Consider the following 57,671-nt stretch of genomic DNA (forward strand, 5'->3'; position numbering starts at 1 on the left):
TATCTCCCGTGGCTCCTGTTACTCCCGTTGGACCGGTCGCTCCGGTATCTCCTGCGGCTCCTGTTACTCCCGTTGGACCGGTTGCTCCGGTATCTCCTGCGGCACCTGTGACCCCCGTTGGACCGGTCGCTCCGGTATCTCCTGCGGCTCCTGTTACTCCCGTTGGACCGGTTGCTCCGGTATCTCCTGCGGCACCTGTGACCCCCGTTGGACCGGTCGCTCCGGTATCTCCTGCGGCACCTGTGACCCCCGTTGGACCGGTTGCTCCGGTATCTCCTGCGGCACCTGTTACTCCCGCTGGACCAGTCGCTCCGGTATCTCCCGTGGCTCCTGTTACTCCCGTTGGACCGGTCGCTCCGGTATCTCCTGCGGCTCCTGTTACTCCCGTTGGACCGGTTGCTCCGGTATCTCCTGCGGCACCTGTGACCCCCGTTGGACCGGTTGCTCCTGCGGCTCCCGCTGGACCAGTCGCTCCGATATCTCCTGCGGCACCTGTTACTCCCGTTGGACCAGTCGCTCCGGTATCTCCCGTGGCTCCTGTTACTCCCGTTGGACCAGTCGCTCCGATATCTCCTGCGGCACCTGTTACTCCCGTTGGACCGGTTGCTCCTGCGGCTCCCGCTGGACCGGTCGCTCCGGTATCTCCTGTTACTCCCGTTGGACCGATGGCTCCTGCAGCTCCTTGAACCCCTCGTAATCCCCGTGGCCCTCGTCGCCCTACAATTAATTTTGTATGACAAATGATGCAACAGTTTGATTTTGATAGTTTATGTTTACAATAAGGGCATTTTTTATACTTATCACAACCCATCAGTTGTTCATCTCCTTTATCATTATTCATATGTTACATCCGTAAATAGGTGCAGATAAGTAAAACGTACAAAGAATAAAAAGATAATCGTAGAATAAACATAATTTGCTAGAGTCTTCCAAAAGTCTTTTGGTTGTGAAAATTTGATTGTATTTTGCGCTAAATTTGTCTATGGTTTTTTCATGATGACTAGCCAGTCTCAAGAAGCTATTCAAAACCATATAATCTATCATGAAAAAAATCCCCTAGAATTCCAGAGGATTTTTTTGTTCCATGGTTCTCTCAAGTATTATTAAGCGTATAACGATATCTTTTATTTTACCATCCAATTACTAATCAATTGATCTGTTGTCATGACAGTAGCAAATTCATCATGCAGTGTTGCAAGTGATAGCCGATGAATCATTTCGGGATCATAATATGTACCGTTTTGATCTGTTAGTCCAAAGGCGGCAACTGCATCTGAGATAAGGTACGTATCAAAGCCTAGATTGCCGCTCATTCTTGTTGTCGTTGACACGCAGTGAGGGGTTGTCAATCCTGTGATCACGACCGTGTTAATATGGTTTGACCTTAACTGTTCCTCCAAGTTTGTGCCAATAAAGCTGCTGTTGACTTTCTTTCGTATCACCGTTTCTTCCTCTAGCGGTTTGGCGATATCTTTGAAGAGATGCCCTTCATTTGCCGGATGAAATAAGGAGTCCGGCTTGTCAGATGTATGCTGCATATGAATCACTGTCCAGCCTTTTTCTCTCCAAAACGTCAATAAACGACTGATATTTTTCTCTGCATCTAGATTATTTCGTTCTCCCCATTTTTCATGCTCGAACGCCTTCTGTACATCCACAATGATCAAAGCCTTTTGATTCTTTTGCACAAACGCCCACCTCCGTAGATTCTCATTTACTACATGTAGTGTAAGGAATGGTGATCCATTTGTACATGCTTTTAATGATGTTTTGCCTATTTTTGCATCAAAAAAACAAACCACACACTGGCAACGATGTAATAGATACCAATGATCGATGTACAGTTGGACATCACCTCGCCTATTTGAACTGATTTAACAAACTTCATCCAGATGAAATAGATGAGGAGAAATGAGCACGGATAATAAGGGAAATATCCTAAAAAATATTGCTTGAGTTTTTGTGTCATCATTTTACCTCCATTATAACCTTCTTTCATCATCTAGCAGCTGTCATATGTCCGATGACATCAAAAAAAGACAGCACAAGTCGCTGTCTTCTTTCATTTTTTAATTCGTATTCTGTCCCCCGCCATTCAGTCCTTCTTTGATATAGCCTTTGACTTGGCTTGAAGCTAATAGACCGATGTGACCAACCCCGTGAATGAGGACGTTTCTTGCGCCAATTAAACGCGAAAGGCTGTTGACGACGATAAGATCGGCTGAGCTATAGACAGAGGTGTAAAGGATTTTTTGATTTGGATCGGTGCCTGGTAATGCTCTGAGTGAAACGAGTCCATTCGCTCCACCAAGTGTGACGACGTTTTCTATTTTATCGCCGCCGTCTAGATTCTTAATATAGTATAACGTGTTCGCCCCGCCCATACTATGCGCCACAATATCTACTTTTTTGGCACCCGTTTTGTCTAACACATCTTTGACGAATCTGGATAAACGCGGACCATTGTTGCGATTATTACCTGTTTTGTCTATGAAATCGATAGCAAATAATTGGTTTCGATCCCATCCTTGTGATACCAAGTAACTTTTAATCGAAGCAAAGTTATAAGACGCACCGCCCATGCCATGTACCATCACAACCGGATTATGCTCAGCCGCTTTGATCTCTTTTGGCTGGATGAAGGCCATTGAACCTATCACTAATGCAAGTGCAACAAGAATTTGCAAACTCTTTTTCTTAAAACGAATCACTTTCATTCCCCCTTATTCATCTTATTCGAACTCTATTTTATATAAGAAAAATATGTCAGAAAAGTGAACAAGGCACTGTTTGTTCAATCAATTTATAGAAAATAAATAATGAAAAAGCACCTTTGACTTTCTCAACGCCAATGCCAAAAGACTAGACAAAGTCTCTTTGAACAGTCTATTAGACTCTTCAAAGAGCACTCATCTCTCATTTTGCATAAAAAAAGCAGCCGGTTATCGCGGCCGGCTGCCCATCGTTCTTATTTGTAATTCACAAGGAAGTATTTCTTTTTCCCTCTTCTTAAGACGGTAAATTGGTTTTCAATTCGGTCTTCAGCTGAAAGGACGTAGTCTTTATCGGTTTGTCTCTCTCCGTTGATGGAAACTGCACCATTTGTGATGTCTTCACGTGCTTGACGTTTTGATGGAGACAGCTTTGATTCAACAAGGACATCGACAAGTGTTAATTCTTCTGTGCTGCTTTTCTCCATTGATGGAACATCTTTAAAGCCTACTTTGACTTCTTCGGCTGAAAGAGATTTGATCTCGCCTTTGAATAGCGCATTTGAGATGTTGACAGCCTGTTCTAGTGATTCACGGCCATGTACAAGTGTCGTGACTTCCTCTGCTAGACGGCGCTGTGCTTCACGCTTTTCAGGTGCTGTTTGCACTTTTTCTTCGTACGATGCGATCTCTTCTTTCGATAAGAACGTAAAGTATTTTAAGTATTTCACGACGTCACGGTCATCTGTGTTGATCCAGAATTGGTAGAACTCATAAGGAGACGTCTTTTCTTTATCTAACCAGATGGCGCCGCCTTCTGTTTTACCAAACTTCGTGCCATCTGCTTTAGTGACAAGCGGCATCGTTAGACCGAATGCTTTTGCCCCTTCTGCTTCAGACTTACGGATCAGCTCAAGTCCAGATGTGATATTTCCCCACTGGTCGCTTCCACCGATTTGCAGCTTACAGTTTTCATTTCTGTAAAGGTTTACGAAATCTAAAGATTGCAGGATGACGTAGCTGAACTCTGTGTACGAAATCCCTGTCTCAATCCGTGAGCTGACGATATCTTTTGCCAGCATGAAGTTCACACCGAAGTTCTTTCCAATATCACGAAGGAACGTGATGACATTCATTTGGCTGATCCAGTCGTAGTTATTCACGATAACGGCTGGGTTCTCGGCTGCTTCAAAATCAAGAAATTGTGACAGCTGTCCTTTAATTTTCTCTGTCCATTGTTCTACGATTTCTGCAGGGTTTAGTGAACGCTCTGCTTTTTTGAAGCTAGGATCGCCGATTAGTCCAGTCGCGCCGCCAACAAGGGCAATCGGGTGATGGCCCGCTTCCTGGAATCTGCGTAATGTTAAAATTGGCAATAGATGACCAATGTGCAAGCTGTCAGCTGTCGGATCAAAGCCGGAGTAAAGCTTGATTTTTTCTTCTGCTAATAATTTTGTTAAACCTTCTTCATCTGTTTGCTGCTGAATTAATCCTCTGAACGATAACTCTTCCATCAATTGACTCATATCCAATTCTCCTTTTTTTACAATTCAACATAAAAAACGCCCCTTCGAATGAACGAAGGGACGATATATATCGCGGTACCACCCTGCTTAAAAGACAACAAATCACGTCTTTTCACTTACACTGATAACGGACAGATCCGTTCTTTCACTAATCAGGGCAGCATGCATGCTCCTTTTCGTAAAAGCGGTTCGTGAGGGTAATTCGAATATCTCTTTGTACTGACTCGCACCAGCCGTCAGCTCTCTTGGACAGGGAAAGATAATTCTACTGAATCTCAGTCAAAACCTTTACATATTCAACTAATGTCATTTTAAACATACTTTTGGTATCAAGTCAACTGATGAAAAAAATTAATCTTCCATTGTCGATAGGTCGCCAGCCGGTAAATTCAGTTCCCACGCCTTTAGCACACGTCTCATAATTTTTCCGCTTCGCGTTTTAGGTAGTTTGTCTTTAAACTCGATTTCTCTCGGTGCCGCATGTGCAGCGAGTCCTTTTTTCACAAACGTACGAATCTCTTCTTTCAGCTCATCTGTCGGCTCATATCCACTTCTGAGCGCAATGAATGCTTTAATAATTTCACCGCGGACTGGATCTGGTTTTCCAATGACACCAGCCTCTGCAATGGCCGGATGTTCGACCAGCTTGCTTTCCACCTCAAAAGGACCAACCCGTTCTCCTGATGTCATGATCACATCATCGACACGTCCCTGGAACCAAAAGTATCCGTCTTCGTCCATATAAGCTGAATCTCCTGAAACATACCAATCTCCCGGCATAAAGTAAGATTCATATTTTTCAGGATTGTTCCAGATCGTATGCATCATAGACGGCCAGCCTTTTTTGATGGCGAGGTTGCCCATCCGGTATGGCGGAAGTTCATTTCCGGCATTATCGACAATCGCCGCTTCTACGCCTGGAATCGGTTTCCCCATTGAACCTGGTTTGATGTCCATGCATGGATAATTACAAATCAGCTGTGCACCGGTTTCAGTCATCCACCAAGTGTCATGAATTCGTTTGCCAAATACAGCGTCTCCCCATCGGATGACTTCTGGATTTAGAGGCTCACCTACACTTAACACATGACGGAGCGAGCTGAGATCATATTTTTGAATGAGGTCATCTCCTGCTCCCATCAGCATTCTAAAGGCAGTCGGAGCACTGTACCAAACGGTCACACCTAGTGATTCAATGGTTTCATACCACGTATCAGGGTTAAACCTGCCGCCTAAAATGACATTCGTCGCCCCATTTAACCATGGTGAAAAAATGCCGTACACTGTGCCTGTTACCCAGCCTGGGTCAGCTGTACACCAGTAGACATCGTCTTCTTTCAGATCAAGCACCCACTTACCGGTCTGGTCTTGCTGCACCATTGCGCCATGGACATGCAGCACACCTTTTGGCGTACCTGTGGACCCTGACGTGTAATGAAGCAGAAAGCCGTCTTTTTCATCCATCCATTCAATCTCAAGGTTCTTTGCTGCCTGCTCAAACGCCTCTTCGTAATGGATTGTCCGAACGCCATCGACGTCTTCCTTTTCACCGCCGACAATGATGACGGATTCAAGCTTCGGAAGCTCTGCAAACGGAATTCGTTCAAGCAGATCCGGCGTTGTCACAATGACCTTCGCCTCACTATTTTCTAAACGGTCTTTGACCGCTCCTTCCATAAATGCCTCAAATAACGGACCAACGATCGCACCAATTTTGACTGCGCCAAGCAGAAGAAAATAGAGCTCAGGTGATCTTGGCATAAAAATAAATACGCGATCCCCTTTTTGCACATGCGCCTTTTCTCTGAATAGATTTCCCGCTTTATTTGTGTTGATTTTCATATCCCTGAACGTATACTTTTCATCACGCTGTGAATCTTTGTAGTGAAGCGCCACCTTGTTCTTACGAAACGAGTCCGCATGTCTGTCAATCGCTTCATAGGCTGCATTTATGTTTCCTGTTTCATACCACGAGAAGTTTTTTCTTGCTTCCTCCCATGAAAATTCTTTGTATGCCTGCTCATAATCATTTAAATGATAGTCCCCTTTTACTGATGGCAGCGTTTCCAATTTCATCAAACAGTCCCCCTTTGCATACGTTTACAATGACCATTATAGTATAGATGACTTTTTTTCTCAATTTTTAAAAAACTTATGGTGAAACCGTTTTAATTCTTGCAAGTTTTAAGATAAAATAGAGACGACTCACTAGAATTTGAGGCGGTGGATACGTGGAGCATCCTAAAACTTATTATTCAAAAACCATTGAGCAAGAAACAGGTTCCATCCTTATTGAAGGTCCGGTACCTGCACCAGAGCTTGCGAACTATACCTTTCATGAAGGACTGACGGCATTTCGCACGCCTGAGGAACAGAAACAAGCACTTGTTGAAATAGCAGACCTTCCAGAAGGACGTATTATCATTGCAAGAATGGATGAGCTTGTCGTAGGCTATGTCACGTATTTGTATCCTGATCCGCTTGAGCGCTGGTCAGAGGGTAACATGGAAAATTTAATCGAGCTTGGCGCGATTGAGGTCGCTCCTCCATTTAGAGGCTGCTCACTTGGCAAGCATTTACTTGATGTGAGCATGATGGATGAGCAAATGGAGAATTATATCATCATTACAACTGAATATTACTGGCATTGGGATTTAAAGGGGACAAAGAAAAACGTGTGGGAGTACCGCAAAATGATGGAGAAAATGATGAACGCAGGCGGTCTTGTCTGGTTTGCAACAGACGAGCCAGAGATTAGCTCACATCCAGCCAATTGTTTAATGGCCAGAATCGGGAAAAATGTGAGTCCTGATTCGATTGAGCGTTTCGATCGTCTTCGCTTCCATCAACGCTTTATGTATTAACGTTCAATTCGTTTTTTTGGCAAAGGGGATTGGTAAACAATGATGATTGAACAAATTATGGAGCGTGATGTGGTCACGCTGCGAAAAACCGATACGATTGAAGAAGCCATTCAAAAAATGAGTGCACATCACATTCGGCATATTCCGATCGTATCTGATCAAGGTTCTGTCATTGGGATGGTGACAGATCGGGATATTAAAAATGCCAGTCCAAGTATATTTGAAACAGAAAAAAGACAGCTCTTTATTCAGCGTCCTGTTGAAGAGATCATGGTATTAGAGACGATCGCTGCTCATCCGCTTGATTTCGTTGAAGAGATTTCAAGTGTCTTTTTTGAACACGGAATTGGCTGCCTTCCAGTGGTGAGACGAGGCAAGCTCGTAGGCATTATCACAAAGACTGATTTGCTTCGTACGTTTGTCAGACTGACAGGTGCAGATCAGCCTGGGTCACACTTAGAGGTTGAAGTGGACCAGATGACAGAAGGCCTCGCAGACATTACGGCCATTTTAAAGGAGCAGCATATTCAAATGCTGAGTGTGCTCGTGTATCCGCATGCAAATGAAGCTTCTAAAGTGCTCGTATTCCGCCTTCAACTCATTCATGCAGATCATGTGACGAAGCTGATTCGTGCAAAAGGCTATAAGGTGCTGTGGCCAATGGAGCAGACGATCAAATGAAGGAAGCGACCTTTGTTTTTTCACCCTCTTTTCAAACGTACCAATTTCACCAAGACCATCCCTTCAATCAGCTTCGTGTCTACTTAACATATGATCTTCTTCAAAAAATGAAGGCGTTAACAGATGATGAGATCGTCGCACCGCGTATGGCGACACTGGAGGAATTAAAGCTCGTCCATACAGCCGATTATATTCAAGCTGTGCAGCGGGCTAGTGAAGGAAAGCTCTCTACAGCAGAGGGTGAACGCTACGGCCTTGGCACGGAGGATACACCGATGTTTGCAGGTATGCATGAGGCAGCTTCTCTCCTTGTTGGCGGGACATTAACAGCCGTTGACCAAGTAATGATGGGACACTCGCAGCATGCACTCAATCTTGGCGGCGGACTTCACCACGGGTTTAAAGGACGTGCATCTGGCTTTTGTATATATAATGACAGCTCCGTGGCCATTCAATATATTCAAAAGACATATGGTGCAAGAATTTTATATATTGATACAGATGCCCATCATGGAGATGGTGTACAATTCAGCTTCTATGACGACCCAGAGGTCTGTACGGTCTCTATTCATGAAACGGGGCGCTACTTGTTCCCTGGAACTGGACAAGTACAGGAAAGAGGTCACGATAAAGGCTATGGCTACGCTTATAATATTCCGCTTGATGCATTTACAGAAGACGAATCGTTCCTCGAAGCATACCGAACAGCAGTGACTGAAATTGCTGCTTTTTTTAAACCAGATGTGATTTTGACGCAAAACGGCGCGGATGCACACTACTATGATCCGTTAACCCATTTATCTGCCACCATGAAAATATATGAGGAAATTCCTAGACTTGCCCATGAGTTAGCGCATCAATATTGTGATGGCAAATGGATTGCTGTTGGCGGAGGGGGATATGATATTTGGCGTGTCGTTCCAAGGGCATGGAGCCGGATTTGGCTTGAGATGAAAGGCATCACACCGCCGGCTGAACTGCCTCAGGACTGGGTTCAGGCTTGGCATAAACAATCGCCTGTCAGCCTGCCATCGACATGGGGAGACCCTGACGATTTATATCCACCGATCCCAAGAAAAGCAGAAATCACAGAAAAGAATGCTCAAACTGTAGAAAAAGCACTTATGCCTGTAAGAAGAGAAAAGAAAAATGCATAAGAAAAGCAGGCATTCACTAATGTGTAAGCCTGCTTTTTCGTTTTATTTTGTTGATTGTCTTTCTTCAATTCTGTGCGGAAGCTCAACAATTTGATCGTCCACTTGTTCTTTGTTCATCAGCTTTGTCAGCAGTCTCATTGCGACAGCGCCAATATCATAGGTCGGCTGAACAACTGTTGTCAGCTGAGGACGCACCATGAGAGAAAGTCTCGTGTTATCAAAGCCAATCACTTCTAAATCCTCAGGAATCGATACGCCTCTATCTTGTGCTCCGTGAATGACACCTAGCGCCATTTCATCGGTAGCCGCAATAACAGCTGTCGGCTTGTCAGACTGCTCAAGTAAATGAGCAAGTGATTCAATTCCAGAATCATAGGAGTAATCGCCTTCAGCGACGAGCGCATCGTCAAATGCGATGCCCGCTTCTTCAAGCGCACGCTTATAACCTGCAAGCTTTCTCATAGAGTTAATCGGTTCTGACATTGGGCCAGATACGAAGGCAATTCGCTTATGTCCTTTCTCAACTAAAAGCTGGACTGAATCATAAATCGCTTGCTCGTAGTTGATATTGACAGATGGTGTTTGAGCCTGCTCTTCAACAGATGCTGCAAGAACAATTGGCACAGGAGAGCGCTTAAATTCTTCAACAAGCACATCTGTGATGTTTCCGCCCATAAAGACAATCCCATCTACTTGTTTACCTAGCATTGTATTTAATAGATGAAGCTCTTTATCGGTATTTTGATCTGAGTTGCTTAAAATGATGTTGTACTTATACATCGTGGCGATATCTTCAATTCCGCGAGCAAGCTCCGAATAGAAGATACTAGAAATATCAGGGATGATCACCCCAACTGTTGTAGTTTTTTTACTTGCAAGGCCTCGTGCCACAGCATTCGGACGGTAGCCAAGACGATCAATCGCTTCAAGTACCTTTTTTCTTGTTGTTGGTTTTACATTCGGATTACCATTCACTACGCGTGATACCGTTGCCATACTTACATTTGCTTCTCTTGCTACATCATATATTGTAACATTATTCACATAAATCACTCCTTCAAATACACTTCATATCTATAGCATTCACCAATTGGATAGAGACATGTCAGATACGAGGAAAATAATATCCTATTTGTCATTAAAACGATGAAAAGAGACACATAATTTTTCAATCTACATCAAAATGACATTCTTTTATGAAATTATACACGTTTTTTCACCATATGAAAACGTTCCCTTTCTTTTTATAACTAAATTAAACAAACTTTAATGAGCTTGTTACCTGTAAATTGAATCATATTTCATGAAAAATCGCCGAGAACGTCAGCTATGACAATGATCTTAGCAGATTCTATCGAATTTTAAAAATGAAAACATTGTGAACAAGCACTTTTGAGGCTTGTAATGTGCTCTTTTCCTTTCATTCCCAATCTCATCATATTTTATCCATAGAAAAACCGCCGGGCAGTTATCCGGCGGCTTTTCTATCTATGATTACGCGTGAATGTTGACAAGTGGTCTTAACGCATCTAACCATTTTTCGAATTGAGGAATGTCCATTTGCTGCGCTGAGTCAGATAGAGCAACAGATGGATCTGGATGCACTTCTGCCATGACACCGTCTGCTCCAATAGCAAGAGCTGCTTTCGCTGTTGGAAGGAGAAGATCTCTACGTCCAGTTGAGTGCGTCACATCAACGAATACTGGTAAATGTGTCTCTTGTTTCAAGATTGGCACTGCAGAGATATCAAGTGTATTTCTTGTCGCTGTTTCGTATGTGCGGATACCGCGCTCGCAAAGGATGATTTGGTCATTTCCTTGGGCGATGATGTATTCAGCTGCATTGATGAATTCTGAAATAGTCGCTGCAAGACCACGCTTTAAAAGAACTGGTTTCTTCACAGATCCGGCTGCTTTTAATAGCTCAAAGTTTTGCATGTTCCGTGCACCAATTTGGATTACATCGATATGCTCAATCGCTTCTTCAATATGAGCAGGATTGACGATTTCACTAATGACAGCAAGACCGTATTCATCCGCTACACGCTTTAGAATTTTTAGACCGTCTACACCAAGTCCTTGGAAATCGTATGGACTTGTGCGAGGTTTAAATGCACCTCCGCGAAGTAGTTTTAGTCCTTGCTGTTTCGCTGCTGCCGCAACTTCTGCGACTTGCTCGTAGCTTTCAACAGCACATGGTCCAACGATGAAGCGCTGTTTCCCATCACCGATCGCTTCTCCATTGATGTTCACGATTGTATTTTCCGATTTTTTCTTACGAGAAACAAGAAGTGCTTTGCTGTGGTCATCTTCTTGAAGCTCTAGACCTGCTTTGAAAATCTCTTTGAAAATATGCTGAATCGTTGAGTTTTCGAATGGTCCATCATTTGCTTCAAGAATTTGGTTCAGCATTGTGCGCTCTCTGACAGGATCATAACGGTTGACACCTTGCGCTTCTTTCGCCTTTCCAATTTCTTTTACAATGCTTCCTCTTTCATTGATCAGTTTTAAGATTTGAAGATTTAGTTCATCTGCCTGCTGTCTCAATTGTTCTAGTTCATTGTTGCTCATTTTTGTCATCCTTTCCTCTGCCTGTTCTCGCTTTTTATTTTTTCATTCTCTCATGATAGGGTTTATTATAAACAAAGATTTCGGAATTGTCACGAAAATTTTCTTTATTACCCAAACGCTTTTAAGCGATAAAGTATTATGTGTAAGATTATAGCATACTTTTGGTTGAAGTAAACCTTTTTTTATAAAAAAACGTCAGCAATTGCTGACGTTTCTTCTACAGATTATGTTCAAGCGCTTCTTTTGTAATGCTTGAGTGAGATGCATGCCACTTCACTTTTCCACCGCTAAAGACGAGTGCCTGGGGACTTTCATGCTTTACCCCCGACTTTTCAGTCACATAGGATGAAAGCTCTCTTGTGTTTTGGATTTGCAAGAAATAAGTAGGCACGTCTTCATGTGCAGACGCAAATGCTTCAAACTCTTGAAAAGCCGCTTGGCTGATCGGACATGTCAAACTGTGCTTAAAAAAGACAAACGTCCCATCTTGATTCGTTAGTTGATCAAACTGTTCTTCTGTTTCAATGAGTTGTTTTGACATGATGTTCTCCTTCTTCACTCCGTGCAGTGAGAGTTAGCCTTTAGTCGATTGTTCTACTTTTTCTTTGACATCTTTGATGCCATCTTCAATTTCTGATTTCGCTTCTTGTGCTCGTACTTTTGCTTCGTCTGCTACATCTGAAGCTTCATTTGCTAGGTCAGCTGCTGCATCTTCTGCTTCACTTTTCACATGATTAGCTTTTCCAGCTGCACGCTCTTTTATGTCTTTCACTTTGTCTAAAATCTGGTTTGACTGTTCTGCTACCAGTTGGGACAATTCAGACGTTTTATCTTTCGCAATCGTCACATATTCAGTGCCTCTTTCTTTTGCATCTGTTGTGAGGCGATCTGTTTTTTCTTTTAAAACATTCGCTTGGGTGTTCAAATCATCGCGAAGCTCTTTCCCTGACTTCGGTGCTAAAAATAAGGCTGTTGTTGCACCAACAATTCCACCAATAAGTGTTCCGATCAAAAAGTCTTTGCTATTGATTCCGTCTTTGCTCATGATTATTCCTCCTATGCGAAAATGGTTTATTTTTGGTGTTTTCGTTGTTTCCATTTTTTATAAATTTCAAGTGCTGCGTTACTCCAGCTTACCACATCCGTGACTTTTTCTTGATTTCGTTCAACGGATGAAGAAACTGCACCAGCTGCCTGCTTTATGCTTGTATTAAATTGGTTGATCGAGCCGCCAATTCCCTGCACCGCATCCACAACTGTGTTGAGTTTTGCCGATTTGTCTTGAATATCTTCAGCAAGCTGATTCGTCTTATGTAGCAACTGTGTCGTCTCTGTGGTGATCCCTTGCATCTGACCTTCAAGACCTTCTAAAGTTGATGCAACATTCTTTAATGTCAGCTGTAAGGATTTTAATGTTTTGGACAAATAGATGACAAGAATGAGGAAAGCAATTGCGATCAGTGCAACGCTTAGATATAGAATAATAATCATCTGATACCTCCTTTGCTGCGGGCATATGCAATTCATTACCCTCTCGTTGTATCATTCAAACATCGCCTAGAATGACCGATTGAATAATAATTCTACACTTATTCGCTGATTCCTGTCCACAGCGAACGAAAAAAAGCGGAAGATGTTGACACATTTAGCCCCTTTGTCACATTTTATTCAAAATAAAAAAAGTGCCGATCAAAACGGCACTTTTCCTTTAAGCATTTATACAGCGACTTTCTCATAAGCACGCAGATATTTTTGAATGTCTCCTGCTCCCATAAAGATCAGAATCCCATCTTCGTGCGCTTTCAGCACAGATGTATCTTCTTCCGCAATCAATTGGGCCTGCGGGATTTTTTCTCGTAAATCTTCGATACTCAGCTTCCCAATGTTTTCACGGGCTGAACCGAAAATATCGCATAGGTATACATAGTCCGCTTTTTTCAGACTGTCAGCAAATTCACTTAAGAATTGCTGTGTACGTGTGAAGGTATGCGGCTGGAAGACAGCGACAATATCACGGTCTGGATATTTTTGACGTGCTGCTTCAATGGTGACTTCAATCTCCGTTGGGTGATGGGCATAGTCGTCAATTAAGACCTGCTCACCGACCACTTTTTCATTAAAGCGGCGTTTCACCCCGCCAAATGTCATTAGTGCCCCTTTGATGAGCTCTACATCAATGGCTTCATAGTGACATAATGCAATCACAGCTAATGAATTGAGGACATTATGATTTCCGTAGGCAGGAATGTAGAAGGTATCATAAAACGTATTGCGTACAAATACATCAAATGTAGTGCCTTCCGTGTTTTTCACAACATTGCGTGCTTGGAAATCATTTTCTTCATTGAAACCGTAGTACACAACAGGTACCTTCGCTTGAATCTTGGGCAGATGCTCATCATCACCGCAAGCGATAATGGCTTTTTTCACTTGAAGCGCCATGTTTTGAAACGCATCAAACACGTCGTCAATGTCCGAGAAATAATCAGGATGATCAAAATCAATATTGGTCATGATCGCATAGTCTGGATGATAGCTGAGGAAGTGTCTGCGGTATTCGCATGCTTCAAATACAAAATACTCGCTGTTTTCTTTCCCCATACCAGATCCATCACCGATTAAGTATGAAGTTGGTTTCGCTGATTGCATCACATGGGCAAGCAGTCCTGTTGTCGACGTTTTACCATGAGCACCAGTAATCGCAACGTTTGTGAATGAATCCATGTATTCTCCAAGGAATTTATGGTAACGAATGACAGGAATCCCTTCAGAAAGGGCACGTTCAATCTCAGGGTGTGTATCAGGAAATGCATTACCTGCAATCACGGTCATCCCTGGCTGAATATTATCTGGGTCAAATGGAAGAATTTTAATATTTCGTTCTTCTAATGCTTTTTGTGTAAAGATATGTTTTTCGATATCCGATCCTTGGACAGTATACCCAGTATCATGAAGAATTTGGGCCAGTGGACTCATACCTGTCCCTTTTATTCCAACAAAATGATAAACAGTCATAATTGTACCTCCAACAAACGTCTATCTGACTTACAGTATATGACGCTCATTTCAATTTGCAACTTGTGATTTTCGCCTCTAGCGGCTCACAGATCGCAGCTCCAAATAAAGATTTTTTTCCGATCTTCCTATTCTAATCAATATTAACTATGATTAGTATCCGACAACTTTCCTATTTCTAACACCTGCTTTCGCTCATTTTATATAAAAAAGCGTTCTGACAGGCATACGAAAAGCGTCCAATTACAAAATTGCACCTATGTGCTATCATACCATGTTTATAAAAAAAATGAAGTGGTTTGTTTAGATCAGCTGTTCTAAGTCACTCAGTGTCATAAGGACTTCCCTTGGCTTACTGCCTTTTGCACCAGAGATCATGCCCTCGCGTTCCATCATGTCGATCAATCTGGCTGCACGATTGTAGCCAATTCTAAATCTTCGCTGCAAACTCGATGTACTAGCGCTATTCTGCTCAATCGCAAAACGGCAGGCATCCATAAACAATTCGTCTTCATCTGTAATCGCAGAGCCTTGGAGCATTAATTCCTCCTGTTCGAAAAGGAACACTGGCTTACGCTGTTTTCTTACATGTGCCACTACTTGATCAATCTCACGGTCTGATACAAAGTTCCCTTGCAGCCTCGTCGGCTTGCCGGAGCCATTTTCTAAGAAAAGCATGTCTCCTTTTCCGAGAAGCTTTTCTGCACCTGCCATGTCAATGATCGTTCTAGAATCTACCTGACTTGAGACAGAGAAAGCAATTCTTGTTGGGATATTGGCTTTAATGAGACCTGTGATGACATCGACAGAAGGTCTTTGTGTCGCAATCAATAAATGAATGCCGCATGCTCTTGCTTTTTGTGCGATTCGGCAAATGCTTTCTTCGACTTCATTTGGTGCGACCATCATTAAATCAGCGAGCTCATCGATCACAACGACAAGATAAGGTAGTTTTTCACCCATTTGTTTTTCTTTGACAAGCTCATTGAATCGTTTAATTTCTCTCACACCAGAGTGTGCAAACAGTTCGTAGCGCCTTTCCATTTCATCCACTACCCATTTCAGAGCGGCTGTCGCTGTCTTGGCATCGGTGATGACAGGACTCACGAGATGCGGAATGTGATTATATGGCGCTAATTCAACCATTTTAGGGTCGATTAAGAGCATTTTTACTTCATCTGGTGACGCTTTAAACATTAAGCTCACTAAAATGGTATTGATACAGACACTTTTTCCTGACCCTGTTGCTCCAGCAATTAAGCCATGCGGCATTTTTTGCAGATCAACCACAACAGGCTGGCCGGATATATCTAATCCGAGTGCTGCTGTTAAGGGTGATGGATTGTCTCTAAATGCACTGCTTCTGATCATCTCTCGTAAGAAAACCATTTTACTGTGAAGGTTCGGCACTTCGATCCCGATCGTGTTCTTTCCTGGAATCGGTGCTTCGATTCGAATATCTTTTGCGGACAAACTGAGTTTAATATCATCTGATAGGTTCGTGATTTTGTTCACTTTGACACCTGGTTCTGGATGTACTTCAAACCTTGTCACAGAAGGGCCTTGCGTGACATGAACCACACTTGCTCTGACATTGAAATTTTTCAGCGTGGCATTGAGCAGCTCTGCCCGCTCTTTCACCCATGTCCCATCCTCTTCTTTTTGAGCTGGAGGTACGTCTAAAAGGGCGAGACTTGGGAAAACATACCCTTGTGCATCTGCTGCTTTCTTTTGCCCTTGCACACGCTGATCACTTTTTAACATCATGACGTTAAAAGGAACCGTTGAGGTTTGTCCGCTTGTACGTTGCGTCTGCGGAGCTGCTTGTTTCGGTCTTTCTTCCTTGACTTCATGCACTTGTTCTTGCTTTTCTTGCTGCTCTATGACAGGTTCTGCTGGTTCAGTAGCGGTCTCATCGTCTGCTACTTGTTCTATTGGCATCATTTGATCTTCTACTATTTCAGCTTCTTCCAACAATTGGTCTTCTTGCAGATCATGCTTGGCGACTGGCTCAGCTTCTTCAAATGCTGCCGCTGGCACTTCTTCTTGATGATCTTCTATGGAATCAGCTTCTATTTCCGCGACCGGTTCTGCTGGGATGTCTTCTGTTACCTCAACTTCTTCTGCCGGCATGTCTACTTCCATTTCAATTGCGGGATGTGTGTCTTCTGCTGTTTCGAATGTCAACGGTTCTATTTCCTCCGTATGATCTACAAACTGATGTACCGGCTCGCCTTTTATTTCTTCGTCATCGCTTGAGACATCCTGTTCCGGCTCAGCCTCTACCGGCTGTTCTTGATAAGCTTCGGCCTCCTGATTATGTAAGTCAGCTTCAATATGGTCTTGAGGCTCAGAAAAGGCTTGCTCTTTTTCCTCTGTTTGAATGAAAGGCTCGTCATTTAAACGCTCCATCGTCGATTGAACGTGATCCTGATAAGCGAGTTCCTCTTGCAAAGTAAGCGGGGTCACGTCTGTTTGCATGTCCACTCTTTCTTCTGCTGGGGCTGAAACCGTTTCTTCCATACGATTTTCTTTCCGTATTGACGGAATGTTCATTTGCTGTCTGACATTTCGTACACGCTCTGCCTCTTCTGATAACAGGGTGACACGCTGCGCTGTTTCTGCTGCTTTCATTTGAACAGGAGATGATTCTTCTTTCGCTTCTGTTCGTTTTGGACGCATATCCTGATGATAGCCATAGATCGGTGATGGAATTTGCTCTGTTTTGAATGGCTTTTTATTGATGTCAGGCTGCACCGTTTGTTTTGGCTCATAGGTCTTCTGCTTAGCCTTTGGCTTGCTTGGCTTTGCGCGTCTTCTTTCCTGCTTCACTCCGTCACGCAGAGGTTCATCTGGAACGAGCGGAAAGCGGAAGTTGCCTTTCGGATATTCATAATAGACTTTTGTATCTTCAATTTTTTTATATTCTTTATACTGTTCAAAAACTGGCTGCGTTCGTGCAGCTGGACCTTCATTAGGTCTCACAGCTTTTTCTTCTTTCTTTTCTTCTTCTCCTAAAAATACACTAAAAAATTTATCTAACCAACTCATCATTTATCACTCACTTTAACTCCCCTTACGTTTTCTTGGGCGATTTTTAGTATACCATTGCTTTTTCATGCAGAAAAGCGAGAAAAGTGCTGCTCTTTGCTATTTGTGCTGTCTGTAGATGAAAAAAAGTCACTAAGTACGTACTTAGTGACTTTTGGTATAACACATTCTTCGCTCCTATGTGCCCGTTTATGGGAGGTTACGCTTTAAAGGGTTCGCCAGCTTGGTGGCTTCCCTCTAGAACAAGAATCCCTTTTTCAGCAGGCGCGTCTGGAAGATCTAGTTCTTTTGCTGAACAAATCATTCCGCTTGATGGAACACCTCTTAGCTCAGCATCTTTAATGACCAAACCGCTTGGCATCACCGCACCAACCTTCGCAACCACGACATATTGCCCTTGATCAACGTTTGGTGCACCACACACGATTTGTAATGTTTCATCGCCAACATCTACTTGGCAAATGTTTAATTTATCTGCATTCGGATGCTTTTCTTTTTCCTTCACATAACCGACAACAAATTTTGGTGATAGATCCACGGTCAACGTTTCACTTACACCGTTGCGGTTTAAAATTTCGTTGATATCTTGAACAAGTGTTTCAGATAGCGGTACAGATCCGTTTTCTTCAATTTTCATGTAAGTGGATGCGTTGAAGATATTAAAACCTGTTGTTTCTTTTGTTTCTTGATTGAAGATTCTTACGACATCTCCAAACCTCTCATGACCTACTTCTTCTCTCGTCACATCTTTCAATGAAATAAGGAGTGTGTCGCCTACACCTTCTGCATTATAAAAAACGTTCATTCTTCAAAATTCCCTTCTACTGCTGTTTTGGTCTGCTTTTAGCAAGAATAAAGATCGGTTCAAGCTTGCCCTCGTCATATAAAAATGACAATGCGGTAATCGGAACCGTGCCGCTGGCGAAGAAGCTCATCGACATCTGTCCTAAAATATCATAGCCTGATTCATTGCGAACATCTGCAATGATGAATACATCTTGATGGGGAACAGAAATGGCCATCTGTCCTTCTATTTTTTGCGCGTATTCTTGTAAAATCGATTCATTTAAAAGTCTGCTGGCATCATATCCGTCATTCGCACGGAAGAAATAAAACCGATTGCCTGCAACTTCATCCATTTTCACCACAGTTTCAAGTGAGCGGACATTGAAGCTTGCAGTTTCCCTAATTCGCTCTTTTGTCCAGTTTTCCTTTTGAAGCATTTTCTCATCAATTAATCTGTAGGTGCTTCCAAGGTCAAGTGCGTAGAAGATTCTCGTTTCAGCTGTATGCTCATCAAAAACTAGGGGAATGCCATCACTTGATGCCTCAGGAAAGGAAGTGGAACGAATGACAGGATAGATCTGCTTTTCTTTTCCTGAGATGTGCTGCGCTTCGCCTTTCATGGCACTTAGCGCCTCTTTCACATAGTAAACGATCTCATCTAATGTTTCATCAGGCTTTACTTCCCACTTTGCAATGATTGGCGGGAGCTCTAGTGTAATACCTTTATTTGTTTGTTTATCTTCAATACGAAGCGTATCTTTTTCTCGGTCAAACTGGTGTGACCAGCTGTCATTTGTCAGACGGCTTTTAAGTTCGTTCGCAAGCTGTCTTGATGTCATTTTTGCCATGATTTAGACCCTCCTTTCATTATTTAGAAAGAGAATCTGTTAAAAATGCTTCAATCTCTTCCTTCGTCTTACGATCCTTGCTGACAAAGCGGTTAACCTCTTGTCCATTTTTAAAAACTAAAAAGCTTGGAATGCCGTAAATTTCCCACTCTGCGCAAGTGTCAATGAACTGATCTCTATCCACATAGAAGTACTCAAATTCTGGGTAGTTTGCTTCAAGCTCTGGCAAGAATGGTTCGATAAAGGTGCAGTCCGGGCACCAGTCAGCTGAAAATAGCAATACTGTTAAGTCTTCTTGAATCACTTTTTGTAATTCTTCGTTTGATTCAATTTTTTTCATGTTTCATTCCTCCAGTTTGTATGGTTAAATCTCCGAATTGTATATAGCCTTTCTTTCTCATCCATTCTGATACTACCAAACTAATCACTGCCGGGCCAACGATATGCAAAAGAGCGATCGCCAGAAAAACGGATGGATGAAATCCCATAACGGTCAGTGTCATGAGCTGTCCAACGAGGCCGCTCGTTCCCATACCTGCCCCTGCCGCATTATTGACCATCCCAAAGCCAATAATACCAATTGGCGCGAGAATGAGGCCCGCAATCGTCGGCGGAATAAGGATAAGGGGATTTTTCACAATGTTCGGCAGCTGCAATTTTGACGTGCCAATGCCGACAGCAGCAAGACCGCCAAAACGATTTTCTCTAAAGCCTGCAGCGGCAAAGCCGACCATTTGAGCGCAGCAGCCAATCGTTGCAGCACCAGCCGCTGTTCCGCTTAAGTCAAGCATGAGCGCAAGCGCCGCACTTGAAATCGGTGAGCTGAGGGCAAGTCCAACAATGGTCGCTACTAGCATGCCCATGATCAGCGGACTTTGGTCAGTCCCCCACATGATGAGCCTACCAAGCCCTGTCATCATGGCTTCAATCCCAGGACCGATCAAAGCGGCGGTGAAAAAGCCAGTAATAATGGTGACAAGCGGCGTTAAAATAATATCAATTCTTGTCTCACCACTGACCAGCTTGCCGAGTTCCACACCAATTAATGCTGCGACAAAGCTTCCAGCAGGTCCACCAAGCTCTGCTCCTGCAGCACCTGAGACAACACTTGCAAAAATGATCAAAGGAGATGCATGTAAGCGATACGCAACAGCTACGCCAATCGCTGGTCCCATGAGCCCCATTGCGAGTGTTCCCATTTTGATGATGAGCGGAAGTGATAACAGACCGCCTGCTGTTTTTAAAATCAGCCCTACCACTAAGGTAGCAAATAGACCTAAAGCCATATAAGAGAGTGCATCAATGAAATACACTTTTGGCGAAAGGGAGATCCCTTTTCTTTTCAAATAAGTCATCAACGTCGTCTTCCTGCTTTCTCATAGGAAAGACGAAGAGCCTGTCCTTCCCATTATATGTAGTATTCTTACGATGAAAAATAGTCTCTACCATGAATATCATAATCATATTTTTTTTGCTTTATCAAGCACTTCTTGTGTAACATGAAAAGAAACAGGGCAAACCTTTACTAAGTTTGTACAAAAGGAGGAGATCGTTATGCAATTAACCGTCTATTTAGCAGGAGAAATTCATAGCCAGTGGCGTGATGAAATCAAGGAGAAAAGCCAATCGTTGAAACTGCCGGTGACGTTTGTTGGTCCAATGGAGAATCATGACCGCTCAGATCACATTGGTGAGGACATTTTAGGTGAGCAGCCGAATGCCATTTTCAAAGATGATGCGGCTTCTGATTTGAACAATTTCCGTACTGAGATCTTATTAAACAAGGCAGACGTCGTCATTGCCCGCTTTGGTGAGAAATATAAACAGTGGAACACGGCAATGGATGCATCTGCTGCCATCACAAAAGGAAAACCTCTCATTTTGATCCGCCCAAAAGAACTGCACCATCCGTTAAAGGAACTATCAAACAAAGCGAATATCACTGTAGAAACCGTGAACCAAGCGATCAAGGCGTTATCTTACGTGTTTGAACAGCAATAAAAAAGGTGAAACTGCAACCTTTTTTCCTCTTTTCGAAACCTTTGCAGACCTGGCAATGAATGCGAGGTTTTGTCTACATATACACACTAAAGGCTGCTCTCATGAAAGAGGCAGCCTTTTCTATTACATTTACACCTGTTGATAAATAGAATCCACTGTACTTTGATCACAGTTTTTCACCAGGCGGACAATTAATTCTTTTGCCGCTGCGTAATCATCCACATGCAATACTGAATGACTTGTATGAATGTAGCGAGCGCACACCCCAATGACAGCAGAAGGCACACCTTGGTTGGAAATATGCACACGTCCAGCGTCCGTACCACCCGGTGATACGAAGTATTGGTATGGAATGCTGTTTGACTCAGCAGTATCGAGCACAAAGTCTCTCATCCCGCGATGCGTAATCATGGTTCGATCAAAAATACGCAGAAGTGCTCCTTTACCAAGCTGGCCGAATTGGGTTTTGTCACCTGTCACATCGTTTGCAGGGCTTGCATCTAAAGCAAAGAACAGATCTGGCTGAATCATATTCGCAGCTACTTCTGCCCCTCTAAGCCCTACTTCTTCCTGAACCGTTGCACCTGAATACAGATGACATGAAAGAGGTTCGTCTTTTATTTCTTTTAATAATTCAATCGCAAGTCCACAGCCATAGCGGTTATCCCAAGCCTTCGCTAAAATCTTTTTAGGATTCGCCATAGGGGTAAAGACTGTTGCAGGCACGATTTGCTGTCCTGGGCGAATGCCAAGTTCTTTTGCCTCTTCTTCACTGTCTGCCCCAATATCAATGAGCATGTCTGATGGTTTCACAGGTTTGCTTTTTTGTTCTGGTGTTAGAAGATGAGGCGGTGTACTAGAGACGACACCAGGAATTGGTCCGTGAACGGTATGAACGTCGACACGCTGTGCCAGCATGACTTGACTCCACCAGCCGCCGAGTGTTTGGAAGCGTATCATCCCGTTCTTCGTAATGGATGAAACCATGAATCCCACTTCATCCATATGACCAGCCACCATGATTTTAGGTGCGTTCTCTGGTCCCTTGCGTACCCCAAACACACCGCCAAGACGATCCTGAATGAGTTCGTCAGAATATTTCTCAAGTTCCTTTTTCATAAAAGCACGCACATGGTGCTCATTACCTGGAGTTCCCTGTAATTCTGTTAAATTTCGGAAAAGCGACAATGTTTCTTCATTCATTCTACGGTTTACCTCGTTTCTATGTAATGACCATATATATTCCTATAAAAATAACACTCACTTTATACTATAAGAATTCTTTCGGTTTTCCAAGTATCTCTCCAGAAATTTTGAATATGCTTTCAAGTATTCGGATTCCTTAACATCAATGGACAAGTTTTGTATAATGGAAAAAACAGCAATACGGAGGTGCAGCACGTTGAAGTTAAAACATGTTCTGATTGGTGCGAGTATTGGCGTAGCCGCTGCAATTGTTGCAAAGAAAGTATTTTTCCCTACGTATATCTCGTCTGAAAAAGCATTAAAAATTGTGAAATCTGCTTTTAAACAGCGCGGCCCGATTGATGGCTCTTGGATTTATACTGTACCAGAACCGTATACCGTAAATGGTGAAACGATTGATGTGTACAAATCTGGCATTACTCGCTCAGCCTTTGGCGAGCTTGAACAGTACGAAGTTATGATTGATGCCAAAACAGGCATGATCGTTGATGTCATTGATTCTGTGGCTTGATAAAGAAAGCTTCGCAAAGGCGTGTCCTTGCGAAGCTTCTTTTTTATATGGCTTTGATTTTTTTGTACACAGGATGCCACATGGCGTCCTGTACAGCCTGAATGAGATCCTCAGGCGTTTCCTCTGCAATACCTTCATCGATCGCTGCTTGCGCCACACGGACAGCCACTGTCGCTGAAACAGTTCGAAGCTGATCCACACTTGGCAGCATCGCTGCACCCGGCTTTCCGACATTGACCATGCTGGCAATCGCTTCAGCACTCGCAACAAACATGCTGTCTGTTATAAGGCGGGCTTTAGACACAATCGTTCCAAGACCAAGCCCTGGGAACACAAGGGCATTATTCGCCTGACCAATTTCATATGTCACGCCGCCATATTCGACAGGATCAAATGGGCTTCCCGTTGTCACAAGGGCGCGTCCTTCTGTCCACTCGATGAGATCTTCAGGCTTTGCTTCTGAAAGAGGTGTTGGGTTCGACATCGGTAAAATGGCTGGGCGCTCCACGTGTGACGCCATTTCTTTCACAATTTCCTCTGTAAATGCTCCTCCTACCGTCGAGGTGCCAATTAAGATGGTTGGTTTCGCCTGTTTGACGACCTCTAATAAATCAATGGAATGCTTAGGACCGTTACGGGCATAATCCTTTACTTCGTCAGAACGTCTTGCATATGGCTTTTGAAATGGCTGAATGTCAGGCGAATCATCTGTAAGCAATCCTGTTTTATCAATACACCAGAAATGATCATATGATTCCTCTTCTTTGACACCGTCTCTTACGAGAGCATCACGGATCTGCTCCGCTATGCCAATCCCTGCCGTACCCGCTCCGAAAATGACGATTCGGTGATCTTTCAGCGGAACCTTCGAAGCTTTTGCACATGCCAGAACCGCAGCAAGTGAAACAGCTCCAGTACCTTGAATGTCATCATTAAATGTACAAATACGTTCCTTATATTTTTCCAATATGGCTCGGGCATTTTTTGTCCCAAAGTCTTCCCAGTGAAGGAGTGCATTTGGAAAGGTTGCGCGGGCAAGCTCTACATATTGATCAATGAACCGATCATAACGTTCTCCTCGAACGCGAGAATGCTGATTTCCAACATAAAGCGGATCATTCAAGAGACTTTCCTGGTTCGTCCCGGCATCAAGCACAACGGCCAGCACGCGGCTAGGATCAATGCCTGCTGCGGCTGTATAAACAGCAAGTTTCCCGACTGAAATGGCAATACCGCCAACACCCCAGTCTCCAATACCTAAAATGCCTTCTGCATCTGTCGCAACGATTAAGTCAATTGATTCATCAACACCGTAAGAGGCAAAAATCTCTTCCATGCCTTCCAAATCATCAATCGATAAATAAAGCCCCCTTGGCTTTCGATACTCGTGGCTATAACGCTGAATGGCTGTTCCAACAGTCGGCGTGTAGACAATCGGCAGCATCTCCGCCAAGTGCTCATTTAGTAATTTGTAAAAAAGCACTTCGTTTCTGTCATGAAGTGATGTTAAATACACATTTTTCCCCAGTTCATCCGGCTGTGCCTTGAACTGCTCATATGCACGCTTTGCCTGATCCTCTAATGTTAAAACCTTAGGCGGTAGAAATCCCTTTAAACCAAGCTCTTCCCGCTCTTCCTTAGTAAATGCAACCCCTTTGTTTAAATAAGGGACGGACATGACTTCCATCCCTCTTAATGGTGTTTCAATGACATCACCATGTACACGATAAAATTGGTTCACCTGCACTCTTCCTTTCACAAGTTCATTTTGTCGTTATTTTGTGTGAAAGGCGAAAAAACATGCAGATGATCTTTTATCTTCCTGTTTCTCTTTTAACTTCATGTGTGATTTGCCCGTCTTTATCCCACTTTACAGCGCGGTAAATCGCATCATGATAAAACAAGTACCACGCATTTTTTTCTTCTGCAAATGCCTGCCATTTTTGCTTAGCTGGAATCGAAGTCATTGGGTAATCATCATAAGCCAAGACCCATAATGGATTTTTATGAGCGTGTGTTGGCATGATATCAGCCAAATGAATCGCTGTTTCGCCCTGACTTGTGAGCGTTAAGATGCTATGGCCATTGCTATGACCGCCTGTATGATGCAGCCCAATGCCTTTTGTTACTTCGATGCTTTCTTCAAATGGCACCACTTGATCTGCTATAGGCTCCCAGTTTTCTTTCCAATATGTATTTTTTGAGCGGATGTTAGGCGCCCTCATTTCATCCCATTCGATTTTGGATGTGATGATTTTTGCCTGCGGAAAAACAGACACGAGCTCTTCTCCCTCACGTTTTGTCAGCCCGCTTGCATGATCGAAGTGAAGGTGTGTCATTAAAACGTAATCAATATCAGCTGGTTGCAGGCCGAGTGCCGCTAGCGATTGTTCCAATTTCGTCTCTTCTGTTACGCCGTAATTGCGTTTTTGTTTATCTGTCAGCTTCCCTGATCCGATGCCGGAATCCACTAATAAATGAAGACCATTCCACCGAATGAGGATCGGATCACACCGCAGTTTAATTTGATTGCGATCGTTCACCGGATATTTTTTTGACCATAACGGCTTTGGCACTACACCGAACATCGCACCGCCGTCCATGTGTGTATCTCCCCCATTTAACCAGAACAGTTCCATGTCACCTATTTTCATTGTCTCCATTGCTGTCATCCCTCCTTTTTCTATCGTAGCAAATACAGCTGAAAATCGCATGCATCAATCTTTTCATGAAAAAAGCTGACTGCAATTTTTCTTTGCAGCCAGCTTGATGTCACTTGTTAATCTGGAAATTTTACTTCTGATCGATAGATGGGTTGTCCCATAGACGAGAATTTTTCTTCGTATTCAGTCATCACATTTCCTTCTAATCCGTCCTTATGTAAATCTAAGCTTACATACGTTAAAAGAAGGCCATATGCAGAAAAACTCTTTAAGGAATATTCAAATAATCCGCGGTTATCTGTTTTGAAATGCAATTCACCACCTGGACGGAGAATATGTTCATATCGCTCTAAAAAGGCCTTAAACGTTAATCTGCGCTTTTCATGCCTTGCTTTTGGCCACGGATCAGAGAAATTCAAATACACCCGGGCAATTTCATTTTCCGCAAACACATCTGTCAGCGTTTCAGCATTGATGTTCAAAAGCTTTACATTTTCAACATCTGTCTCTTTGATTTTATCTACTGCTGTCACAATGACACTTTTAAATAATTCAATGCCAATATAGTTGATATCAGGATGAAGCTTGCCCATTCCAGCGATAAAGCTCCCTTTTCCTGTCCCAACTTCGATATGGATTGGATGATCATTTCCAAACAGCTCATGCCATTTCCCTTTATATTGCTCGGGGCTAGCTAAGGCAATATGAGCATTTTCAGCTAAGTAATCATCCGCCCATGGTTTATGTCGCATTCTCAATTTGATACACCTCTATTTTCTTTACATTTTATCAAGATACCATGAAACATAAAGACCCGCAAGACAGCATCTTTATGCACATATGAAAAAGACCAGCCCTTCGCTCTGAGCTGGTCTGCCGCATGTATAAATTGGGCGCTGAATGCACAGTTTAACCACATAAATGACACGCAGAAAAGGAGCATACGTATGGGATTAAACCGTCAACATCAGCTTCAATTAATCAAAGATATTTTAACCGATCACCAGTTGGATTGCTGCGGGACTGTTGCAGAATATGAACAGGTGGGACGTGTGATTCAATTAATGCTGGCAAAAGAAGACCTTGATGCCGACATTCGTCAATTATTAACAGATATTTATGATTACAGCCAAAAGGGCACTTCTGTCAGTTCAATTAATGCACATATCGAGGAGCATCAATCGCATTTGTCAGAGTGGGTCGAGAATATTCCTATGTCTTAATAGATGTTTAACCGCTTTAAGAGTGCGCTCAGCTCCGCTTGCACTTCTTGCTGCGCTTTTTCATTTCCTTTTCTTTTATGCCACACGACAAACGATACGGTTTCAGCGAGGACGTACCAATCCATACGTTTTCGCAAATTGTCCGTCAGCGGAGCACCGTACATCGAGAGCCAGCTTTCCCAGTTCTCTTCTTCAACATAATGGTATAAAAGTGGTCCAAGATCAATGGCTGGGTCAGCAATCATCGCCCCATCCCAATCGATCAAGTAAAGCTGATTTTCATCTGTCAGCAGCCAATTATTATGATTGAGGTCACAATGACACACGACCTTGTCCTCAAATTGGACTGCCTCCACATGCTTCTCTAAGTACTGGATGGCACGTGTAATGTCTTGTGAATCGATTTGCTCTTTTAATATGGACTGTTTTAAATGCTTCAAAATGGATTCTGGGTGTAGAGCATGCTTCTCTAATCTTTTCAGCATATCAAGCAATTCTTTAGATGTATGAATTTTTCTTAGCTGCTCTGCTACAGGACGGTCATTCATGTCCTTTGGCTTCAGCTCTCTGCCGCTCAGCCAGTGCTGCGCAGTGATGACATCCCCATTTTCCATCCGTTTTGTCCAGACAAGCTTCGGCACAATGCCTTCAGCTGACAAAACCGCAAGAAACGGTGACGTATTGCGTTTTAAAAATAGCTTTTGGTCATTGTGTGTTGCGAAGTACGCATCTCCCGTAGCGCCTCCAGCAGGAGAGATGTGCCATTCGCTACCTAATATTTGTCCCAACCAGTTCATATCAATTTTCAACCCATCATTTCTTAAAATATTTTAAATCTTGCTTTTTTAGTCGACAAAATTCAGCCGATTGAAGATCAATTGGCTGTTTCTTTTTTATTTATATGATCATAAAAACAAAAAGGACAGCTATTGAGAATGAGATGCTAAACAATAGCCGTCCTATAGATTTTATCGTTACCTTCTTATACTCGTCAAGCAAAACTAGAAAATCAGGACAAGAACCTTATGAAAAGGAAGGCTTTTTTCATGGTTTTTGACTAGGGCATTCACGAGAAGCCATTTAAGCACGTAATTTTAAGGAGCGCTCACTCGCCTTCACAAAGACAGGCGTTGCGCCGATCACTTCTCCATCTGCATGAAATAAGATTTTTGCATCTGCCTCCAAGTACGCTTCCTCGTGCTGATACAGGGTAACGCCCTTCATTACAAGATGCTTTCGAAACACCATCGCACTTAAAAACAAGAGCACTTTGAATGGATTCAAATCTGTGACAACGATCGTTTGAAAGCCTGGCTGCCTCGCGCTCACTTCCGGCGCTGCTTCCAGCCCGCCTCCGTAATAGGGGTGATTGCATACAATCACAAACCACACTTGGCGAAAGACCTTCTTCTCATTTTCAATAAACAGCGCAAGGTCAAACGGCTTAAAGGACCATAAAGAATGGAGAAATGACAGCGGGTAGATGATAAACCCAAGTCCCAGCCGTTTCAGCCACTTTTTTCCTCTGAAATGCACTGTTTTCCTTAGCACATGCGCATCAAACCCAGCACCGATATGATTGAGAAAGAGAACGGATTGCGGGCTTTCTGCATGATCTTGAAAGGAGCCGAGAGAAAATGTTTTGGTGAGCATTCTCTTTTGCTTTCTCACTTCTTTTAGGACATCTTGACGATGGATGCCGAGGCCCTTCGCCGCATCATTCCAATGACCGGCGGGAACAAAGCTTAACTGCACATGATCCATTTCCTTTAAGCCATTCAGGACTTCATGAATGGTGCCGTCACCGCCAATGACAATCAGGCGCTTCAGCCTGTCATCTTGCATGGCGCTAATTTGTCTTGCCAATACTTCTGCATGACCTTCATGCTGGGTGAGAAACGATCGATAAGAGATCTCCACCTTTTGTAATTCTTTCTCTATGCTCCTCCATGTACGAAGTCCTTTTCCATGTCCTGCTGCTGGATTAACGATAAAGTACCATTCATTCATATATTAGCTCCACTCAGGTCTCATTTTTCGTGACCTTCCATTATGCCTTTAATCGAGCCATTCCTGCCTTCTTTTGCTGTCTGATTCACCATAAGCAAGCAATGCCTTTGTCGCCTTAAATTGCTGATGCTTTGTCGGCGCGGTATTTTTCCGCTGCTTTTCAAACCAATCTTCCGCCTTCTTCTTATCGACAACCTCCATCCCGTATGGAACTTCCGGTAAGTCAATATAAGAGGTTCTGCTGATCAGGATTTTTTTCACAGGAAGATCGACACCGCTTTGCTGTAAGATCTTTGACACGACGGTGCCAGAGCGCAGAAGGCTTGCGCAAGGATTCAAAACGGACTGAACAGCTTTCCCATTCGCCCGCTTTTCCCAAAAACGTTCCTTCGTTCCGATATATACGCTGTCAGGCTCTGCCTCTAAGAAGGATAAACAAATCACTTCCAGCGGCGTAATAAGTACTGAACATAATTCCATCTCTGCTTTTTGAATGAGCAGCACCGGCTTATACATCACAAAATATGAATCCGGAAGCTGCCTAGCAAGCATACGCAGCTTTTCATCATACCGAATATGATGGGAGACGGTTGAAATGTGGGAAATCGTCGAGCTCGCCCATTTTAATTGAACATCGTATAGATGATCCTTAAAAAAATGAATGAGTTTCGTTTCATCGGTAGGAACGTTTGTAAAGACACCTTGCTCTATATCTGTCGGCTCGTTAAAAAGACTCAGGTCCCGTTCCTTTTTCATATCGGCTTCTTTTTGCTTTCTTTTTAAGGAGAATTTCTTTCTCTTTTCTTCCTCTTGTTCAGGCACTTGTTCAGAGATTTGGTCAAATGAATGCTGCGCCTCCTGTTTTGAAGCCTTTTTTAACTCGTCCCACCTTTGCTTTTTCAATCGAATGAATTGATTGATGTAGTGATGCGGGTCTTGTTCATATCGTGATATATAATCTTGAATTTTTATAATTTGCGCCATCTGCTGCTCACTCCAACTTTTAGAATCATTTATGTAGTGCAAATTGTTTGATTGCGTGATAACGCGGGGTTTCTTTCGGACGTATTTCAAATAGAGTCATACAAGAAACCTCTATCACGTATGGCTCTTTGCGTAAAGGCGCTTGTTCTGCAAAAGAGTGATCCGCGTTCCATTTTCGCGCAATCGTCATATGCGGATGAAACGGTCTCTTTTCAACAGGATGTCCTGCTGACAATACGGCTTCTTTCACCTTTTCTCTTAATTGCATGAGCGGTTCACTTTCATTAGGTTTTGCAAAAAAGACTCTCGGGCGCTCCTTCATGCCAAACTGTCCTAACTCATTCAGCTCTAGTGAAAATGCAGCGGCTTCATTTGAAAGGATATCAAGCAGCTCGATGATCTTTTTTAAACGCTCATCTGGAATGGCACCTAAAAAGATCAGGGTCACATGATAATCATCTGGTGCTGTCCACTTTTGAAAGGATAGTTCACTCCTTAGATCCATGTCTTTTTTGATTTGATGCGCAAGTTGTTCAGGGATGTGAATCCCTATAAAATAATGACGGTTTTCTGCCACAATATCACCTGTCCTTTTTTAACAAACTTTACGAATCCCCATTGATGATAGTATAACTAAAGAAATGCAGAATGAGAAGAAAGGGTGTCACATGATGAAGGTTGCACAAAATATAGCTGAGCTGATTGGCGATACACCACTTGTTAAATTACAGCGGCTTCAGCCAGACAATGCGGCAGCTGTTTATTTAAAGCTGGAATCATTTAATCCTAGCGGCAGTGTGAAGGACCGCGCTGCTTACAATATGATCGTCGAGGCTGAAAGGCAAGGAAAGCTTACAAAAGGAGCGACCATTATTGAACCAACGAGTGGGAATACAGGGATAGGTTTAGCCATGAACGCAGCAGCAAGAGGCTATAAAGCCATCCTTGTCATGCCAGATACGATGACAAAGGAAAGAATCAATATTTTGAAGGCTTATGGGGCGCAGGTTGTTTTAACCCCAGGAGAAGAAAAAATGCCAGGCTGTATTCGCAAGGCAGAGGAACTGGCGTCTCAAATTCCTCATAGCTTTATCCCGATGCAATTTGATAATGGGGCGAACCCAGATGCACATAGAGGCACAACAGCTGTTGAAATCATGGAAGCTGTAAAACAACTTGGAAAGCCAATTGGAGCCTTTGTCGCAACAGCAGGAACTGGCGGAACCATTACAGGCACCGGAGAGGAATTAAAGAAGGCATTCCCTCATTTGACCATACGTGTGGCAGAGCCGAAGGGATCTCCAGTCTTATCTGGCGGGAAACCTGGCAAACATAAACTTGTTGGCACAAGCCCAGGATTTATTCCCCATATTTTAAACGAGCATGTATATGATGAGATCGTGCAAGTAAGCGATGAGGATGCGTACACCATCACACGTCAGCTTGCCCGGCTTGAAGGAATTTTAGTTGGTCCTTCATCTGGTGCAGCCTGCTATGCTGCGATTGAAACAGCCAAGCAACTGCCGGCAGAACAAATCGTGATCTGTATGACAGCAGATACAGGCGAACGATACTTATCAAGTGATGTTTTTCAAGATTAAAAAAGGAACAGGGTCATGAATCCCTGTTCCTTTTTCTTCGTTTCAAGGTTAGGACGATTTGTCGGACTTCACCTCAGCCTGCTCCCCTGTGATGAGTAAAACCTGCTCATCAGTAAGCGGGCATAAATCGAGCGTCTGCTCAAACTGTTCCATGATTTGCTGCGCAGCCTCGCCTAAATAGGTATTGTACATATGCGGTACCGGATAGTAGCTTATCTCATTGAATCCTTGACATGATGAAAGTTCTGCTGCCTTCTGCCGATCATCCATCACGGAGATATATTCAATGCTTGGTGCCATGATGATACTCCCTGCGGACTCTCCGATGTACAGCTTGCCTTTATTGATTTCTTCTTTCAGCACGTCATCAAGACGATGCTTTCTTAATTCCTGCAGCAAATAGAAGGTGTTGCCTCCTGATACGTACATCACATCATTTTGTTCCATCATCTTTGTGATTTCTTCAGTAGACTGCTCAGCTATCTGAACGGTCTCTAGATGCATACCTAGTTGATGAAAGGCTTCTTTCGCTGCCTCCACATAGTGCGTGACTTCTTCCACAGCACTGGCTGTTGGAAAAAATGTCACGCGTTTTCCTTTTAATGATTCACCCGCAAAGTCAGATAAGAGAGAATAGCTGTCTTTGAATGAAGAGCATAAGAACATTTTTTTCACTGTGAATCCCCTCTTCTCTTTTTCTATTTTGCCAATTCATACATGGCTTGTGCATATAGAGCGGTTGCTCTTAGTAGATCATCGATTTCGATATATTCATCCTTCTGGTGTGCGCAATCTGGTCTGCCAGGGAATAGAGGACCAAAGGCAACGCCCGCTTCTAAAGATCTCGCATACGTTCCTCCACCAATGGCAATCAGATTAGCTGGATCTCCCGTTTGTTCCTCATATACCCGCTGCAATGTTTTCACAAGCGGATGATCTTTTGAGACGTGATGCGGAGTGCTGTCGTCAAATTTCAGAAGGGTGGCCCCTTTGATGCCTTCGATCCCTTTTTTAACGTCCTTGCCGTCTGCTGTCACTGGATAGCGGACATTTAATCCTAGCTTCGCTTCCTCGTTTTGTGTATAGCGGATCGTTCCAACATTTAAAGTCAAATCTCCGCTAATCTCATCTTTACAAGCAATCCCCAGCTTTTTCCCTCTTGTATCCTGATCAAATAAAGCGTTGATTTGGGAGGTAAAAGCAAGCCCGTCTTCATCTAACTCTTGTCCACATAGGAAATTCGCCATATGAATGCCCGCATTGATGCCATGCGCCGGCTCCATGGCATGAACTGATTCACCTTTTAATGTGAGATGCAGTCCGTCCGCTGCATTCTTTACCTCACCTGATAACTGATTGTGAGCAAGATAAGCTTCAAAAGCTGTTTTTAATGATTCAGCATCGTGATCTTGTGCAGCTGTCACAGTGGCAGCTGCCTCATCCGGCACCATATTCAGCCGCATACCCGATGTGAATTGCTTGAGCGTATAGCGCTGATGATTTTCTGTAAGTTGATATGTAAATGACACGATGGCATCAATAATCCCTTTTTCAGCATGAATAATCGGAAAATCGGCATCTGGCGCAAATCCAATTTGCGGCATCGCCTCATGCTTGAAATAATGGTCCACACAGCGCCAATCACTTTCTTCATCCGTTCCAATGATCATTCGAATCTTTTTTGACAGCTTCATCCCTGTATCTTTTATCATCTTTAGCGCGTAGAAAGCCGCCATGGTTGGACCTTTATCATCAATGGCTCCTCGTGCAAACATTTTATTTTCTCTTATGTCCGCTGAAAATGGCGGGGTTGTCCAGCCGTCACCAGCAGGCACAACGTCCACATGGCATAGCACACCTACAATGTCTTCGCCTTCTCCATATTCAATATGACCTGCATAGCCATCCACATTCTTGACTGTGAATCCTTCGTCTTCCCCTTTTTTCAACATATACTGAAGGGCCTGATCGACTTTTTCACCAAATGGCTTTCCTTCTTTTCCACCTTCTTCATCAAGGACACTTTCAATTTGCAAAAAAGATTGTGTGTCCTTAATTAAGTCGTCTTTTTTTCGTATCACTTCAGCTTCCCAATTCATTTTTCCATTCCTCCTTGAAAAAAGGTTGCAATCCACCCTTAAAACGAATATTATATTAATTGTTTTGTAATAATGTTCGTAAATGGAGGATTTTATGTTTCAGTTAAAAGAAAACCAAACCAACATAAAGAAAGAATTAATTGCTGGTATGACGACATTCTTTACCATGGTATATATTGTTGCCGTTAACCCAGGAATTCTTTCAAAAGCAGGCATTCCTTTTGACCAAGTCTTTACTGCAACAATTATCGCTGCTGTCGTCGGTACGCTCTGGATGGCACTATTTGCAAACTATCCGATTGCTATTGCACCAGGCATGGGGCTGAATGTCTATTTCACCTTTACAGTTGTCGGTGGCGGCGGCATCAGCTATCAAACAGCGTTCAGTGCGGTATTTGTTGCTGGTATACTCTTTATTATTTTATCGTTAACATCCCTTAGAAAACAACTGATTCAAGCCATTCCAGATAATTTAAAGTACGGCATTACAGCAGGAATCGGGCTTTTCATTGCATTTATCGGCCTCCGTCAGTCTGGGATTATCGCAGCTGACCCAGAAAATCTAGTGAAGCTTGGCAACTTAAGCTCGCCTGTTGTCATTTTAACGCTTGTCGGCTTAATGATCTCTGTTATTTTAATGGTTCTTCAAATAAATGGCGCTCTGTTTATCGGCATGTTAGCGACGACACTGATTGCGCTCGTAACAGGCCAGCTTCATTTCCCTAAAATGCTGATGGACATCCCTGCACTACCCGAAGGCATGCTGATTACAAATCCATTCGCTGCTTTTAGCGATGTATTCTCTCATCATTTATATGCTGTCGTCTTCTCCTTCTTACTAGTGACGATTTTTGATACAACGGGCACAATGATCGGAGTGGCTGAACAAGCAGGACTCATGAAAAAAGGCCAGCTGCCAAAGGTACGCAGAGCCCTGCTCGCTGACTCTGCTGCAACGACGATAGGTTCTATGTTTGGGACAAGCCCAACAACAGCTTATATTGAATCATCATCTGGGGTTGCTGCTGGCGGAAGAACTGGACTAACGTCTTTAACGGTCGCTGCACTGTTTATTGTGGCATTGTTTTTCGGCCCGCTCGTTCAAGCCATTTCTTCTTTACCATCCATCACATCACCTGTTCTCATCATTGTCGGGTGCTTGATGATGAACTCAGTGTCACGCATTCGCTGGAACGAGCTAGACGAAGCATTCCCTGCTTTTCTTGTGATCCTTTCCATGCCGCTGACATCTAGTATTTCTACAGGAATTTCACTTGGATTTATCTCATATCCCCTTGTGAAACTGGCAAAAGGGAAATGGAGAGAAGTACATGTACTTGTTCTCATCTTTGCCATTTTATTTTTCATTCAGCTCTTTTTCTTAGAAGGATAACAGAAACAAAAAAGGCACATTCTAACAAGGGATGTGTCTTTTTGAGATGAGTGAATTTTTTATTTTGTAAATTTTCTGTGTTTATTTTTTGGATGTTTGAATGTGACGGTATTCTCCATACCCCTTACGCCTATTGGGTTGTAACCGAATTCAAAACATGGTATATACCATGTTTCGATTCATGAAGACAAGTTAAAAAACACGTAAAGTTGACTTTTTGGTGGAACTAGATGCATAATAACGTGTATAATAGAATAAAACATTAAGAAACACGAACATTTACCATTGTTGCATGTCCTTATTTCGCAGTTTTAGTGTAGTAAGTTGTGGTTAGTCAAGTCCATCCGATCTTATTGATAGGGAGTGGTTTTTTGAAACCTTCAACAAACCGTATGATGACTCGAATTAAATCAGTTTATATGTTCATTCAAGAGAAAGGTCTTGTGACGACACAAGAGCTGGTTGATGAATTCGGGATCACACCTAGAACCATTCAAAGAGACTTAAACGTGCTTGCCTATAACGATCTTGTTCATAGTCCAAGCAGAGGCAAATGGGAAACAACGAGAAAAAAAGTGAAAATATCATCTTAAGCGTATAATGAACTGTCCATATAACAAAAAGAACCGGCGATATGCCGGTTCTTTTCTTTTATTCTACATTTATGGTCGATTGATTAAGCTGTCCAACTCTTCATCCGTCAATTCACGGTACTCCCCAGGCGCTAGATCTTCATCTAAAGAGACAGCCCCCATCGAGAGTCTTTTTAAAAAAATGACTTCATTTCCCACTGCTTGCGCCATCAGCTTCACTTGATGGTACTTTCCTTCAGTAATCGTTAAACGGATGCGTGTATCTTCGTTTTCATTCGCATCTACTTCAACCTTCGCCGGCTTCGTGCGGTAATCATCTAAAATGACAACGCCCTCTTCAAGACGCTTGATGTCTTGATCTCCTAATGGGTATTTCAAATGAACTTCGTATGTTTTTGGCACATGCTTTTTTGGAGAAAGTAATTGATGAGCAAGCTGTCCATCATTTGTGAGGAGGAGGAGACCGACTGTGTCCTTATCCAGTCTCCCCACAGGAAATGGCTCCCTTGCGATATCCTCCGGCTCTAGTAAATCGACGACCGTTTCATCCCGCAGATCTTCAGTTGCTGAGATGACCCCGTCCGGTTTGTTCATCATTAAGTAAATGAATTCTTTATACTCTACACGCTCTCCGTGTACGAGCACTTCATCATTCGAGGGATCAACATGATCTTTCACCTGCTTCGCCACTTCTCCATTCACTGTGACCGCCCGTGCCTTGACCAGCTTCTTCACATCTTTTCTTGAACCAAAGCCGCTGCTAGCAAGCAATTTATCAAGCCTCATGAATATCCACCTCTTCTTAACTCTTTTTTCTTAAAAATTTCGGCATACGGCTGCCGAGTACACGCTCAAGTAATCCTACCTTATAAGACAAGAACAGATACACACCGCCGCCAGTGATCATTGAAATCAAAATGACGATACCCGCTTGTACAATTCCACCCTCATACGAAATCACTTGGCTCACAAGCTGACATGTCACATACGCCACAACAGCCATAATCGCCGTTAAAATACCAATGAGAATAAATCGTTTGAAAATCCTGCGGAACGAGTAGCCGGCATGGCGCTTAATCATGATAAACATATACAAGATGGACGCGCTATAGCCTAACGCAGTCGCAAGCACAGAACCATTTCCTTGCAGCCAGCTGATTAGCGGAATGTTCAGAACCGTTTTAATAATGATCCCTAACAACAGACTGACAATGGCGAATTTTTGTTTGTTAATTCCCTGCAAAATTGCTGCATTAATGGTGAATAAGGAAAACAATAACGCAACAGGTGCATACCAGAACAAAATAGACATCCCAATCTCAGGATGAACAGACGGATAGAAAAACCAATAAACCGGTCCAGCCAATGCCGAGATACCAAATGAAGCAGGCAGTACGAAAAATAAAATGACCTGCATCGTCTGATCAATTTGTCTATTGAGAAGCTTGTAGTTACGTGCTGTAAATGATTCCGTAATCGTCGGAATCAAGGTTAAGCCAAACGCTGTTGCAAGTGACACAGGAATCATCACGAGCTTCGGTAAATATAACGTCACAATGGACAATACCGCTGTACTAATATCCTGATGTCCTGATGCAATCATAGCTCTGTTAATGGTGTTTGTATCAATATAAGAATAAATTGGAATCGCAAGTCCAACAAACACATACGGTGCCGCATAGCTAAACAGCTCTGTAAACATTTGTTTATAAGATAAGTCAGAGGAAGCACCTGTATTCGGCTGCATGGATAAGAGCCGGTCCTTGCGCTTCAGCCAATATAAATAAAGCGTGAATAAACCCCCAAATGCGCCGATAAGTGCTGCAAATGTGGCATATCCGACAGCGATGACAAGCCCGCCGTCAAGCACTTTTAAAATAATAAACGTTGCAGTTAATAGGAAGATGATTCTGACAAGCTGCTCAATCACTTGGGAAACAGCTGTCGGTCCCATCATGGAGTGTCCTTGGAAGAACCCCCGCACAAGACTCATAATAGGTACAACCAAAAGACCTAAACTGACCATCCGAATCACATATACCACTTGATCGACAGTCAAACCGCCTGTTTCATTCGATCCGCCAAGCTGAATCTTGGCAAAAATCGGTGCGGTCAAATATAAAATAGAAAAGGCGATAATCCCGGTGACAAGCATGACCGACATACCCGCCCTGAACATTTTCCTTGTTGTCTCATAATCGCCGATTGCATTATATTTAGAAACAAATTTTGATACCGCTGTTGGAAAACCAAGCGTAGCAATACTTAAAAAGATCGTATACTGATTGTATCCATATTGAAATAGCGCTCCACCAGTAGCTCCAACCATTGCGCTAAATGGAATTAAGTAAATCATACCAAGAATACGAGAGAGATAAGTCCCTATCGTTAAAACCAACGTACCACGAAGCAGTTTATTAGACATGCGCTTAACCACCATTTTTCTAATGAATATTCAACTTAACTATTTTACCACATCATTTCGACGCACAGGTAACAAATCCAATACAGAAGGCACAAAACCAATCAATTCATATTTCAGCCTTCCCCAATTTTCGTTATAATAGAGGAATGACTGAAAGTAGAAAGAGGAATGTAACATGAAACATTATGATGTCATTGTCATTGGCGGTGGACCTTCTGGACTGATGGCCGCGATTGCATCAGCAGAGCACGGAGCGACTGTTCTGTTAATTGACAAAGGAAACAAACTTGGCAGGAAGCTCGCCATTTCTGGCGGTGGACGCTGTAACGTCACCAACCGCCTTCCAGTAGAAGAAATCATCAAGCATATTCCCGGAAACGGCCGTTTTTTATATAGTGCATTTTCTGAGTTCAATAACGAGGATATTATTTCGTTTTTTGAAAACCTCGGCATTGAACTTAAAGAAGAAGACCATGGACGTATGTTCCCTGTCTCAAACAAAGCACAATCTGTTGTGGATGCCCTTTTAGACAGGCTCCGCAACCTCAATGTCACCATTCGAACGAATGAAAAGATTAAAACAGTTCTGTATCAAGACGGACAAGCAGCTGGAATTGTTACAAATAATGATGAAAAAATTTCAAGTAACGCCGTTGTCATTGCTGTTGGCGGAAAAAGTGTGCCGCATACTGGTTCTACTGGTGACGGCTATGCATGGGCAGAAGCCGCTGGTCATACGATTACAGAGCTCTTCCCAACAGAAGTACCGGTCACATCAGATGAGCGCTTTATTAAAGAAAAAGTGCTACAAGGTCTTTCTTTAAGAAGTGTGGCTGTCAGTGTTTTAAATAAAAAGGGGAAGCCCGTCGTCACACATGTCATGGATATGATTTTTACTCACTTTGGCTTATCCGGCCCAGCTGTTCTTAGATGCAGCGGATTTGTTGTGAAAGAATTGAAAAAACAGCCGACTGTTCGTCTGCAAATAGACTTATATCCGAAGCTTAATGACGAAGATCTGTTCCAAAAGCTTCATCAAGACCTAAAAGATGAACCAAAAAAAGCCATTAAAAATGTCCTAAAGTCTTGGATGCAAGAACGCTATTTATTGTTTCTGTTAGAACGGAACGGCATAGATCCGCAAGACACATTTTCTGGTCTTGCTAAGGACAAACTGCGCGCATTCGCCCATGATTGCAAACATTTTATCGTTCATGCGAATGGCACTCTTTCCTTGGACAAAGCGTTTGTCACAGGAGGCGGCGTTTCTGTAAAAGAAATTGAACCGAAGAAAATGGCGTCTAAAAAAATGCCCGGTCTTTATTTCTGCGGAGAAATTCTAGACATTCATGGTTATACAGGCGGATACAATATCACGTCAGCACTTGTGACTGGCAGACTTGCCGGTATGAATGCTGCACTCGAAGCAAAGGAGAGATTTTCATGATAAGACGTGCACTTCCGATTATCCTAGCAGTTGTGATTAGTTTGACAGCCGCTGTATTCTTAAAGCTGTCCATTACCCCTTTAAAAGTCGCCATTGTGTTGGCGTTTACCATCTTCGCTGTTTGTTTAAAAGAATACGTCTACCGTCTTCGTAAACGCATTGAAGAAAAATCATCTTCACATATCGATAGTTGATTAATGGAAGCAAAACATGTTACGGTAAAGTAGAGGTCGAGTGAGAAGCTCGACTCTTTTTGTTTGAAAATAGTTGAGATAGGGGATATTAAACAAAATCCTCTGCTTAAACGTGTAGAACAACAGGAGAGTGAGATGGTGTGAAAAACGTATCAAGTGTATTTTGGATTGTGATTGCGATCACATTTGTTGCCGTTATGTGGGGAGCTTTTTCTCCACAAACATTACAAAATGTCACAGATCAGATTCAAACATACATTACAAACGACTTTGGCTGGTATTATTTGATAGTGATTTCACTACTTGTCGGCTTTTGTCTATTCTTTATTTTTAGTCCAATCGGAAAAATTACGTTAGGAAAACCAGGTGAAGAGCCTGAATTTGGCCTTTTTTCTTGGTTTGCGATGCTATTTAGTGCCGGTATGGGAATTGGTCTTGTCTTTTATGGGGCCGCTGAACCAATCAGTCACTATGCAATTCAATCACCAACAGGTGAGACTGAAACTGCACAAGCCTTCCGCGATTCCCTTCGTTATACATTTTTCCACTGGGGACTTCATGCATGGGCCATTTATGCGATTGTCGCGTTATGCATCGCATACTTTAAATTTAGAAAAGATGCGCCTGGATTAATTAGTTCCACCTTATACCCAGTATTCGGAAACAGAATTCATGGATGGATTGGAAAAACGATCGATTGTATCGCAGTGTTTGCAACAGTAGTTGGCGTAGCCACAAGTTTAGGGCTAGGTGCCGCACAAATTAATGGTGGATTAACCTATTTATTCGGCATTCCAAATAACTTTTTGACTCAGCTCATTATTATTGCGATCGTGACTGTTCTGTTCTTGATCTCTGCTTGGAGCGGAATTGGTAAAGGTATTAAATATTTAAGTAATTCAAATATGATATTTGCTGCTATACTCATGATCTTTTTACTCTTTGCTGGACCAACTGTTTTTATTTTAAATTCATTTACAGATTCGATCGGACAATACTTATCGAATATTGTACAAATGAGTTTTAGATTATCACCAAATGATCCAGAAAAGAGAGAATGGATTAATGGCTGGACGATCTTTTATTGGGCATGGTGGATCTCTTGGTCTCCATTCGTCGGCATTTTTATTGCAAGAGTTTCGCGCGGAAGAACCATTCGAGAATTTTTAATTGGTGTCTTAGTGGCTCCTTCAATCCTCGTGTTCCTATGGTTCTCTATCTTCGGAGTATCAGCTATGGATTTACAACAAAAAAATATTATAGATGTAGCTGGTATGCCGACTGAAACGATGCTGTTTGGTGTTTTAAATCAATACCCGCTTGCCATGATTACGTCGATTTTGGCACTTATTTTAATTGCTGTATTCTTTATCACATCAGCAGATTCAGCCACATTTGTTCTAGGAATGCAGACAACCTATGGCTCATTAAATCCTGCGAATAGTGTAAAGATCAGCTGGGGCATCATCCAATCAGCTGTTGCGGCAGTGCTATTATTTTCAGGCGGACTTCAAGCCTTGCAAAATACAGCAAAACTCGCCGCCTTGCCGTTCTCCGTTGTCATTATATTGATGGTTGTGTCACTGTATAAATCATTAAATGATGAACGAAGAGCAATCAAACAGGCCAACAAAGTCAATAAACCAAGAAGTCCAAGAGTAAAAAAAGCATAAACGCTGTTTGAAAAAGCCGTTCCTCATGTGAACGGCTTTTTTCTATACAAACAATTTAAGATTGTCATGCTCTTCCACATTCCTATAAAATAATAGAATGATGTGATTCACAACATGGAGGTTTTTATGACGTTACCTACATTCAAGTACAACCCAGATCCAGTTTCGTTAAACGTGATCAAAAAAGAGCATACGACATGTCCTGTTTGTGAGAAAGAAAGAGATTACGTGTATCATGGTCCATTTTATACTGTTGAAGATGTGGAAGGAATTTGCCCTTGGTGTATTAAAGATGGATCAGCCGCTAAAAAATACGATGGCATCTTTCAAGACGATGCAAGTTGTGATGACGTCGTTCAAGAGGAATATGTAGATGAACTGATCTTCAGAACGCCAGGTTATCGCGGCTGGCAGCAGGAATATTGGTTAAGCCATTGCGGAGATTTTTGCGCAATCGTCCAGTATGTCGGATGGAAAGAGATAGAACATTTAGAGGAAGAACTCACAGAAGATATCGAAGACATTTGCAGCGGCGGGGGATTAACGAAAGAGAACCTAAAACAATGGCTCGTCAACGGAGGAGACTTGCAGGGCTACCTCTTTCAATGTGTTCACTGCAAAAAGCATCGTTTATATATTGACGCTAGCTAATCAAACAAAAAGGGCCCTTCAAACAGGTCCTTTTTTGATGCCGTCTATTTTTTATATAAAATGAGTGCAGAAAAACAGTAGAGCTGTTCTCCTCCCTGCTCACAGATCACCGCTACATCGTACTTGATATCAATAATTTGGTCGTCATCCATTCCTTTTAAAAAAAGATTGATTTCGCTCTGCAAATCTTTTTCGTGTTCTTCATCAAATACAGCTACCTTTAGCACATATGCCACTCTCCCTTCTCTCGCTACTCTATCTTTATGCATATAAGGGCGGGCATATGAACAAAAAAGCCTTTCATCTCAAAGATGAAAGGTCGGACTTCTTTTACAGCTTCGGTTTTGTTTCTCCTGTCCAAGCAAGCATCCCGCCAATGACATTGGTCGCTTGATAGCCTTGGTCTTCTAGGAAATAGCAGACATTTTCACTACGTTTTCCGGAGCGGCAAATAATATAATATTCCTGCGTTTGATCGAATGCATCCAGCTTCTCAGGAATATCTCCCATTCGGATGTGGACAGCTTCTGGAATCATTCCTTCTGCTACTTCCTCGTCCTCTCGCACATCAACAAGCTGAATGGCTTCTTCTTGCTCTAGCTTTTGTTTTAATTCTTCTATTGAGATTTCTTTTACTGACACGACGCTCATCTCTCCTTTTAATCACGGTGACACCATTATAGCAAATGATTCACATCACTGTGTATTCACCCGCTTCGATTGAAGGAAAGACGGCAGACGTTTCTTCACTTCGGCTGTCTGCTGATCACTTTCAAACTCTACCTTTTTGAATACTTGATAGGCCAGCCACATGTGGCCATAGGCGAGTATACTCACACTAAAGAACGGCACGATTCCCGGCAAATAAGCAAAGAGAACAAACAGCAGAGCCGAGAAAACGAGCATACAGAGTGTATATTGCAAATATGAGATACCAAGCAAAAGAGAGAATTTCAGATAGAGACGTTTTTTCCAATCATAATGAGCCAGCAGCGGAAAAATATAAAACAAGCTCACAACAAAGAGAAAACCAAAGATATAAATGGCAAAACGAAGCACATGCAAAAACCAGCTCGTTGGATAAATAAACGCAAGGTCTACATATATAATCGTCCCTATGATCAGCAGCGCCACTCCAATTAAGTTAGAGCGTACAAACTCCTCACGATACACCTTCCAAAAAGTCCGGAAAACGCTGACTTGCTCATGCCCTTGTATCCACTTTCTCATCACTGAAAATAGCGCAGTGGTCGCAGGCATCAATCCAAAGATCCCAAGCCCCAGCATGGTGAACAGCAGCCATAGCAAATTCGTATAGGCAAGTCTCATCACCCACTCACACATTCGAAGCATTCTGCTCATTGAACCATCATGATCCATCTCTTTCCCCTCCTCTCTTTCTCATTACACCGTCTCTTTTTGAAACAATTCTTCTATTTCAATTGGGCGCTTCTCTGCAACAGACCGCCACATGCCTTCCCCAAGCGCAATCGAATAAGCACCAGCCTCTGCTCCTGCTGATATGTCATAGTGAATTAAAGGATCTTTTCCTATAAATAAATCGGCCAGAAGCAGAGGGTCTCCGCCGCCATGTCCCCCTGGCTGTTTCACGACTTCAATTGTCTCTTTTGCCCCAAACATCGGATAATAAGAAATCGTCTGTTCTGGGAATTGAAAAGGAATTCTTGATGGCACATGAAACTCATTTGTTTCAATACGCCCCTTCGTCCCATTAATGGCAAGCCGGTATCCTTCATATGGCGCTGAGAATTGAATTGAATAGCTGAGCAGAGCTCCTTGGTCATATGCCACTGATGCCACATATGTATCCTCAATGTCAATTTCCTGATCAAAAATACAGGCGTCTGGGCGATAATTTGAGTACTGCTGCGTTTGCTCCTTACCGGATTCAATATGGTCGTCCTCTACCTTTGAGCGTTCTACCCGCGGATTCCACCTTGCTTCATAATGACAGGTATCCTTCACATGACATGTTCCGCAATACCTGTTTTCTCCCCCCTGCAAGGGATTCCAAGGACTTTCATTTCCGTAATAGTTCAGCGCCCCATAGGCAAATACTTGCTTCGGCTTTTGATTGATCCACCAATTGACCAAATCAAAATGATGCGTCGATTTATGAATGGATAGTCCGCCAGAGAATTGCCTCGTTCGGTTCCACCTTTTGAAGTAACTAGCGCCATGATACGTATCAATGAGCCAGCTCAGTTCAACAGATGTGACCCTTCCAATCTTTCCTTCTAAAATGAGTTCTTTGATCTTTCGATGAAATGGATTGTAGCGATAATTAAAAGTGACTGTGACCTTTCCTTTACTTTCCTTTTCTTTTTCCATCACTTTTTTGGCGTCTTTTGCTGTTGTGACCATTGGCTTTTCAGTGATGACATCGAGATCATGGTCAAGTGCCTGCAAAATATACGTGACATGTGTGTCATCCCGGCCTGCCACAATGACGATATCTGGCTTTGCTTCCTTCACCATTTGATCAAATGCACCTGCATGAAAGAACGAGATGCCCCGCAGTGATGGAAAACGCTCCTGACAAAGTGTATACCGATGATGATCTATATCTAGGAGCCCTGTAATCTTGTAATGCTCATTGAAATCCTCTGTGAGCGGTTTAATAAACATATTGAACGCACGATGACTGAGTCCGCAAACAACGACCCGTTTCACAGTCCCCACCTCTTTTTCTATCGATTTTCACGAAGCTGTTTCATGAGAGACAGCGCCTCATTGGACTTGTAAGCATACACAGGAATAAAAGCGACCATATCTCGGTGTAATTGAAAGGTATAGCCGTTTAGCTTTTTTGTGCCTTTATTGACTTGAACCGCATAATCGACCGTTTTCCCTGTCTTTTGGTCCTCGACCGTATATGGTCCTGCCGCTTGATCATCTACGCCCATTTCTTCAAGCAGCTGAAAGCTTTCAGGATCATCATATGTTCTAAACATTTCTTCTGGGACAAGCATGATGTCCCCCTCTTTTACGGTAATTTCAACAAGAAGCTTTTCAGGAATCGCCGGAAAGATGTGGACGCTATAAGACTCTTGTTCTGTCTGAAAAGCCTTCTCGACTAATTGATCCTTCATCCCCTTTGACATGTCAGAAAAAATCAGAACATCAATACCGTTTGTTTTCCCTTGGCAGGCTGACAAACAAAGGGCAGCGATGAAGCTGAGGAGCCATACCGCACCCCTTTTTCGCCTCTTCATGCCTTCTGAAAAACAGAAAGCTTCTCTAGCTCAGTTAACGCCATAATAAAAGCGCCTGCCCCGTGCAAGTCATTTGTGCTTCGCTCTCTTTCAACGTAGTAATCATAAAATCCAGCAGATGTTCCGATACAAATATCATTGATGGTAAAATCACCGTTTTCTGTCTCAGCCGTCTTATGATGAATTAAGCCTTGGTATGCTTTCACCACATGATCGACATAACGAAGGCTGACATACCCTTCATTCATGGCTTTTGCCATGGCGTACATGAATAAACACGATCCTGAGCTTTCAAGCCAATTGTCGCTATGAGTACCTTTATCAATGATTTGATGCCAGAGACCTGTGTCTTGATCCTGGTACTTGGATACACTTTCCAGCATGTCTGTCAGCGTTTCCTTCCAAACCTTTCGTCCCTCATGCTCTTCTGGCAGATCCTCGATCATATCTGCTAATGCAAGGACATACCAGCCAAACGATCTTGCCCAAAACTCAGGAGAACAGCCAGTCTTTTGATCAGCCCATGGCATCACTTTTCGTTCGTCCCACGCGTGATAGTACAGACCTGTTTTTTCATCTTTTGTATGCTTTCTCATGAGATACTCTTGATGGATCACCATATCCACCAGTTCCTCTTCACCTCTCAGCTTTGCATACTTTAAGGCAAAAGGTCCTCCCATGTAGAGACCATCCAACCACATTTGATAGGCATAATTGTCTTTATGCCAAAACCCGCCCTCAGATGTGCGATTCAATGTGCGGTAAAGCCCCCGAAGCTTCTCCGCTGCCAGCACATACCGCTTCTCTCCCGTCCGTTCGTAAAGAGGGAATAAAATGAGCCCTGCTTGGATCGCATCAAGCTCATCTCTGCGAAATAACAGGTTTCCATACTCATCAATGAGCGAATCTGCGTAGCTTTTCACATAATTGAAATACGTCTCGTTCTTCGTTGCCTCATATAGCTTCATCACACCGCAAAGAAAAACGCCTTGATGATAATGCCATCTTCCAGCTGGAGGCAGCTCAATTGGTGTATGCGCTTTCATAATTGTTTGTGCTAATTTCTCTGCATGCTCAAGTGGTGATCTCTTTTCAGTCGATAATGTCATTCTTCTTCATCTCCCTTTTTAGTAAATACCTTCTTCCCCGAATTTCTTCGCTAAACGGTTCGCCAACATGACCAAAATGAGTCCAACGGCTGCTTTAAATAGACCAACAGCGGTACTATAGCTGAATTGTCCTTGCTTAAGACCAGCTGTATAGACGTACGTATCAAAGATTTCTGCTACTTCCCGGTTCGTTGCATTGAGTAATAAGTAGACATGCTCAAAGCCAAGCTCTAATGTGTCACCAATTTTCAAAATAAGCAGAACGACAATCACACTTTTAATGGCAGGAAGAGTGATGTGCCACATTTGTCTCAGTCTGCCGGCTCCATCCATTTTTGCTGCTTCATATAGCTGCGGATCTACCGCTGTAATTGCCGCAAGATAAATGATCGTCGACCAGCCTGCTTCCCGCCAGATCACCTGTAAAATGTACATGGGTCTGAACCATTCCTGACTAAGGAGGAAGTTAATCTTTTCCCCTCCAAAGAAAGCAATCAATTCATTGATTAACCCGCCATCTACTGTTAACAAAACAAAAGATAAGGACACGACAATCACCCATGACATGAAGTGAGGAATGTATATCATGGTCTGGACAAATTTCTTAAACAATGCCAATCTGACCTCGTTTAAAAGCAGGGCCAATAAGATCGGAATCGGAAAGAAAATCACGACATTCATGGCAAATAAAATCAGTGTATTTTTTAATAAGATGAAAAATGTTGGTTCTGTAAACAATCGAATAAAGTGTTTGAAGCCAACCCACTCACTCCCAAGAATACCGAGAAACGGCTGGTAATCTTGAAAGGCAATGATAAGCCCCCACATCGGCACATATTTAAAGACAAGAAAATAAATGAGCCCTGGCAAAATCATTACATACAAAAACTTTTGACTAAGCAATTGATTAAGTAAGCGCTTTCTCTTTTCTTTTTTCAAAGCTGCCGCAGGCATACCCTTGGCAGTGACATCCTCTGTTTTCATAGATAAAGCCTCCCCTCATGCTGATGCATGTGTTAACTGTATCTTAAGGATGAAAAATCCGTCTACAATCATATCATCAGATCATATTTACTTAGGGGAAGCTACTCAAAACGTTACATAAAACATAAGAAAATGATCCTAATCTCAGAAAATGATTATTGACAAACCTACCAAATTTTTGGATTAATAAATTAAGGGGAAAAGATTGTTCTGTTTGAAATGGGGGGTTTTATGAAAAGAAGGCAGTATAAATTTTATTACAAGCTTGTGACGTTTTTTTTCGTGCTTAGTACGATTCCTGTCATCATTGTCGGTATTTTTTCTTATCAGCATTCGCAAAAAACCGCACTCGAAAATATCTCAAATGAAAAGCTGGACAGCGTCAAACAAACGCAATCCAATATTGAGCATATTTTAAAAACAGTGGATCATTCTCTCACTCACTATGTCAGTTCGCCGCCTCTCCTTCAAACACTGGCAGAACCTTTAAATCCAGACCAATTCCAGCTTTATAATCAAGTACAGCAGGAACTAAACTACCTGCAAACCTTTGACACCGATCTTTCCAATATTACACTCGTGAGTAAAATGGAAGACTGGTACATGAACAATTCGGGACTTTATCATGTCACAAGCGGAGACCAAGAGAAAGCGCTCACCTCTTACCTCAATATACCGAGTCATTCCAGCTGGGCACTTGAAGAGAATAATCCACTTGTTGCGACAAAAGAAGGAAAGGCCTCCTTTTGCAAATACAATGTGAACTTAATCAAACAACTCCCTATGAACAGTGTCCAGAAAAAAGGGATCGCTGTCGCCAGCATTCCGAGCTGCACGATTGCTGACAATATGCCTGACTTCTCTCAATCTGACAGTATGTTTGTCATTGATACAAACGGAAAAGTGCTGCTACATAACCGCAAAGAACAAATTGGTGAATCCTTGAAGAATCAAGAGCTCGTCAAGCATGTCCTATCACGTGAAGAACGATCAGGTCAATTTAACATGAAGATCGAGGAACTAGCCTATCAAATTACGTTTCAAAAATCAGACTATAACGAATGGACGTACCTATCCTTTGTTTCCATTCCAGAACTCAAGGCACAAACGAAATCAATTGGGTGGATCACCTTTATTATCTGCTTTATTTTGTTAGCGCTTTCATTACTATTTTCATGGTTTGGGTCCAGACATTTTTATAAACCAATCCGCTTGTTATATGAGTCCTTTGCACGCAATGAATCCTTTTTGCAAAAACAGCCTTTTCAAAATGAATTTGAGTTGATTGAGTCGAGTATTAAACAAATGAAGGATCAAAACAATGATTTAGAGGAACGTATTGAGCAGCAAGTCACGCACCTTCAGCAATACTTTATGGTGCGGCTATTGCTCGGAAAGCTGACAGAAGAAGAAATTAACAACCGGTTCCAAAGTTTGGGATTCCCTCAGGGCTGGTCTCATTTATCCATGCTTGTGACCCAAATCGATACGTTAAAAGGAACACCTTATGAAAAAAAGGATGCTGACTTGCTGTTATTTGCCATCAATGGACTGATCGAGCAGATGATTCCGCAAGATGAGCACCTTCAGCCAACGGTTGTCAATCAGCATCAAACGACGATTATCTTGAATCACTCAAAGTCAGATGAAGAGTTTACTGAATATTTAAACCAATTAGCGGAAACTATTCAGCAGCGCATCGAGGAAGAGCTTGGTTTATCGATCAGCATCGGGATCAGCCGCCAGTTTAAGGAGCTCACGATGGCGAAACAGGCTTACATTGAAGGAAAAGAAGCCTTAAAATACAGGCTCAAAGCAGAGAAAAAATCCATTATCTTATATGAACATATTCAGCAAGGAAAAACGTTTAAAACCCATTTTCCAAAACAGCTGCAGCATGATTTATTCGATGCGATGAAAGCAGGTGATCAAGGCAAGGCGGATCATTATTTACATGTGCTTCTGCAATCCATTTTCTCTAAAAATGCTGGACCGCATGAATACCATATCGCTCTCGCCCGTTTTTTAAACAATTTGATTGAGCTGATGCATTTGCTTGGCATTGAATTATTTGAGGTCGAAGACAACAAAATGCTGTATGATACGATTTTTGAATTTAAAACCTTTGAAGATACCGAAGCATGGCTGAAACATGAGATCATTCGGCCGATTATTGACCAGCTAGGTGCACGTGAGGACTCACAATACAAAAACATCTCAGAGAAAATCATTCATATCATTCATCAAGAATTCGACTCAGATCTTACATTGGATGAAATCGCCACACGCCTGCATTACAACCCCAATTATTTAAGCAGTATTTTTAGAAAGGAAATGGATATCTCCTTTAGTGAATATCTCTCGTCCTACAGACACCATGTCGCCAAAAACTGGCTCGTGGAAACCGATATGTCCGTCAAAGAAATTTCGGAAAAACTGAAATATAAAAATCCGCAAAACTTCATCCGTTCCTTCAAAAAACTAGAAGGCACGACCCCTGGCAAATACCGCGACCACAAAAAAGGCACATAAGACAAAAAGTCCCGCTCGCACAGGAAGCGGGACTTTTTTATTTAAATTGTTCATTTAAAATGCTGTCTTCCAGCACTGAAAGCGGCTCTCCGTACACACGTTCAATATGAGCTGCTCCCCAATCACAAAGCGCATTCAGAATTCTTTCGAGCGACTGTCCGTATTCACTTAATTCATATTCCACTTTAGGCGGTACTTGCTCATACACAATTCGGTTAATCACCCCATCACTTTCAAGCTCTCTCAGCTGTTGTGTAAGCATTTTTTGTGTGATGTTTGGCATGAGCCGCTTCAATTCACTCGTGCGTTTTTTTCCATGTGTTAAATGACATAAAATCACGCACTTCCACTTCCCGCCAATGACCTCAAGGGTCGCTTCCACTGAGATATTATATTTTTTCTTTTCCATCAAATCCTCACTCCTCTTTGTGCGAACAGGCACTTTTTAGTACCTATATTACAAAAAAGTACGTACTTTTTTTTTCGTCATCTATGTTAGATAATAACTCTTGCCGATCGGCTTCGTCTATCAAAATGTCATCATAGAAGGATGTGAACACTTATTCATGAAGAAAAAGCAAAACCACTTTGCCCTTCTCGCACTAGCCATTAGTGCTTTTGCTATAGGAACCACTGAGTTCATTAGTGTCGGTCTTTTGCCGATGATTTCAGATGACTTTGGAGTGAGCGTCAGCCAGGCGGGCTGGACCGTCTCTTTATATGCACTTGGTGTGACATTCGGCGCGCCTATTTTGACTTCTCTGACTTCAACGATGAAAAGAAAGACATTGCTATTGCTCATTATGCTCGTCTTTTTGATTGGAAATACACTAGCCACGATTGCTCCGACTTTTTCAGTGCTATTAATCGGACGGGTCATTTCAGCCTTATCCCATGGAATCTTTATGTCCATCGGCTCTACGATTGCTGCAAGCCTTGTAGTGAAAGAAAAACGGGCAAGTGCGATTGCCTTTATGTTCACTGGATTAACAGTTGCTACTGTGACGGGCGTGCCATTTGGGACATTTCTTGGCCATGAGCTCGGCTGGCGGACGTCATTTGGTGTGATTGTCATCATTGGTCTGATCGCACTGATATCCAACTATTTTCTTGTTCCATCTCAATTAAAGCAAGGCGTGAAAACATCATTTAAGGATCAAGCTGTCTTATTAAAAACAAAAAGAATCTTGCTTCTATTTGTCATTACAGCAACAGGATACGGAGGAACCTTTGTCGTCTTTACGTATTTATCCCCTCTCTTACAGCATGTGACAGGTCTTGCGCCTGAGGCGGTGGCCTTGATCCTGCTTTTATACGGGATCACGATCGCAGCCGGAAATGTCATTGGCGGAAAGGCTGCTAATGAGCAGCCAATGAAAGCACTGATTTACATGTTTATCATCCAAAGCATCATTATGTTTACCCTTAGCTTGACTGCTGGATTCACGGTGCTAGGCATTGGAACCGTCATGCTGATGGGACTGTTTGCTTTCATGAATGTGCCTGGATTGCAAGTAGTTGTCGTTGACTTTGCAGAAAGATACACACCAGGAGCAGTCGACGTCGCTTCCGCTATGAATATCGCTGCCTTTAATGCCGGTATCGCCATCGGCTCATTTTTAGGCGGCATCGTGACAGATACTCTTGGGCTTGTGCATACAGGCTGGGTCGGCGGCATCATGGTCCTTATCGCAGCAATTCTCACGATGATTAGTTTTCGAATGGAACAACAAGAACAAAATCAAACCATCTAAAGGAGTTTTCAATATGAACCATTTACAAAGTACAAAAACATTAAACAATGGGATCCACATGCCAGGATTTGGTCTTGGTGTATTCAAGGTTGAAGATGGCGCAGAATTAATAGACGCCGTCAAAACAGCCATTCAATTAGGCTATCGCAGTATTGATACAGCGGCTATTTACGGAAATGAAGAAGGTGTTGGACGAGGCATACAGCTTGGTTTAGCAGAAACAGGACTGCGCCGCGAGGACCTCTTTGTGACATCAAAAGTGTGGAATGCCGATTTAGGATATGAATCTACCCTAAACGCATACGAAGAAAGCTTGAAAAAGCTTCAGCTTGATTACCTTGATCTGTATTTAATCCATTGGCCGGTTGAAGGAAAATATAAAGACGCTTGGCGTGCACTGGAAACCTTGTATCGTGAAGGAAAAGTCAGGGCCATCGGAGTGAGCAACTTCCAGCCGCATCACCTAGACGAACTATTAAAAGATGCAGACATCATACCAGCTATCAATCAAGTGGAGTTTCACCCAAAACTGACGCAGGAAACACTCTTTACGTATTTGAACACACATGGCATTCAAATGGAAGCTTGGTCACCGCTAATGCAGGGGGAACTGCTTCATCATCCGGTGATCAAAGAGCTCTCGGACACATACGGCAAAACACCTGCTCAAATTATTTTGCGCTGGGATGTGCAAAAAGGCGTCATCACCATTCCAAAATCAACGAAAGCCCATCGTTTAAAAGAAAATGCAGACATATTTGATTTTGCCTTATCTGATGAGGATATGAAGCGCCTTTCTGACTTAAATGAAAACAAACGTATCGGTCCAGACCCAGACAACTTTGACTTTTAATAAAAACACCCCCGCTTTTTAACTGTGCGGGGGTGTTTATGTTGATCATTTTGATTTTTTAAAGGAAGCTTCATATTCTTCTATGATTTTATGACCACCGTTTGATTTCCACTTCTCTACATCTTTCTTAAATTGATCTTCACTGATGTCTCCAAGAATGAACTTATAAGTCGCATCATCGATGATTTTTTTCAACTCGTTTCCTCGCTCTGAGGCTGTTTCTGAATACAGGCTTTCAGCAGGATTGGCGACGATGATGTTTTGATTGTCTTCTTCTAGCTCTTCATATTTTGTACGAACCGCATCTCCTTTATTTTTCAAGTAACGTTTATCAATTCCTACTAGACTGACAAGCGGCTGTACGTCTGTCTGCCAGCTTTTCACTTGGCTTTCTTCTCTGACAAATGTATTCCCTTCTTCTTTCTTATAATGCTCGCCATCAATACCGTACGTCATGAGACCATATACATCTTCTTCTGCAATGCGGTCAAAGAAGGCCAAAATCCGTTTTAATTCTGCCTCTGATTTCACGCTTGTTTTAGGGAATGCAAAGATGCCATTATGACCACCTGATGCCCACACACGTTCTTTGCCATCTGGGCCTTTGATTCGGTTGATGATATCTATTTCCATGTTTTTATCTGTCGCGTCATCTCTCAAGTTCACTGCGTCTACCATATTCCCAACATAGATCCCTGCTTTTCCTTGTGAGAATAATTCCTGCTGCTGTGTTTTGCTTGTAACAGGGAAGTCTTTGTTGATATAGCCATTGTCACGCAGTTTCTTCATGTATTTCATTGTATTCATGTACTCATCTGTCATGAAGTCTGGCGTGAATTTGCCGTTTTCTTCTTTCCAGTCTGTCGGCATTCCCTCATATGAACCGAGTGTTTTAAATGCCCCATAAATCAAATCGTTCCGATCCGTAAAGCCAATTGTATCCGCTTTTCCGTTTTGATTCGGATCTTTTTCAGTAAAAGCTTTAGCTACCTCATAAAGATCATCCAATGTTTTTGGTGTATCCAAATTTAAATTTTCAAGCCAATCCTTTCGAATGACAATTCCTTGTCTTGAAAGTGGTCTCTCTCTATAAATGCCATAAAGCTTACCGTCTATAGAGGCGTTTTTATTAATCAGTTCGTTCATCTTACTTAAATTTGGATAATCCTTTAAATACGGACCGACTTCCCAGAACATGCCTGATCTGAACGCATTAATAGCAGACGAATTCTTAATGTCTTGAATCGTGACAATCTGCGGCAGATTCCCTGCGGCAAGTGCGGAATTTAAACGGTCTTCCTTCACGGCATCAGGCACCCATGTAATATCAAGCTCTGTATTTGTGAGCTTCTCAATCTCTTTTATGACGGAATCCTTCGGTGGCTGCTGATGATACAAAATAGCCATCCAGGTCAGCTTTACCTTTTTATCTAAATCAACCTTTTCATCTGATGAACTTGTTCCTTTGCTTGAACATGCGGATAGAATACCGCTTGCTGTAAATAACAGGACAAACGCAATCAACCATAATTTCTTTCTCCCCATAAGATCCCTCCGTTGTTCCATCTTTTTAACCTTTTACAGAACCTAGTAATGCCCCTTTGTTAAAATGCTTTTGAATAAATGGATAGACAAGCAGAACTGGAATGGTCGCTACCACAATGACAGCCATTTTAATCGTTTGGTCTGGCGGTGGTGTGGATGATCCCATATCCGACATATCTCCCTGCATTCCGCTTGAGACAATGACAATCTGCCTTAGCAGCACCTGAATCGGCCATTTCACTGAATCATTTAAATACAGGATGGCGGTCATGTACGTATTCCAATACGTCACGGCATAAAAAAGTGAAATGGTCGCAATAGCTGGCAAAGAAAGTGGCAGCACAATTTTAAAGAAAATCCCTAAATCGTTACAGCCATCCATCTTCGCTGATTCCTCAAGGCTTGCCGGGATGTTTTGAAAGAAGTTTTTCAAAATGATCAAATTGAATGCATTGATCGCAACCGGTAGAATAAGTGACCAATAGGTATCAAGCAGACCAAGTGTTTTCACCACAATAAACGTCGGAATCATACCTCCACTAAACAACATCGTGAAGACAACGAGAAACATCAATGTTCTCCGGCCTTTTAGCTCCTGACGAGACAGCCCATATGCCATGAGTGAGGACAAAAACATGCTGACAGCTGTTCCAACGAGCGTCACAAGAATGGACACAATGAGGCTACGATACACAATATCCGTAGAGAAAATATATTGATAGGCCTCTAAAGAAAACGTGGTCGGGAACAAGATAAACTTCTTCGTGATGACCTCTTCTACTGTAGCAAAAGAGGCTGCAATGACATGGATGAACGGAAGCACACATATTAATGCGAACATGAGTAGAAAAGAGTAATTAAATAAGTTGAACAATCGGCCTTTAATAGAACGATCTATGTTCATCACGCCCTTTCTTTGAAAGCGTTATCATTTCGTCCGAAAATAAGCTGCAGCCTGTGACGATATCGTGATTAAAATGTAACAAACGGGGGAAGAAAGCGTCTATAATCATCTTGACAGACCAACTGGATGGATCCTGTCAATCGTGCTTTTATGCTCATGAAACAAAAGAATAAGATCATCAGCTAATGACATGATTATGCCCTATGCCTGATCATTTTCTTCTAGGATTTCCGTCGTATTTACATCAGGTCTGTAGCCTAACTCCTGCTTTATTTTTTCCGTAGACCAGGGCTTTTCTTCGTTTTCTGATACGGCATAATATGTCCCAAAGGGGACGGTCGTTTCAATCGCTGCCTTTGTCATCCCTATAAGATCTTCATGTGACAGAAGTGTTCGTTTCGTTCTTCGTTTCTTGTGTAATGCCTCCATCTCATCCGTCACAACCGTTCCAATCCGTAAATTAATAACAGACATCCCCGTTTGATCGTGGAACAAACGGCCTAGCTGTTCTGAAGCAAATTTTAAAATACCATAGACATTTTTAGTCGCTGGCACATCGTCTGTTGTAATATTTCGCCCTAGTAAGGAGCGGCCATCCTCTTCATAACGATCGGTCACATGATTGCTGCTTGCAAAAATGACTTTTCGTATGCTGAGACGTGCAGCTGATCGAAACATATAATAGGAGCTCCTCCAAAAAATATCATTCACTTTTTCAAACTCCTCAAGATTCATCACATTATGCGTCATCTCCATGTTTAAAAGGTGCATGATGACATCTGTATCTCTCGGAATCGCCTCATATAATTCCTGTTCATTCGCTGCATCTGCTAAAATGGCTCCTTTTACACAACTCGTTTGATCAATGATGGTGATCTCGTACTCAGAAGAGAGCGCTTTTGTTAATATACGGCCTATCACACCGCATCCGCCAATGATCGTGATCTTTTTCATCTGTTTCCTCCTTTCTATTGACGTAGTATGTCCAAGCCTTTATGGGTTACAGCCATTTTTTCAAAAATCGAGTGGCCTCGTGACGCATAGCGGCTGTTTCAAAATGACCTGCATGAAGACCAACAAGCTGATACCGTTCTTTCAATGAAGCAGTTTGATAGGTTTGACTCAATCCCTTTTGAATGCGTCCGACGCCTTCAGCAGGCGTGAGCGGATCAAGTTTTCCAACTAAGCTTAAATGCGGCCTTGGAAAAATCATTGCCTGAATATCAGCTGCTGTAAAGTACTTTGCTAAGCTTGGTACATAGTAATAAAAGCCATGCCTGTCTAAATTGTTCGTTTCAATTAATGTGTGATGATCGACCTGTGCGCAAAGATCAATACACACACTGACCCTCTCATCAAGCGCAGCAGTCCACCAGGAAAGAAGCCCTCCCATTGACATTCCAAAAACAGCTAACCGGTCCGGCAGCACATCAGATCGAGACAGCACATAATCAATCGCACACATGCTTTCATACAGCATCATGCCCCACATCACTTTTCCTGTTAAAAGCATCTCCTTAAAAATTTCACTTTCTGTTCTTCCTCTTCTCTCACCAAACCCTGCATGATCGATAGCCAGGACACTATAGCCTTTTGATGTGAACTCTTTCGCATATGAAGGCGCTTGCAAATAATGAGCACCTTTGATCAGCTCTTCCTTCCCATCCACGTAGTTCCCGCCATGAGAGTGCTGGAACAGCACAACAGGTCTTTTTTTCACCGTATCCTTTGGCTTTACAAAATAAGCAGGCACTTCCTCTACACCATGAATCGAAAGAATGAGTGTTTCGACTACATACGATTCACGTTCCTCGATCTTTAACGTATATGCCTCCACGCGATGGCGTTCTGGCATTTCTCCTAACAGACTGAGCAGTTGTTCACGTTTGCTTTCCTTTTCCATTGACGTCACTCCTCATTTTCTTGATCACCTGTTAAAATACGAGGTCGATGAAGTAATCACCTTGTTTTCGACAAAATTATGTCCCGGGAAATAAAGAACACCCACCGGTTCATACCGATGGGTGTCATCATTAGTTCGCAACAATATTGACAAGCTTCCCAGGAACCGCAATCACTTTGCGAATGGTTTTCCCTTCAAGCTGTTCTTTTACGCGTGCATCATTTTTCGCAAGCTCTTCTAACTGTTCTTTTGTTGCATCAGCAGGAACGGTTAATTTTGCTTTCACTTTTCCATTCAACTGTACGACAATTTCTACTTCATCGTCGACAAGCTTTGACTCGTCATATTGCGGCCATGCTTCATAAGAAATAGACCCTTCATGACCAAGTTTATTCCAAAGCTCTTCTGCTAAGTGCGGTGCAATTGGAGAAAGAAGTTTCACAAAGCCTTCTGCATATTCTTTCGGCAGTGTATCAGCCTTGTAGGCATCATTGATAAACACCATTAATTGTGAGATCCCTGTATTGAAGCGCAGGCCTTCATAATGGTCCGTTACCTTCATCACGGTTTCATGATAGCTGCGTTCTAATGCGCCTCCAGTTTGCTCCGTCACTTTATCACTGATTGTGCCATCTTCATTTGTGAATAGACGCCATACACGATCAAGGAAACGGCGAGCACCATCAAGTCCTGTTTCAGACCAAGCGATTGATGCATCTAAAGGTCCCATGAACATTTCATAAAGTCGTAATGTATCCGCACCATGAGATTCTACGATATCATCTGGATTGACAACGTTCCCTTTTGATTTACTCATTTTTTCATTATTTTCTCCAAGAATCATTCCTTGGTTGAACAATTTCATGAAAGGTTCTTTTGTAGGAACAACACCGATATCATACAAGAACTTATGCCAGAAGCGCGCATATAGAAGATGCAGTACAGCATGTTCTGCTCCGCCAATATA

58 protein-coding genes and 1 other annotated feature (1 of these 59 running past the window's edge) are annotated in these 57,671 nt (G+C 42.6%); of the genes, 16 read left to right on the forward strand and 42 right to left on the reverse strand.

The features are described 5' to 3' along the window. The 6 genes from C6347_RS17550 to acsA form a co-directional block, all read right to left on the reverse strand. The coding region (locus C6347_RS17550; protein WP_483861157.1) for a collagen-like domain-containing protein at positions 1-841 on the reverse strand (841 nt) is incomplete at its 3' end. Between the two features lie 283 nt (positions 842-1,124). Further along, positions 1,125-1,688 (reverse strand): cysteine hydrolase family protein, encoded by a 564-nt coding sequence (locus C6347_RS17555; RefSeq protein WP_106036971.1) that lies wholly within the window; start codon positions 1,686-1,688, stop codon positions 1,125-1,127. Positions 1,689-1,774: 86 nt separating this feature from the next. Continuing rightward, positions 1,775-1,969: a hypothetical protein gene (locus tag C6347_RS17560; protein ID WP_066030545.1), complete on the reverse strand. Its 195-nt coding sequence runs from the start codon at positions 1,967-1,969 to the stop codon at positions 1,775-1,777. 100 nt (positions 1,970-2,069) lie between these two features. Next, positions 2,070-2,648 (reverse strand): esterase/lipase family protein, encoded by a 579-nt coding sequence (locus C6347_RS17565; RefSeq protein WP_374955746.1) that lies wholly within the window; start codon positions 2,646-2,648, stop codon positions 2,070-2,072. Between the two features lie 320 nt (positions 2,649-2,968). Further along, on the reverse strand, positions 2,969-4,237 hold the full coding sequence (gene tyrS / locus C6347_RS17570; protein ID WP_060597019.1) for a tyrosine--tRNA ligase: 1,269 nt from the start codon (positions 4,235-4,237) through the stop codon (positions 2,969-2,971). Between the two features lie 53 nt (positions 4,238-4,290). Next, positions 4,291-4,529: a binding site (T-box leader), on the reverse strand. 59 nt (positions 4,530-4,588) lie between these two features. Beyond that, positions 4,589-6,313 (reverse strand): acetate--CoA ligase, encoded by a 1,725-nt coding sequence (gene acsA, locus C6347_RS17575; protein ID WP_066030543.1) that lies wholly within the window; start codon positions 6,311-6,313, stop codon positions 4,589-4,591. 155 nt (positions 6,314-6,468) lie between these two features. On the opposite strand from acsA, the gene C6347_RS17580 reads away from it, so the two are divergent. From C6347_RS17580 to C6347_RS17590, 3 genes are read left to right on the forward strand one after another with little or no spacing between them, the layout of a single operon-like run. After that, positions 6,469-7,101 (forward strand): GNAT family N-acetyltransferase, encoded by a 633-nt coding sequence (locus tag C6347_RS17580; RefSeq protein ID WP_060597021.1) that lies wholly within the window; start codon positions 6,469-6,471, stop codon positions 7,099-7,101. Positions 7,102-7,140: 39 nt separating this feature from the next. Next, positions 7,141-7,782, forward strand: coding sequence for a CBS and ACT domain-containing protein (locus C6347_RS17585; RefSeq protein WP_106071934.1), 642 nt, complete (start codon positions 7,141-7,143; stop codon positions 7,780-7,782). Next, positions 7,779-8,939: an acetoin utilization protein AcuC gene (locus C6347_RS17590; protein ID WP_066030541.1), complete on the forward strand. Its 1,161-nt coding sequence runs from the start codon at positions 7,779-7,781 to the stop codon at positions 8,937-8,939. The genes C6347_RS17585 and C6347_RS17590 overlap by 4 nt, the downstream gene beginning before the upstream one ends. Before the next feature lie 42 nt (positions 8,940-8,981). Here C6347_RS17590 and ccpA read toward each other — a convergent pair whose 3' ends face one another. The 11 genes from ccpA to C6347_RS17645 all read right to left on the reverse strand — a co-directional run bounded on the left by ccpA (position 8,982) and on the right by C6347_RS17645 (position 20,565). Further along, complete coding sequence (ccpA, locus tag C6347_RS17595; protein ID WP_034665514.1) at positions 8,982-9,983, reverse strand: catabolite control protein A; 1,002 nt, start codon at positions 9,981-9,983, stop codon at positions 8,982-8,984. A gap of 450 nt (positions 9,984-10,433) precedes the next feature. Continuing rightward, entirely contained in the window at positions 10,434-11,510 is a 1,077-nt protein-coding gene (locus C6347_RS17600; RefSeq protein WP_003217626.1) for a bifunctional 3-deoxy-7-phosphoheptulonate synthase/chorismate mutase, read from the reverse strand. Between the two features lie 217 nt (positions 11,511-11,727). After that, the gene (gene ytxJ, locus C6347_RS17605) at positions 11,728-12,051 is read right to left on the reverse strand and encodes a bacillithiol system redox-active protein YtxJ (RefSeq protein WP_034665511.1); all 324 of its coding nucleotides are present in this window, start codon (positions 12,049-12,051) and stop codon (positions 11,728-11,730) included. A gap of 33 nt (positions 12,052-12,084) precedes the next feature. Continuing rightward, complete coding sequence (locus C6347_RS17610) at positions 12,085-12,555, reverse strand: YtxH domain-containing protein (protein ID WP_034665507.1); 471 nt, start codon at positions 12,553-12,555, stop codon at positions 12,085-12,087. 26 nt (positions 12,556-12,581) lie between these two features. Then, the gene (locus tag C6347_RS17615; RefSeq protein WP_003217556.1) at positions 12,582-13,001 is read right to left on the reverse strand and encodes a DUF948 domain-containing protein; all 420 of its coding nucleotides are present in this window, start codon (positions 12,999-13,001) and stop codon (positions 12,582-12,584) included. A 225-nt stretch (positions 13,002-13,226) separates the two neighbouring features. After that, positions 13,227-14,525 (reverse strand): UDP-N-acetylmuramate--L-alanine ligase, encoded by a 1,299-nt coding sequence (gene murC / locus C6347_RS17620; protein WP_034665503.1) that lies wholly within the window; start codon positions 14,523-14,525, stop codon positions 13,227-13,229. Positions 14,526-14,828: 303 nt separating this feature from the next. Then, complete coding sequence (locus C6347_RS17625) at positions 14,829-17,579, reverse strand: DNA translocase FtsK (protein WP_106071935.1); 2,751 nt, start codon at positions 17,577-17,579, stop codon at positions 14,829-14,831. Positions 17,580-17,775: 196 nt separating this feature from the next. Then, positions 17,776-18,381: a YtpR family tRNA-binding protein gene (gene ytpR / locus C6347_RS17630; protein WP_060597024.1), complete on the reverse strand. Its 606-nt coding sequence runs from the start codon at positions 18,379-18,381 to the stop codon at positions 17,776-17,778. 16 nt (positions 18,382-18,397) lie between these two features. Beyond that, positions 18,398-19,210, reverse strand: coding sequence for a DUF1444 domain-containing protein (locus C6347_RS17635; protein ID WP_106071936.1), 813 nt, complete (start codon positions 19,208-19,210; stop codon positions 18,398-18,400). Positions 19,211-19,229: 19 nt separating this feature from the next. Next, a complete protein-coding gene (locus C6347_RS17640; RefSeq protein ID WP_034665496.1) occupies positions 19,230-19,550 on the reverse strand; it encodes a thioredoxin family protein in 321 nt (106 codons plus the stop codon). Next, the gene (locus C6347_RS17645; RefSeq protein WP_060597026.1) at positions 19,537-20,565 is read right to left on the reverse strand and encodes a PTS sugar transporter subunit IIC; all 1,029 of its coding nucleotides are present in this window, start codon (positions 20,563-20,565) and stop codon (positions 19,537-19,539) included. The genes C6347_RS17640 and C6347_RS17645 overlap by 14 nt, the downstream gene beginning before the upstream one ends. A gap of 199 nt (positions 20,566-20,764) precedes the next feature. Here C6347_RS17645 and C6347_RS17650 point away from each other — a divergent pair, with 199 nt between their 5' ends. Continuing rightward, on the forward strand, positions 20,765-21,211 hold the full coding sequence (locus C6347_RS17650) for a YtoQ family protein (RefSeq protein ID WP_060597027.1): 447 nt from the start codon (positions 20,765-20,767) through the stop codon (positions 21,209-21,211). Positions 21,212-21,340: 129 nt separating this feature from the next. Here C6347_RS17650 and C6347_RS17655 read toward each other — a convergent pair whose 3' ends face one another. Next, a complete protein-coding gene (locus C6347_RS17655) occupies positions 21,341-22,414 on the reverse strand; it encodes a M42 family metallopeptidase (protein ID WP_060597028.1) in 1,074 nt (357 codons plus the stop codon). Positions 22,415-22,613: 199 nt separating this feature from the next. On the opposite strand from C6347_RS17655, the gene C6347_RS17660 reads away from it, so the two are divergent. Continuing rightward, the gene (locus C6347_RS17660; protein ID WP_003217759.1) at positions 22,614-22,928 is read left to right on the forward strand and encodes a PepSY domain-containing protein; all 315 of its coding nucleotides are present in this window, start codon (positions 22,614-22,616) and stop codon (positions 22,926-22,928) included. Positions 22,929-22,971: 43 nt separating this feature from the next. Here C6347_RS17660 and C6347_RS17665 read toward each other — a convergent pair whose 3' ends face one another. The 3 genes from C6347_RS17665 to trmB all read right to left on the reverse strand — a co-directional run bounded on the left by C6347_RS17665 (position 22,972) and on the right by trmB (position 26,349). Continuing rightward, positions 22,972-24,669: an NAD-dependent malic enzyme gene (locus C6347_RS17665; protein ID WP_034665486.1), complete on the reverse strand. Its 1,698-nt coding sequence runs from the start codon at positions 24,667-24,669 to the stop codon at positions 22,972-22,974. A 73-nt stretch (positions 24,670-24,742) separates the two neighbouring features. Further along, a complete protein-coding gene (locus C6347_RS17670; RefSeq protein WP_106071937.1) occupies positions 24,743-25,591 on the reverse strand; it encodes a YtnP family quorum-quenching lactonase in 849 nt (282 codons plus the stop codon). 116 nt (positions 25,592-25,707) lie between these two features. Then, positions 25,708-26,349, reverse strand: coding sequence for a tRNA (guanosine(46)-N7)-methyltransferase TrmB (trmB, locus tag C6347_RS17675; RefSeq protein ID WP_106071938.1), 642 nt, complete (start codon positions 26,347-26,349; stop codon positions 25,708-25,710). Positions 26,350-26,538: 189 nt separating this feature from the next. On the opposite strand from trmB, the gene C6347_RS17680 reads away from it, so the two are divergent. Continuing rightward, positions 26,539-26,814 carry a YtzH-like family protein gene (locus C6347_RS17680; RefSeq protein ID WP_060597030.1) on the forward strand — a complete coding sequence of 92 codons (276 nt, stop codon included), beginning with the start codon at positions 26,539-26,541 and terminating at the stop codon, positions 26,812-26,814. On the opposite strand, the gene C6347_RS17685 is transcribed toward C6347_RS17680, so the two are convergent. The 4 genes from C6347_RS17685 to thpR all read right to left on the reverse strand — a co-directional run bounded on the left by C6347_RS17685 (position 26,811) and on the right by thpR (position 30,385). Continuing rightward, entirely contained in the window at positions 26,811-27,611 is an 801-nt protein-coding gene (locus tag C6347_RS17685; RefSeq protein ID WP_181185486.1) for a phosphotransferase family protein, read from the reverse strand. The genes C6347_RS17680 and C6347_RS17685 overlap by 4 nt on opposite strands. Positions 27,612-27,894: 283 nt before the next feature. Beyond that, a complete protein-coding gene (locus C6347_RS17690) occupies positions 27,895-28,824 on the reverse strand; it encodes a YegS/Rv2252/BmrU family lipid kinase (RefSeq protein WP_106071939.1) in 930 nt (309 codons plus the stop codon). Between the two features lie 48 nt (positions 28,825-28,872). Further along, complete coding sequence (locus C6347_RS17695) at positions 28,873-29,808, reverse strand: hypothetical protein (protein ID WP_034665469.1); 936 nt, start codon at positions 29,806-29,808, stop codon at positions 28,873-28,875. 25 nt (positions 29,809-29,833) lie between these two features. Further along, entirely contained in the window at positions 29,834-30,385 is a 552-nt protein-coding gene (gene thpR / locus C6347_RS17700; RefSeq protein ID WP_060597034.1) for an RNA 2',3'-cyclic phosphodiesterase, read from the reverse strand. Positions 30,386-30,479: 94 nt separating this feature from the next. Here thpR and cysK point away from each other — a divergent pair, with 94 nt between their 5' ends. Then, entirely contained in the window at positions 30,480-31,409 is a 930-nt protein-coding gene (gene cysK / locus C6347_RS17705; RefSeq protein ID WP_060597035.1) for a cysteine synthase A, read from the forward strand. A 48-nt stretch (positions 31,410-31,457) separates the two neighbouring features. On the opposite strand, the gene C6347_RS17710 is transcribed toward cysK, so the two are convergent. Together C6347_RS17710 and pepV are read right to left on the reverse strand one after the other, a co-directional pair. Then, complete coding sequence (locus C6347_RS17710; RefSeq protein WP_060597036.1) at positions 31,458-32,084, reverse strand: Type 1 glutamine amidotransferase-like domain-containing protein; 627 nt, start codon at positions 32,082-32,084, stop codon at positions 31,458-31,460. A gap of 23 nt (positions 32,085-32,107) precedes the next feature. Continuing rightward, positions 32,108-33,508: a dipeptidase PepV gene (gene pepV, locus C6347_RS17715; RefSeq protein WP_106071940.1), complete on the reverse strand. Its 1,401-nt coding sequence runs from the start codon at positions 33,506-33,508 to the stop codon at positions 32,108-32,110. 94 nt (positions 33,509-33,602) lie between these two features. Between pepV and C6347_RS17720 the strand changes: the two genes are divergently transcribed. Together C6347_RS17720 and C6347_RS17725 are read left to right on the forward strand one after the other, a co-directional pair. After that, entirely contained in the window at positions 33,603-34,901 is a 1,299-nt protein-coding gene (locus C6347_RS17720; protein WP_106071941.1) for an NCS2 family permease, read from the forward strand. 371 nt (positions 34,902-35,272) lie between these two features. After that, positions 35,273-35,494, forward strand: coding sequence for a DeoR family transcriptional regulator (locus C6347_RS17725; RefSeq protein ID WP_008356419.1), 222 nt, complete (start codon positions 35,273-35,275; stop codon positions 35,492-35,494). Positions 35,495-35,563: 69 nt separating this feature from the next. On the opposite strand, the gene C6347_RS17730 is transcribed toward C6347_RS17725, so the two are convergent. Continuing rightward, the gene (locus C6347_RS17730) at positions 35,564-36,280 is read right to left on the reverse strand and encodes a pseudouridine synthase (RefSeq protein WP_034665452.1); all 717 of its coding nucleotides are present in this window, start codon (positions 36,278-36,280) and stop codon (positions 35,564-35,566) included. Positions 36,281-36,296: 16 nt separating this feature from the next. After that, a complete protein-coding gene (locus C6347_RS17735; protein ID WP_034665449.1) occupies positions 36,297-37,919 on the reverse strand; it encodes a putative polysaccharide biosynthesis protein in 1,623 nt (540 codons plus the stop codon). Positions 37,920-38,094: 175 nt separating this feature from the next. Here C6347_RS17735 and C6347_RS17740 point away from each other — a divergent pair, with 175 nt between their 5' ends. The 4 genes from C6347_RS17740 to C6347_RS17755 all read left to right on the forward strand — a co-directional run bounded on the left by C6347_RS17740 (position 38,095) and on the right by C6347_RS17755 (position 41,884). After that, the gene (locus tag C6347_RS17740; protein WP_060597039.1) at positions 38,095-39,366 is read left to right on the forward strand and encodes a BaiN/RdsA family NAD(P)/FAD-dependent oxidoreductase; all 1,272 of its coding nucleotides are present in this window, start codon (positions 38,095-38,097) and stop codon (positions 39,364-39,366) included. Further along, complete coding sequence (locus C6347_RS17745; RefSeq protein WP_050943538.1) at positions 39,363-39,560, forward strand: hypothetical protein; 198 nt, start codon at positions 39,363-39,365, stop codon at positions 39,558-39,560. Before C6347_RS17740 ends, C6347_RS17745 begins: the two co-directional genes overlap by 4 nt. A 140-nt stretch (positions 39,561-39,700) precedes the next feature. Continuing rightward, positions 39,701-41,233, forward strand: coding sequence for a glycine betaine transporter OpuD (opuD, locus tag C6347_RS17750; RefSeq protein WP_060597040.1), 1,533 nt, complete (start codon positions 39,701-39,703; stop codon positions 41,231-41,233). 126 nt (positions 41,234-41,359) lie between these two features. Beyond that, complete coding sequence (locus tag C6347_RS17755) at positions 41,360-41,884, forward strand: CbrC family protein (RefSeq protein ID WP_106071942.1); 525 nt, start codon at positions 41,360-41,362, stop codon at positions 41,882-41,884. A 44-nt stretch (positions 41,885-41,928) separates the two neighbouring features. On the opposite strand, the gene C6347_RS17760 is transcribed toward C6347_RS17755, so the two are convergent. The 7 genes from C6347_RS17760 to C6347_RS17790 form a co-directional block, all read right to left on the reverse strand. Further along, positions 41,929-42,111 (reverse strand): sporulation protein Cse60, encoded by a 183-nt coding sequence (locus C6347_RS17760; protein ID WP_034665546.1) that lies wholly within the window; start codon positions 42,109-42,111, stop codon positions 41,929-41,931. A gap of 103 nt (positions 42,112-42,214) precedes the next feature. Further along, the gene (locus C6347_RS17765) at positions 42,215-42,526 is read right to left on the reverse strand and encodes a rhodanese-like domain-containing protein (RefSeq protein WP_066030532.1); all 312 of its coding nucleotides are present in this window, start codon (positions 42,524-42,526) and stop codon (positions 42,215-42,217) included. A 54-nt stretch (positions 42,527-42,580) separates the two neighbouring features. Then, entirely contained in the window at positions 42,581-43,264 is a 684-nt protein-coding gene (locus C6347_RS17770; RefSeq protein WP_106036983.1) for a YesL family protein, read from the reverse strand. A 24-nt stretch (positions 43,265-43,288) separates the two neighbouring features. Next, entirely contained in the window at positions 43,289-44,578 is a 1,290-nt protein-coding gene (locus tag C6347_RS17775; protein ID WP_060597044.1) for a Gfo/Idh/MocA family protein, read from the reverse strand. A 17-nt stretch (positions 44,579-44,595) separates the two neighbouring features. Next, complete coding sequence (locus C6347_RS17780) at positions 44,596-45,120, reverse strand: lipoprotein YteS (RefSeq protein ID WP_106071943.1); 525 nt, start codon at positions 45,118-45,120, stop codon at positions 44,596-44,598. Next, complete coding sequence (locus C6347_RS17785) at positions 45,117-46,229, reverse strand: glycoside hydrolase family 88/105 protein (RefSeq protein ID WP_106048484.1); 1,113 nt, start codon at positions 46,227-46,229, stop codon at positions 45,117-45,119. Before C6347_RS17785 ends, C6347_RS17780 begins: the two co-directional genes overlap by 4 nt. A gap of 18 nt (positions 46,230-46,247) precedes the next feature. After that, complete coding sequence (locus C6347_RS17790; RefSeq protein WP_034665423.1) at positions 46,248-47,213, reverse strand: ABC transporter permease; 966 nt, start codon at positions 47,211-47,213, stop codon at positions 46,248-46,250. A gap of 231 nt (positions 47,214-47,444) precedes the next feature. Here C6347_RS17790 and C6347_RS17795 point away from each other — a divergent pair, with 231 nt between their 5' ends. Further along, positions 47,445-49,745, forward strand: coding sequence for a helix-turn-helix domain-containing protein (locus C6347_RS17795; protein ID WP_106071944.1), 2,301 nt, complete (start codon positions 47,445-47,447; stop codon positions 49,743-49,745). Positions 49,746-49,782: 37 nt separating this feature from the next. Here the strand turns inward: C6347_RS17795 and C6347_RS17800 are convergent, their stop codons facing one another. Further along, on the reverse strand, positions 49,783-50,154 hold the full coding sequence (locus C6347_RS17800) for a winged helix-turn-helix transcriptional regulator (protein ID WP_003217763.1): 372 nt from the start codon (positions 50,152-50,154) through the stop codon (positions 49,783-49,785). A gap of 157 nt (positions 50,155-50,311) precedes the next feature. On the opposite strand from C6347_RS17800, the gene C6347_RS17805 reads away from it, so the two are divergent. Then, positions 50,312-51,499: an MFS transporter gene (locus tag C6347_RS17805; RefSeq protein ID WP_106061290.1), complete on the forward strand. Its 1,188-nt coding sequence runs from the start codon at positions 50,312-50,314 to the stop codon at positions 51,497-51,499. Between the two features lie 13 nt (positions 51,500-51,512). Continuing rightward, positions 51,513-52,352 (forward strand): aldo/keto reductase, encoded by an 840-nt coding sequence (locus C6347_RS17810; protein ID WP_106071945.1) that lies wholly within the window; start codon positions 51,513-51,515, stop codon positions 52,350-52,352. A gap of 45 nt (positions 52,353-52,397) precedes the next feature. Here C6347_RS17810 and C6347_RS17815 read toward each other — a convergent pair whose 3' ends face one another. From C6347_RS17815 to leuS, 5 genes are all read right to left on the reverse strand, one after another. Next, positions 52,398-53,897: an extracellular solute-binding protein gene (locus tag C6347_RS17815; protein WP_106071946.1), complete on the reverse strand. Its 1,500-nt coding sequence runs from the start codon at positions 53,895-53,897 to the stop codon at positions 52,398-52,400. A gap of 25 nt (positions 53,898-53,922) precedes the next feature. Continuing rightward, on the reverse strand, positions 53,923-54,783 hold the full coding sequence (locus C6347_RS17820; protein WP_106048542.1) for a carbohydrate ABC transporter permease: 861 nt from the start codon (positions 54,781-54,783) through the stop codon (positions 53,923-53,925). 219 nt (positions 54,784-55,002) lie between these two features. Further along, entirely contained in the window at positions 55,003-55,755 is a 753-nt protein-coding gene (locus C6347_RS17825) for an NAD-dependent epimerase/dehydratase family protein (RefSeq protein ID WP_106071947.1), read from the reverse strand. A gap of 46 nt (positions 55,756-55,801) precedes the next feature. Next, the gene (locus tag C6347_RS17830) at positions 55,802-56,704 is read right to left on the reverse strand and encodes a dienelactone hydrolase family protein (protein ID WP_060597050.1); all 903 of its coding nucleotides are present in this window, start codon (positions 56,702-56,704) and stop codon (positions 55,802-55,804) included. 130 nt (positions 56,705-56,834) lie between these two features. Then, positions 56,835-57,671 carry the 3' portion of a leucine--tRNA ligase gene (gene leuS, locus C6347_RS17835; RefSeq protein ID WP_034665405.1) on the reverse strand. 1,578 nt of this gene lie beyond the right edge of the window, so 837 of the gene's 2,415 nt are visible here — the last part of the coding sequence; the start codon falls outside the window, past its right edge — the gene reads right to left on this strand; its stop codon occupies positions 56,835-56,837.

Origin of the sequence: Bacillus sp. NMTD17 (assembly GCF_002998735.1) — a bacterium.
Taxonomy (GTDB): Bacteria; Bacillota; Bacilli; order Bacillales; family Bacillaceae; genus Bacillus.

Bases quoted from the DNA above. Each gene is read 5' to 3' on its own strand.
- C6347_RS17560 (WP_066030545.1), bottom strand. From the start codon at position 1,969: ATGACACAAAAACTCAAGCAATATTTTTTAGGATATTTCCCTTATTAT.
- C6347_RS17565 (WP_374955746.1), bottom strand. From the start codon at position 2,648: ATGGCCTTCATCCAGCCAAAAGAGATCAAAGCGGCTGAGCATAATCCG.
- tyrS (WP_060597019.1), bottom strand. From the start codon at position 4,237: ATGAGTCAATTGATGGAAGAGTTATCGTTCAGAGGATTAATTCAGCAG.
- acsA (WP_066030543.1), bottom strand. From the start codon at position 6,313: ATGAAATTGGAAACGCTGCCATCAGTAAAAGGGGACTATCATTTAAAT.
- C6347_RS17585 (WP_106071934.1), top strand. From the start codon at position 7,141: ATGATGATTGAACAAATTATGGAGCGTGATGTGGTCACGCTGCGAAAA.
- C6347_RS17590 (WP_066030541.1), top strand. From the start codon at position 7,779: ATGAAGGAAGCGACCTTTGTTTTTTCACCCTCTTTTCAAACGTACCAA.
- C6347_RS17600 (WP_003217626.1), bottom strand. From the start codon at position 11,510: ATGAGCAACAATGAACTAGAACAATTGAGACAGCAGGCAGATGAACTA.
- ytxJ (WP_034665511.1), bottom strand. From the start codon at position 12,051: ATGTCAAAACAACTCATTGAAACAGAAGAACAGTTTGATCAACTAACG.
- C6347_RS17610 (WP_034665507.1), bottom strand. From the start codon at position 12,555: ATGAGCAAAGACGGAATCAATAGCAAAGACTTTTTGATCGGAACACTT.
- C6347_RS17615 (WP_003217556.1), bottom strand. From the start codon at position 13,001: ATGATTATTATTCTATATCTAAGCGTTGCACTGATCGCAATTGCTTTC.
- murC (WP_034665503.1), bottom strand. From the start codon at position 14,525: ATGACTGTTTATCATTTTGTTGGAATAAAAGGGACAGGTATGAGTCCA.
- C6347_RS17625 (WP_106071935.1), bottom strand. From the start codon at position 17,579: ATGATGAGTTGGTTAGATAAATTTTTTAGTGTATTTTTAGGAGAAGAA.
- ytpR (WP_060597024.1), bottom strand. From the start codon at position 18,381: ATGAACGTTTTTTATAATGCAGAAGGTGTAGGCGACACACTCCTTATT.
- C6347_RS17635 (WP_106071936.1), bottom strand. From the start codon at position 19,210: ATGGCAAAAATGACATCAAGACAGCTTGCGAACGAACTTAAAAGCCGT.
- C6347_RS17640 (WP_034665496.1), bottom strand. From the start codon at position 19,550: ATGAAAAAAATTGAATCAAACGAAGAATTACAAAAAGTGATTCAAGAA.
- C6347_RS17645 (WP_060597026.1), bottom strand. From the start codon at position 20,565: ATGACTTATTTGAAAAGAAAAGGGATCTCCCTTTCGCCAAAAGTGTAT.
- C6347_RS17650 (WP_060597027.1), top strand. From the start codon at position 20,765: ATGCAATTAACCGTCTATTTAGCAGGAGAAATTCATAGCCAGTGGCGT.
- C6347_RS17655 (WP_060597028.1), bottom strand. From the start codon at position 22,414: ATGAATGAAGAAACATTGTCGCTTTTCCGAAATTTAACAGAATTACAG.
- C6347_RS17670 (WP_106071937.1), bottom strand. From the start codon at position 25,591: ATGGAGACAATGAAAATAGGTGACATGGAACTGTTCTGGTTAAATGGG.
- C6347_RS17680 (WP_060597030.1), top strand. From the start codon at position 26,539: ATGGGATTAAACCGTCAACATCAGCTTCAATTAATCAAAGATATTTTA.
- C6347_RS17685 (WP_181185486.1), bottom strand. From the start codon at position 27,611: ATGAACTGGTTGGGACAAATATTAGGTAGCGAATGGCACATCTCTCCT.
- C6347_RS17690 (WP_106071939.1), bottom strand. From the start codon at position 28,824: ATGAATGAATGGTACTTTATCGTTAATCCAGCAGCAGGACATGGAAAA.
- C6347_RS17695 (WP_034665469.1), bottom strand. From the start codon at position 29,808: ATGGCGCAAATTATAAAAATTCAAGATTATATATCACGATATGAACAA.
- cysK (WP_060597035.1), top strand. From the start codon at position 30,480: ATGAAGGTTGCACAAAATATAGCTGAGCTGATTGGCGATACACCACTT.
- pepV (WP_106071940.1), bottom strand. From the start codon at position 33,508: ATGAATTGGGAAGCTGAAGTGATACGAAAAAAAGACGACTTAATTAAG.
- C6347_RS17720 (WP_106071941.1), top strand. From the start codon at position 33,603: ATGTTTCAGTTAAAAGAAAACCAAACCAACATAAAGAAAGAATTAATT.
- C6347_RS17730 (WP_034665452.1), bottom strand. From the start codon at position 36,280: ATGAGGCTTGATAAATTGCTTGCTAGCAGCGGCTTTGGTTCAAGAAAA.
- C6347_RS17735 (WP_034665449.1), bottom strand. From the start codon at position 37,919: ATGTCTAATAAACTGCTTCGTGGTACGTTGGTTTTAACGATAGGGACT.
- C6347_RS17740 (WP_060597039.1), top strand. From the start codon at position 38,095: ATGAAACATTATGATGTCATTGTCATTGGCGGTGGACCTTCTGGACTG.
- C6347_RS17745 (WP_050943538.1), top strand. From the start codon at position 39,363: ATGATAAGACGTGCACTTCCGATTATCCTAGCAGTTGTGATTAGTTTG.
- C6347_RS17755 (WP_106071942.1), top strand. From the start codon at position 41,360: ATGACGTTACCTACATTCAAGTACAACCCAGATCCAGTTTCGTTAAAC.
- C6347_RS17770 (WP_106036983.1), bottom strand. From the start codon at position 43,264: ATGGATCATGATGGTTCAATGAGCAGAATGCTTCGAATGTGTGAGTGG.
- C6347_RS17780 (WP_106071943.1), bottom strand. From the start codon at position 45,120: ATGAAGAGGCGAAAAAGGGGTGCGGTATGGCTCCTCAGCTTCATCGCT.
- C6347_RS17785 (WP_106048484.1), bottom strand. From the start codon at position 46,229: ATGACATTATCGACTGAAAAGAGATCACCACTTGAGCATGCAGAGAAA.
- C6347_RS17790 (WP_034665423.1), bottom strand. From the start codon at position 47,213: ATGAAAACAGAGGATGTCACTGCCAAGGGTATGCCTGCGGCAGCTTTG.
- C6347_RS17795 (WP_106071944.1), top strand. From the start codon at position 47,445: ATGAAAAGAAGGCAGTATAAATTTTATTACAAGCTTGTGACGTTTTTT.
- C6347_RS17800 (WP_003217763.1), bottom strand. From the start codon at position 50,154: ATGGAAAAGAAAAAATATAATATCTCAGTGGAAGCGACCCTTGAGGTC.
- C6347_RS17805 (WP_106061290.1), top strand. From the start codon at position 50,312: ATGAAGAAAAAGCAAAACCACTTTGCCCTTCTCGCACTAGCCATTAGT.
- C6347_RS17810 (WP_106071945.1), top strand. From the start codon at position 51,513: ATGAACCATTTACAAAGTACAAAAACATTAAACAATGGGATCCACATG.
- C6347_RS17815 (WP_106071946.1), bottom strand. From the start codon at position 53,897: ATGGGGAGAAAGAAATTATGGTTGATTGCGTTTGTCCTGTTATTTACA.
- C6347_RS17825 (WP_106071947.1), bottom strand. From the start codon at position 55,755: ATGAAAAAGATCACGATCATTGGCGGATGCGGTGTGATAGGCCGTATA.
- C6347_RS17830 (WP_060597050.1), bottom strand. From the start codon at position 56,704: ATGGAAAAGGAAAGCAAACGTGAACAACTGCTCAGTCTGTTAGGAGAA.